At 55.6% G+C, this 57,671-nt stretch carries 49 protein-coding genes and 1 pseudogene (1 of these 50 running past the window's edge); 39 read left to right on the top strand and 11 right to left on the bottom strand.

The features are described 5' to 3' along the window. The first annotated feature begins 224 nt into the window (after positions 1 to 224). The 13 genes from acsB to EDC27_RS15280 all read left to right on the top strand — a co-directional run bounded on the left by acsB (position 225) and on the right by EDC27_RS15280 (position 17,344). Positions 225 to 2,438 carry an acetyl-CoA decarbonylase/synthase complex subunit alpha/beta gene (gene acsB / locus EDC27_RS15225; protein ID WP_123291499.1) on the top strand — a complete coding sequence of 738 codons (2,214 nt, stop codon included), beginning with the start codon at positions 225 to 227 and terminating at the stop codon, positions 2,436 to 2,438. An 80-nt stretch (positions 2,439 to 2,518) separates the two neighbouring features. Further along, entirely contained in the window at positions 2,519 to 3,871 is a 1,353-nt protein-coding gene (gene acsC, locus EDC27_RS15230) for an acetyl-CoA decarbonylase/synthase complex subunit gamma (protein WP_123291500.1), read from the top strand. A 109-nt stretch (positions 3,872 to 3,980) separates the two neighbouring features. Continuing rightward, positions 3,981 to 4,862, top strand: a complete 882-nt coding sequence (locus EDC27_RS15235; protein WP_123291501.1) for a dihydropteroate synthase — start codon at positions 3,981 to 3,983, stop codon at positions 4,860 to 4,862. Positions 4,863 to 4,979: 117 nt separating this feature from the next. Next, positions 4,980 to 7,721: a pyruvate, phosphate dikinase gene (ppdK, locus tag EDC27_RS15240; RefSeq protein WP_123291502.1), complete on the top strand. Its 2,742-nt coding sequence runs from the start codon at positions 4,980 to 4,982 to the stop codon at positions 7,719 to 7,721. Positions 7,722 to 7,745: 24 nt separating this feature from the next. Next, entirely contained in the window at positions 7,746 to 8,705 is a 960-nt protein-coding gene (locus tag EDC27_RS15245; RefSeq protein ID WP_123291503.1) for an HpcH/HpaI aldolase/citrate lyase family protein, read from the top strand. Positions 8,706 to 8,970: 265 nt separating this feature from the next. Then, the gene (locus EDC27_RS15250; protein WP_170161862.1) at positions 8,971 to 10,560 is read left to right on the top strand and encodes a sensor histidine kinase; all 1,590 of its coding nucleotides are present in this window, start codon (positions 8,971 to 8,973) and stop codon (positions 10,558 to 10,560) included. Between the two features lie 85 nt (positions 10,561 to 10,645). Next, the gene (locus tag EDC27_RS15255) at positions 10,646 to 12,061 is read left to right on the top strand and encodes a sigma-54-dependent transcriptional regulator (RefSeq protein ID WP_123291505.1); all 1,416 of its coding nucleotides are present in this window, start codon (positions 10,646 to 10,648) and stop codon (positions 12,059 to 12,061) included. A 273-nt stretch (positions 12,062 to 12,334) separates the two neighbouring features. Then, complete coding sequence (locus EDC27_RS15260; RefSeq protein ID WP_123291506.1) at positions 12,335 to 12,793, top strand: response regulator; 459 nt, start codon at positions 12,335 to 12,337, stop codon at positions 12,791 to 12,793. Between the two features lie 399 nt (positions 12,794 to 13,192). Further along, positions 13,193 to 13,366, top strand: a complete 174-nt coding sequence (locus EDC27_RS16135; protein WP_170161863.1) for a hypothetical protein — start codon at positions 13,193 to 13,195, stop codon at positions 13,364 to 13,366. A gap of 490 nt (positions 13,367 to 13,856) precedes the next feature. Further along, positions 13,857 to 14,807 carry a hydrogenase small subunit gene (locus tag EDC27_RS15265; RefSeq protein ID WP_123291507.1) on the top strand — a complete coding sequence of 317 codons (951 nt, stop codon included), beginning with the start codon at positions 13,857 to 13,859 and terminating at the stop codon, positions 14,805 to 14,807. A gap of 57 nt (positions 14,808 to 14,864) precedes the next feature. Continuing rightward, positions 14,865 to 16,505: a nickel-dependent hydrogenase large subunit gene (locus EDC27_RS15270; protein ID WP_123291508.1), complete on the top strand. Its 1,641-nt coding sequence runs from the start codon at positions 14,865 to 14,867 to the stop codon at positions 16,503 to 16,505. Positions 16,506 to 16,602: 97 nt separating this feature from the next. Next, a complete protein-coding gene (locus EDC27_RS15275; protein WP_123291582.1) occupies positions 16,603 to 17,160 on the top strand; it encodes a HyaD/HybD family hydrogenase maturation endopeptidase in 558 nt (185 codons plus the stop codon). Next, positions 17,123 to 17,344, top strand: coding sequence for a HypC/HybG/HupF family hydrogenase formation chaperone (locus EDC27_RS15280; RefSeq protein WP_123291583.1), 222 nt, complete (start codon positions 17,123 to 17,125; stop codon positions 17,342 to 17,344). Before EDC27_RS15275 ends, EDC27_RS15280 begins: the two co-directional genes overlap by 38 nt. Before the next feature lie 24 nt (positions 17,345 to 17,368). On the opposite strand, the gene asnS is transcribed toward EDC27_RS15280, so the two are convergent. Further along, positions 17,369 to 18,769 (bottom strand): asparagine--tRNA ligase, encoded by a 1,401-nt coding sequence (gene asnS / locus EDC27_RS15285; RefSeq protein WP_123291509.1) that lies wholly within the window; start codon positions 18,767 to 18,769, stop codon positions 17,369 to 17,371. Between the two features lie 334 nt (positions 18,770 to 19,103). Here asnS and EDC27_RS15290 point away from each other — a divergent pair, with 334 nt between their 5' ends. The 3 genes from EDC27_RS15290 (at position 19,104) to EDC27_RS15300 (ending at position 21,683) form a co-directional block, all read left to right on the top strand. Beyond that, positions 19,104 to 20,342, top strand: coding sequence for a 3-deoxy-D-manno-octulosonic acid transferase (locus tag EDC27_RS15290; protein WP_170161864.1), 1,239 nt, complete (start codon positions 19,104 to 19,106; stop codon positions 20,340 to 20,342). A gap of 111 nt (positions 20,343 to 20,453) precedes the next feature. Then, positions 20,454 to 21,248, top strand: coding sequence for a nickel pincer cofactor biosynthesis protein LarB (larB, locus tag EDC27_RS15295; protein ID WP_211334934.1), 795 nt, complete (start codon positions 20,454 to 20,456; stop codon positions 21,246 to 21,248). 9 nt (positions 21,249 to 21,257) lie between these two features. Further along, entirely contained in the window at positions 21,258 to 21,683 is a 426-nt protein-coding gene (locus EDC27_RS15300; protein WP_123291512.1) for a hypothetical protein, read from the top strand. An 8-nt stretch (positions 21,684 to 21,691) separates the two neighbouring features. On the opposite strand, the gene EDC27_RS15305 is transcribed toward EDC27_RS15300, so the two are convergent. Genes EDC27_RS15305 through thiW form a run of 4 tightly spaced genes read right to left on the bottom strand, consistent with a single transcriptional unit; the run spans position 21,692 to position 24,898 of the window. After that, positions 21,692 to 22,258 (bottom strand): hypothetical protein, encoded by a 567-nt coding sequence (locus EDC27_RS15305; RefSeq protein WP_123291513.1) that lies wholly within the window; start codon positions 22,256 to 22,258, stop codon positions 21,692 to 21,694. Further along, positions 22,255 to 22,962 carry an energy-coupling factor transporter transmembrane component T family protein gene (locus EDC27_RS15310; RefSeq protein ID WP_123291514.1) on the bottom strand — a complete coding sequence of 236 codons (708 nt, stop codon included), beginning with the start codon at positions 22,960 to 22,962 and terminating at the stop codon, positions 22,255 to 22,257. The genes EDC27_RS15305 and EDC27_RS15310 overlap by 4 nt, the downstream gene beginning before the upstream one ends. Then, positions 22,959 to 24,419, bottom strand: a complete 1,461-nt coding sequence (locus EDC27_RS15315) for an ABC transporter ATP-binding protein (protein WP_123291515.1) — start codon at positions 24,417 to 24,419, stop codon at positions 22,959 to 22,961. The genes EDC27_RS15310 and EDC27_RS15315 overlap by 4 nt, the downstream gene beginning before the upstream one ends. Continuing rightward, the gene (gene thiW, locus EDC27_RS15320) at positions 24,416 to 24,898 is read right to left on the bottom strand and encodes an energy coupling factor transporter S component ThiW (RefSeq protein ID WP_170161865.1); all 483 of its coding nucleotides are present in this window, start codon (positions 24,896 to 24,898) and stop codon (positions 24,416 to 24,418) included. Before thiW ends, EDC27_RS15315 begins: the two co-directional genes overlap by 4 nt. A 304-nt stretch (positions 24,899 to 25,202) precedes the next feature. Between thiW and EDC27_RS15325 the strand changes: the two genes are divergently transcribed. The 7 genes from EDC27_RS15325 to EDC27_RS15355 all read left to right on the top strand — a co-directional run bounded on the left by EDC27_RS15325 (position 25,203) and on the right by EDC27_RS15355 (position 32,420). Continuing rightward, positions 25,203 to 26,465 carry a glycosyltransferase family 4 protein gene (locus tag EDC27_RS15325; protein WP_123291517.1) on the top strand — a complete coding sequence of 421 codons (1,263 nt, stop codon included), beginning with the start codon at positions 25,203 to 25,205 and terminating at the stop codon, positions 26,463 to 26,465. A 146-nt stretch (positions 26,466 to 26,611) separates the two neighbouring features. Further along, positions 26,612 to 27,685 carry a mannose-1-phosphate guanylyltransferase gene (locus EDC27_RS15330; RefSeq protein ID WP_123291518.1) on the top strand — a complete coding sequence of 358 codons (1,074 nt, stop codon included), beginning with the start codon at positions 26,612 to 26,614 and terminating at the stop codon, positions 27,683 to 27,685. Then, the gene (locus EDC27_RS15335) at positions 27,663 to 28,232 is read left to right on the top strand and encodes an NUDIX hydrolase (RefSeq protein WP_123291519.1); all 570 of its coding nucleotides are present in this window, start codon (positions 27,663 to 27,665) and stop codon (positions 28,230 to 28,232) included. The genes EDC27_RS15330 and EDC27_RS15335 overlap by 23 nt, the downstream gene beginning before the upstream one ends. Positions 28,233 to 28,336: 104 nt before the next feature. Continuing rightward, positions 28,337 to 29,458 (top strand): dTDP-glucose 4,6-dehydratase, encoded by a 1,122-nt coding sequence (gene rfbB / locus EDC27_RS15340; RefSeq protein WP_123291520.1) that lies wholly within the window; start codon positions 28,337 to 28,339, stop codon positions 29,456 to 29,458. A gap of 5 nt (positions 29,459 to 29,463) precedes the next feature. Next, positions 29,464 to 30,555, top strand: a complete 1,092-nt coding sequence (locus EDC27_RS15345) for a glucose-1-phosphate thymidylyltransferase (RefSeq protein WP_245994649.1) — start codon at positions 29,464 to 29,466, stop codon at positions 30,553 to 30,555. A gap of 129 nt (positions 30,556 to 30,684) precedes the next feature. Then, positions 30,685 to 30,888 carry a hypothetical protein gene (locus tag EDC27_RS15350; protein WP_211334936.1) on the top strand — a complete coding sequence of 68 codons (204 nt, stop codon included), beginning with the start codon at positions 30,685 to 30,687 and terminating at the stop codon, positions 30,886 to 30,888. A 170-nt stretch (positions 30,889 to 31,058) separates the two neighbouring features. Then, entirely contained in the window at positions 31,059 to 32,420 is a 1,362-nt protein-coding gene (locus EDC27_RS15355) for a phosphomannomutase/phosphoglucomutase (protein WP_245994641.1), read from the top strand. A gap of 204 nt (positions 32,421 to 32,624) precedes the next feature. Here the strand turns inward: EDC27_RS15355 and EDC27_RS15360 are convergent, their stop codons facing one another. Beyond that, a complete protein-coding gene (locus EDC27_RS15360; RefSeq protein ID WP_245994643.1) occupies positions 32,625 to 33,974 on the bottom strand; it encodes a nucleotide sugar dehydrogenase in 1,350 nt (449 codons plus the stop codon). Positions 33,975 to 34,028: 54 nt separating this feature from the next. Here EDC27_RS15360 and EDC27_RS15365 point away from each other — a divergent pair, with 54 nt between their 5' ends. The 4 genes and pseudogenes from EDC27_RS15365 to EDC27_RS16365 all read left to right on the top strand — a co-directional run bounded on the left by EDC27_RS15365 (position 34,029) and on the right by EDC27_RS16365 (position 39,846). Then, a complete protein-coding gene (locus EDC27_RS15365) occupies positions 34,029 to 35,018 on the top strand; it encodes an NAD-dependent epimerase/dehydratase family protein (protein WP_123291521.1) in 990 nt (329 codons plus the stop codon). Positions 35,019 to 35,178: 160 nt separating this feature from the next. After that, positions 35,179 to 35,766, top strand: a pseudogene (locus EDC27_RS15370) (superoxide dismutase); the annotation flags it as partial. 435 nt (positions 35,767 to 36,201) lie between these two features. After that, positions 36,202 to 38,802 (top strand): [protein-PII] uridylyltransferase family protein, encoded by a 2,601-nt coding sequence (locus tag EDC27_RS15375; protein ID WP_123291522.1) that lies wholly within the window; start codon positions 36,202 to 36,204, stop codon positions 38,800 to 38,802. Positions 38,803 to 38,820: 18 nt separating this feature from the next. Next, positions 38,821 to 39,846 (top strand): J domain-containing protein, encoded by a 1,026-nt coding sequence (locus EDC27_RS16365; protein WP_211334937.1) that lies wholly within the window; start codon positions 38,821 to 38,823, stop codon positions 39,844 to 39,846. Between the two features lie 24 nt (positions 39,847 to 39,870). Here the strand turns inward: EDC27_RS16365 and meaB are convergent, their stop codons facing one another. The 3 genes from meaB to EDC27_RS15395 form a co-directional block, all read right to left on the bottom strand. Then, complete coding sequence (gene meaB, locus EDC27_RS15385) at positions 39,871 to 40,827, bottom strand: methylmalonyl Co-A mutase-associated GTPase MeaB (RefSeq protein ID WP_123291523.1); 957 nt, start codon at positions 40,825 to 40,827, stop codon at positions 39,871 to 39,873. Between the two features lie 18 nt (positions 40,828 to 40,845). Further along, positions 40,846 to 41,265, bottom strand: coding sequence for a cobalamin B12-binding domain-containing protein (locus EDC27_RS15390; RefSeq protein ID WP_123291524.1), 420 nt, complete (start codon positions 41,263 to 41,265; stop codon positions 40,846 to 40,848). A 120-nt stretch (positions 41,266 to 41,385) separates the two neighbouring features. Further along, on the bottom strand, positions 41,386 to 43,074 hold the full coding sequence (locus tag EDC27_RS15395; RefSeq protein WP_123291590.1) for an acyl-CoA mutase large subunit family protein: 1,689 nt from the start codon (positions 43,072 to 43,074) through the stop codon (positions 41,386 to 41,388). Between the two features lie 992 nt (positions 43,075 to 44,066). Between EDC27_RS15395 and EDC27_RS15405 the strand changes: the two genes are divergently transcribed. The 12 genes from EDC27_RS15405 (at position 44,067) to EDC27_RS15460 (ending at position 56,208) form a co-directional block, all read left to right on the top strand. Continuing rightward, positions 44,067 to 44,303 carry a hypothetical protein gene (locus EDC27_RS15405; RefSeq protein WP_123291526.1) on the top strand — a complete coding sequence of 79 codons (237 nt, stop codon included), beginning with the start codon at positions 44,067 to 44,069 and terminating at the stop codon, positions 44,301 to 44,303. 10 nt (positions 44,304 to 44,313) lie between these two features. Beyond that, on the top strand, positions 44,314 to 45,909 hold the full coding sequence (locus EDC27_RS15410) for a sodium:solute symporter family protein (protein ID WP_123291527.1): 1,596 nt from the start codon (positions 44,314 to 44,316) through the stop codon (positions 45,907 to 45,909). An 81-nt stretch (positions 45,910 to 45,990) separates the two neighbouring features. Further along, complete coding sequence (locus EDC27_RS15415; RefSeq protein ID WP_123291528.1) at positions 45,991 to 46,224, top strand: hypothetical protein; 234 nt, start codon at positions 45,991 to 45,993, stop codon at positions 46,222 to 46,224. A gap of 7 nt (positions 46,225 to 46,231) precedes the next feature. Next, on the top strand, positions 46,232 to 47,137 hold the full coding sequence (locus EDC27_RS15420) for a hypothetical protein (RefSeq protein WP_123291529.1): 906 nt from the start codon (positions 46,232 to 46,234) through the stop codon (positions 47,135 to 47,137). Positions 47,138 to 47,182: 45 nt separating this feature from the next. Beyond that, positions 47,183 to 48,526, top strand: coding sequence for a CaiB/BaiF CoA transferase family protein (locus EDC27_RS15425; RefSeq protein ID WP_123291530.1), 1,344 nt, complete (start codon positions 47,183 to 47,185; stop codon positions 48,524 to 48,526). A gap of 57 nt (positions 48,527 to 48,583) precedes the next feature. Continuing rightward, positions 48,584 to 49,906: a CaiB/BaiF CoA transferase family protein gene (locus tag EDC27_RS15430; protein ID WP_123291531.1), complete on the top strand. Its 1,323-nt coding sequence runs from the start codon at positions 48,584 to 48,586 to the stop codon at positions 49,904 to 49,906. A 70-nt stretch (positions 49,907 to 49,976) separates the two neighbouring features. Next, positions 49,977 to 51,782, top strand: a complete 1,806-nt coding sequence (locus EDC27_RS15435; protein WP_148045794.1) for a putative nucleotidyltransferase substrate binding domain-containing protein — start codon at positions 49,977 to 49,979, stop codon at positions 51,780 to 51,782. After that, positions 51,782 to 52,384, top strand: a complete 603-nt coding sequence (locus EDC27_RS15440; RefSeq protein ID WP_123291533.1) for a 3'-5' exonuclease — start codon at positions 51,782 to 51,784, stop codon at positions 52,382 to 52,384. Before EDC27_RS15435 ends, EDC27_RS15440 begins: the two co-directional genes overlap by 1 nt. Positions 52,385 to 52,723: 339 nt before the next feature. After that, positions 52,724 to 53,551 carry a transporter substrate-binding domain-containing protein gene (locus EDC27_RS15445; protein ID WP_123291591.1) on the top strand — a complete coding sequence of 276 codons (828 nt, stop codon included), beginning with the start codon at positions 52,724 to 52,726 and terminating at the stop codon, positions 53,549 to 53,551. Between the two features lie 47 nt (positions 53,552 to 53,598). Next, complete coding sequence (locus EDC27_RS15450) at positions 53,599 to 54,600, top strand: amino acid ABC transporter permease (RefSeq protein ID WP_123291534.1); 1,002 nt, start codon at positions 53,599 to 53,601, stop codon at positions 54,598 to 54,600. Next, complete coding sequence (locus tag EDC27_RS15455; RefSeq protein ID WP_123291535.1) at positions 54,597 to 55,328, top strand: amino acid ABC transporter ATP-binding protein; 732 nt, start codon at positions 54,597 to 54,599, stop codon at positions 55,326 to 55,328. The genes EDC27_RS15450 and EDC27_RS15455 overlap by 4 nt, the downstream gene beginning before the upstream one ends. Before the next feature lie 22 nt (positions 55,329 to 55,350). Beyond that, the gene (locus EDC27_RS15460) at positions 55,351 to 56,208 is read left to right on the top strand and encodes a universal stress protein (protein ID WP_123291536.1); all 858 of its coding nucleotides are present in this window, start codon (positions 55,351 to 55,353) and stop codon (positions 56,206 to 56,208) included. A 42-nt stretch (positions 56,209 to 56,250) separates the two neighbouring features. On the opposite strand, the gene EDC27_RS15465 is transcribed toward EDC27_RS15460, so the two are convergent. Further along, positions 56,251 to 57,276, bottom strand: a complete 1,026-nt coding sequence (locus EDC27_RS15465; protein ID WP_123291537.1) for a uroporphyrinogen decarboxylase/cobalamine-independent methonine synthase family protein — start codon at positions 57,274 to 57,276, stop codon at positions 56,251 to 56,253. 205 nt (positions 57,277 to 57,481) lie between these two features. Next, positions 57,482 to 57,671, bottom strand: the final stretch of a protein-coding gene (gene hcp / locus EDC27_RS15470) for a hydroxylamine reductase (protein ID WP_123291538.1). It continues 1,442 nt past the right edge of the window; only the last 190 of its 1,632 coding nucleotides appear in the window; its start codon lies beyond the right edge, outside the window; it ends in the stop codon at positions 57,482 to 57,484.

Below are 57,671 nucleotides of genomic sequence, written 5' to 3' on the forward strand. Positions count from 1 at the left end.
TCTCGCACATCGACAAGAAGCGTGAAGCTTTGGGCATCATGGGCCCGAGGGAACGCAAGCTCTTCGATATGGCCGACCGCCGCGCCTTGGATTAAAACGGGGTGCTGAAAACCGTAGAATTGCGCTGCGAATGCCGGCGGTTTCTTCGCGCAAAAGATCCGGCGAGAAGCCGGAGCGTTTCGGCCTTGAAACGACGACAGCGTCCTTAAGAAAAGGAGTTGGTTATGTCTCGGTTGGTTGCCTTTGCGGCGATTCAAGGTGCGTACAACATCGTGTCCAAGGTTGAGGGCAAGTTTAAGGAGGCCATGGACAAATACGGCCCAAATCAGCCCTTGGAATTCCCCAACACGGCCTATTATCTGCCCATCATTTATTCCATCTTGGGCATCAAGGTGGAAAAGCTGGCCGATGCCGAGCCTGTGTTGGAACGATGCAAGAAATTGCTGCCTCCGCACATCAAGGGCAGGATTCACACCCCTTACCTGGGTGGCACCCTGGATGCGGGAATGGCGGCGATTTTGGCCGAAGAGATCTTTGAAGCCATTCGTTACGTCGAAGATCCCGACTTCTATCAACCAGTGGAAGATCCGGATGTGGAAGCCGGAAAGCTCTGGGTGGGTGCCGCCGATGACACGATCATGCGTAAACGCGGCATCGAGTTCGTGGACGGCAGCGCCCCGGGTTTTGCGGCCATTGTCGGCGCGGCGCCCGATCCTGAGACGGCGAAAGCAATCGCCGAGGAATACCAGAAGAAAAACCTGTATGTGTTCATGTGTGCCAACCAAGCCGGCACCACTTTTACGCAGCAGTTGTTGGAAGCTGGGGTGCAAATTGGATGGTCCACGCGTCTCGTGCCCTTTGGTCCGGATATTTCCGCGGCCGTGTTCGCGTTGGGCTTTGCCAACCGCGCAGCCATGGCTTTTGGCGGCGTGCAGCCGGGCGACTACCGCAAAATCTTGCTCTACAACAAGGACCGTATCTTTGCCTTTGTCAATGCTCTTGGCGAAGTGAATGCGGAATGGGCGGCCAACGCCGCCGGCGCCATTAACTGGGGGTTCCCGACCATTGCGGATACGGACATTCCCGAGATTTTGCCCACCGGTATCTGTACCTACGAGCACGTGGTTTCCAGCGTGCCGCACAGTCAGATCTGTTCGAGGTCCATCGAGGTGCGCGGCCTCAAGGTCACCATTACGGAGGTTCCTGTCCCCGTGTCTTATGGGCCAGCCTTTGAGGGCGAGAGAGTGCGCAAAGATGATGTTTATCTCGAATGCGGCGGCGGCAAGACCCCGTGTTTCGAGCTGGTGCGCATCGCCGAGATGGACGCCGTGGAAGACGGCAAAGTGGAAGTCATCGGTCCGGACATTAAGGACGTCCAGCCGGGCAGTGGATTGCCTTTGGGTGTCGTGGTCGAGGTAGCGGGCCGGAAGATGCAAGAGGACTATGAACCGATTTTGGAGCGGCAGATTCATCACTTGGTCAATTACGCCCAAGGCGTCATGCACATCGGGCAGCGCGACATTGCCTGGTACCGGATTGGCAAAAGCGCGGTGGAAAAAGGCTTTACACTGGAGCACATCGGGAAAATTCTTCACGCCAAATTCCATCAAGATTTCGGCGCGATCTTTGACAAGTGCCAGGTGAAGATCTACACCGAAGAAGACAAGGTCAAAGAACTGCTTCGCGTGGCCCAGGAAATGTATCGGGCTCGGGACGAGCGCATTGAAGGTATGACCGACGAAACCACGGAAATTTACTATTCGTGCACCTTGTGCCAATCGTTTGCCCCGACCCACGTGTGCGTCATCAGCCCGGAGCGCACCGGGCTGTGCGGGGCCTACAACTGGCTCGACTGCAAAGCCTCCTACGAGATCAACCCCACGGGACCGAACCAGCCCATTGCCAAAGGGGAGACCTTGGATGAGCGGTACGGCAACTGGAAGGGGGTCAATGAATTTGTGGAAAAGGCTTCGCGCGGGGCCGTCTCAAGCTACAACTTTTATAGTGTCGTCTACGATCCCATGACGACCTGTGGATGCTGTGAATGCGTCGCTGCGGTTCTTCCAATGTGTAATGGCGTCATGACCGTGAACCGGGAGTATACGGGCATGACGCCGTGCGGCATGAAGTTTACCACGCTGGCCGGAACCATCGGCGGCGGCAACGTCACCCCGGGCTTTGTGGGGCACAGCAAATACAATATTACCCAGCGTAAATTCATCGCTGGGGACGGGGGCATCAAGCGCTTGGTGTGGATGCCCAAGATGCTCAAGGAGGAAATCCGCGAACGGCTGATTAAGCGCGGTGAAGAGATCGGCATTCCCAATTTCATCGACATGATCGCCACGGAAGAGCAGGGTGTCACGGAAGATGAAATCCTGCCGTTCCTCCAGGAAGTGGGCCATCCGGCGCTGAGCATGGAGCCGATTCTTGGGTAGAGAACGGGCTGAGGGCGGCGCGAGGCGCCCTTAGCCTCTTTGCGTATTGCTAACGTGAGAAGCGATGAGGAGAAAAACACATGGGCCTGACAGGAATTGAAATCTTCAAGCTTCTTCCCAAAACCAACTGTGGGGACTGCGGCGTTCCCACGTGCTTGGCCTTTGCCATGAACCTGGCGGCGGGCAAGGCTGAGTTGGATGCATGTCCCCACGTTTCTGAAGCGGCAAAGGAAAAGCTGGCCGCCGATTCCGCGCCGCCGGTGCGGCCTCTGACCGTGGGAACGGGCGAGTATGCCGTCAAGGTTGGCGGTGAAACGGTGCTCTTTCGCCATGAAAAGACCTTCGTCAATCCGCCGGGGCTGGCCACCCTGGTGACGACGGCGGAGGATGCCGCGTCCGTGGACGGCAAGATGGCCCGCTTCAAGGCATGCCAGTTTGAACGCGTGGGCTTGAATCTGCGCCCGGAAATGTTTGCCGTCCAAGACGCCACGGGCGATGCGGGGGCCTTGACGGCGCTTGCCAAAAAGATCGCGGACGGAACCGGCGCCGCATTGATTTTGATTTCCGATAAACCCGATGTTCTCAAAGCCGCCGCGGCCGAGCTCAAGGACAAAAAGCCGCTTCTTTACGCCGCCACGGCAGACACCGCCGATGAATTGGGAGCTGTGGCTAAGGAAACAGCATGTCCTTTGGCGGTTAAGGGTGACGGCACGCTGGACAGTGTCATTGCGGTGACCGAGAAACTGGCGGCCATGGGCCTCAAAGACATCGTCATCGACACGGGCACGAGGGACCTTAAAAAGGCCTTTGAAGAACAGATTCAAATTCGGCGGGCGGCCATCAAGAACCGCTTTCGTCCGCTGGGTTACCCAACCATCATTTTCGCCAATGAAATGGCCGACGATCTTCTGAACGAAGCGATTGTGGCCGCCACCTTTGTGGCTAAATATGCGGCCTTTATCGTCATGAGCGATGTGAAGCCGGAAGTCCATTTCCCGTTGTTGCTGGAGCGATTGAACATTTATACCGACCCGCAGCGTCCCATGACGGCGGAACAAGGCATATACCCGATCAACAATCCTGACGAAAATTCTCCGGTTCTGGTCACCTGCAACTTCTCTCTCACCTACTTCATTGTGAGCGGCGAGATCGAAGCCAGCCGCGTGCCCTCGTGGCTGCTGGTGCAGGACACAGAAGGCCTTTCGGTCATGACCGCCTGGGCTGCCGGAAAATTTAACGGAGAAACCGTAGGAACCTTCGTTCAAAAATGCGGCATCATGGATAAGGTCAAACACAAATCCATCGTGATTCCCGGCTATGCCGCGGCCATCAGCGGGGAACTGGAAGAGGAAATCCCGGGCTGGAACGTGGTGGTGGGGCCGCGCGAAGCGAGCCACATTTCCAAGTTCCTCAAAGAGTTCAAGCCGCAATAAGGCAGGGGATGGGTGGGCCGTACGTGTCGGGGAAAGGACGGGGCCGACAGGTGCGGCGCACCGCGAGCATCACGACGCACATGCAAACCCACAAGGAGGGTGCTATTCCATGAAGCTGATCGGCGAAAACCTCAACATCATGAGCAAAAAATACGGCAAGGCGCTCAAGGAGCGTGACGCCAAGACGTTACAGGAATTGGCGGTCCAAGAAGCCCAGGCCGGCATGGATTACATCGATCTCAATATAGGCCCCGCGGGCAAGACCGGTGAAGAACTAATGTCGTGGCTTGTACCCGTGATCCACGAAGTGGTCGACCTACCCTTGGCTTTGGATACCTCCAACATCAAGGCCATCGAAGCGGGACTTAAGGCCCACAAAAAGGGCCGGGCCATGATCAACTCCATCATGGTGCGCCCCGAGCGCATGGACGCTCTACTGCCCTTGGCCAAAGAATACGAGGCGGAGTTTATCGGCCTCCTTTGGGGACCGGAGGGTATGCCGCGGGATGAGAACGAACGGGGCGTGTTGTGTGCGGAAATTCTCCATCGTGCTACGGAAATGGGCATTCCCCCCGAGAGAATCTACATCGATCCCATTCAGACGCCGGTTAACGTGCAACAAAATCAGATCATGAGCGGGTTGAACTTCATGAAGATGTTTCCGGACATGGCCCCCGGGTGCAATAGCACCATTGGACTATCCAACGTGTCCAACGGAGCTCCGGAGCATCTGCGGCCCATTTTGAATCAGGTCATGCTCATTTTGTGGAAGCGCTGGGGCATGAAATCGGCCATTGTCGATACCTTTGATACCGAACTGCACAAGATTGCACGCGGTCAGCGGCCCGAACTGGAAGCGTTGGTGGCCAAGGTAGAAGACGGTGAAGAAATCGACATGGCCTCTCTCAGTAAGGAAGAAAAAGACTTCGTAAAAACGGCTCGCGTCATTCTCGGACACACGCTCTATTCCGACTCGTGGCTAGAGGTGTAGTTGGCATCGGACCTCGCCTGTTCTAAGATCCTTTTCAGTACAGAAACCCCATCCTTGCGAGGTGGGGTTTTTGTGTATTTAACCGATTGCCGAAATAAAAGGAGGAAACCAAACTCTATGGGCAAACGTTACGTTTATTTCTTTGGAGAAGGCAAAGCCGATGGCAGCGCTGCCATGAAAAATCTCCTGGGGGGCAAGGGTGCCAATTTGGCGGAAATGACGAACTTGGGTATTCCCGTGCCTCCCGGATTTACCATTTCCACAGAAGTCTGTACCTATTTTTATCACAACAAGGGAATTTACCCCCCGGGATTAGAGCAGGAAGTGGAACAGGCGTTAAGGCGTCTGGAAAACATCATGGGACGGGGCTTTGGGGATAAGGAAAAACCCCTGCTCGTGTCGGTGCGGTCAGGAGCAGCAATCAGTATGCCCGGGATGATGGATACCGTGCTGAATTTGGGTCTCAACGATGAAACGGTCCAAGGCTTGGCTCGGGAAACCAACGATTCTCGTTTTGCTTACGATTGTTACCGTCGGTTCTTAAGCATGTACGGCGACGTGGTTTTAGGATTAAAGGCCGAAAGCGTTGATGGCATCGATCCCTTTGAAGAAATCATTGACGAACTGAAAAAGGCTCGCGGCGTTCAGTATGACAACCAATTGAGCGCTCAGGACCTCATGGAGTTGTGCGAGCGCTACAAGGCGTTGGTTCGACAAAGGACGGGCAAAGATTTTCCTCAAGATCCCAAAGAACAACTCTGGGGGGCCATCGGCGCTGTCTTTGGATCCTGGGACAATCCACGGGCCATCGCTTATCGGCAGATTCATGAAATTCCCGACGATATGGGCACGGCCGTCAATGTGCAGTCCATGGTTTTTGGAAACATGGGCGACGATTGTGCCACGGGCGTGGCCTTTACGCGCAATCCGGCCACGGGAGAAAATGTCCTGTACGGCGAATATTTGGTCAATGCTCAAGGCGAAGACGTGGTCGCCGGCATTAGAACTCCGCAACCCATCAACATTCGGCAAAAGACGGACCCGCAGATGGTGTCCCTGGAAGAAGCCATGCCGGAGGCCTACGCCGAACTGGATCGGATACGCAGAATTCTCGATCGGCACTATCGGGACATGCAGGACATCGAATTTACAATTCAGCGCCGAAAACTGTGGATGCTTCAAACCCGCACAGGAAAGCGCACGGGCTTTGCCGCCTTCAAGATCGCCGTGGACATGGTTCGCGAAGGCATTTTGACCCCCAAGGAGGCCCTGCTGCGGGTCGAACCCAATCAGTTGAACCAGCTGCTGCGCCCGGTCTTTGATGCCGAAGCCAAACAAAAGGCCGTGGCCTCCAAGGCGTTTTTGGCCAAGGGATTGAATGCCGGACCCGGTGCCGCCAGCGGGCGCGTGGTTTTCAATGCCGTGGATGCCGAGCATTGGGCCGACCGGGGGGAGAAGGTCATTCTGGTGCGTTTGGAAACGTCTCCGGACGATATTCGAGGCATGCACGCCGCCCAGGGCATTCTCACATCGCGTGGGGGCATGACATCCCATGCGGCCCTGGTGGCCCGACAGATGGGAAAAGTGTGCGTTGTGGGATGCGGCGATTTGGAAATCGATTACAAGCTACGCCAAATGACCGTCAACGGCCGCGTGATCGAGGAAGGCGACTGGATTTCCGTGGACGGCTCCACAGGGGAAGTTTTCGCGGGTCAAATTCCCACACGACCGTCGGAAATCATACAGGTGCTGCTGGAAAAGACCTTGAAGCCGGAAGAGTCTTCTATTTTTCAAGACTATACGGAATTGATGCGGTGGGCGGACGCCTATCGACGCCTGGGCGTGCGCACCAACGCCGACCAGCCCGACCAGGCACAGACGGCCCTTCTTTTTGGAGCGGAAGGTATTGGGCTGTGTCGCACCGAGCACATGTTCTTTGAAGGGGAACGCATCCATGCCGTGCGCGAGATGATCCTTGCAGACTCCACGGAAGGTCGAGAAAAAGCATTGGCCAAGCTGTTGCCCATGCAGCGAGAAGATTTCAAGGGTATCTTTCGCGTCATGAAGGGATTGCCCGTGACCATTCGAACTCTGGATCCGCCGCTACACGAGTTTTTACCCACTGAAGAGGCGGACATACAAAAGGTGGCCGAGCAGCTAGGTGTTGGTGCGGAGCAGGTGCGGGCCAAGATTCAAGCCCTTCACGAGGCCAATCCCATGCTGGGACATCGAGGGTGCCGATTGGGAATCGTCTATCCCGAGATCACGGCCATGCAGGCGAGGGCCATTCTCGAAGCGGCCTGTGAAGTGAAGAAGGAAGGCATTGACGTGCATCCGGAGATCATGATTCCTTTGGTCGGGGATGTGGCAGAGCTGGCTCACCAGAAGCGCGTTGTGGATGACGTGGCCCGCCAGGTGATGGATCATTATGGAATTCAGGTGGACTACGCGGTCGGAACCATGATCGAGGTGCCTCGAGGGGCGATCACGGCCGGCGAGATTGCCAAGGAAGCCATGTTCTTCTCCTTTGGCACCAACGACCTTACACAGACGGTTTTCGGAATCAGCCGCGACGATGCGGCCAAGTTTCTCCACGATTATCTTGAAAAGAAAATCTGGGAATTTGACCCCTTTGAACGCATCGATCAGGAAGGCGTCGGTGAACTCATGAAAATGGGAGTGGAGAGAGGACGGGCGACACGGCCCGATCTCAAGGTGGGGATTTGCGGAGAACACGGAGGGGAGCCGTCTTCGGTGGAGTTTTGTCACCAGATCGGCCTGAACTATGTCAGTTGTTCTCCATTTCGCGTGCCCATTGCCCGTTTGGCCGCAGCACATGCTGCCATTCGAGAGCAGTAGAGGCTCAGTACGAGGTCATGGCCTATGGAGCGCCCCATTCGACTGCGCCGTTCAATACTTTCGGTACCCGCCAACCGAGAGAAAATGGTTCGAAAAGCCCTGAGCCTTTCGGCGGATGTCATTATGTTGGATCTGGAAGACAGCGTCCCTGTGGACGAAAAGGAAAAGGCTCGGCACGCGGTGGTGGAGGCGCTCATGGCTTCCGGGTGGAAGGGACGTGTGCGCGCCTATCGAATCAATGACATGAGCACGCCCTTTGCCTACAGAGATTTGGTGGATGTGGTCGAAGAGGCAGGCCCATGGCTGGATGTCATTGTGGTGCCCAAGGTCAACGATCCCGCAGAAATCAAGGCCATCGATTATTGGCTGACCCAGATGGAGATGCGCCTGGGCCTGACCAAGAAAATCGGCTTGGAAGCCTCCATTGAAACAGCCCAGGGCATGCTTCGCGTGGGCGAGATTGCCGTGAGTTCGCCTCGGCTGGAGGCGCTGGTTTTTGGCATCGCCGACTACGGCGCGTCCGTGGGCATGCCCAGCGGCGGCATCAGCGGCCATGGGGATGCCGAAGATCAGGAAGCGGCCCGTCTTCGCTGGCTTTTTCCCTTAAGTCGAATGGCCATGGCGGCCAAAGCCGCAGGGCTTGCCGCCTTGGACGCTCCATTTGGCGACTTTCGAGACCCCCAAGGTCTGGCCCGTTCCTGCGCCATGAGCCGCGCTTTGGGCTACGACGGCAAATGGGCCATTCACCCAGATCAACTGGACGTCATCAATCAGGTCTTTACCCCCTCGGACGATGATGTGGCTCGTAGCCGACGCATCGTTGCAGCTTATGAGGCGGCCAGGGCCCGTGGTGAAGGGTCTGTGGCCGTAGATGGCAAAATGGTGGACGCCGCTTCTGTTCGCCTCGCGCAGGTGACGGTTAAGGTGGCGGAAGCGGCCCGCCGGAACCGAAACCTTGCCGGATTGAAGCCGAGCCAGTCTTGAGAAAAGAAAAGAGGCCTTGAGGGAGGCGTTCACACGCCCGAGGAACCATTTTCCCTTTCCGTTGTTTTGACGCCACCTGCGCATGCGCTCCGCGACGTTCCCTTCTCCATGCCTCCTCCGGGAAGTTATTGAACCCCTAAAAAGGATGGAATGTTTTCGAGGAACCATGAATAGGGTCATGTCGCCGAAGCCGATAGCACCGCAGCCCCCCTCAAGCATGCAGGGCATCGAGGTCGAGGCACCGGCTGTGCTGAAGGAACAGATTGTGCGACAGAACAACGAATTGCAAATTCTTTTTGACATCTCTTCCGCCATTCACAGTTCGCCTCGGCTCGAAGACGTCCTTCAGCAGTCGCTCCTGGCCATTCTTCGAACCCTGCAGCTTAAGATGGGGGTCATTTACCTTCTCAAACCCGATGTGCACGGCCGTGGGACCATGGTCTTGGCTGCCCAACATGGCTTTTCGTCTACTCTTGTGCAGGAGATTCGCTCCTTTCAAGTGCCCGACGGCTGGATTGGCCCAGGACGCCTCAAGAATCCCGTGGCGTGGCTCAAAAGGGAGCAGCTTTTCTTTCCGGCCTTGAGGGATCGAATGGTGGCGGAGGGTATTCAAGAGATTATTCGCATCGCCCTTTTTACCCAAAAAGGTATCTTGGGATTATTGTATGTGGCCAACCACGGAGCGCTGCAGATTCGCCATGATCGCCGGGAGTTTTTGACCACCATCGGGCAACAGATCGGCGTGGCCATTGAAAACGCCCAACTTTTCGAATCCGTCGAGCGGGCAAAGACGGAACTGGAAATCAGCTTTGACGCCATTCAACACAGCATCTTTCTACTGGAATCCTCCGGGCGCATTTTACGTGTCAATCAAACTACGGAAAAAACGTACGGGGCAAAAGAGGAGTTGTTGGGGCAAAAGTACTGGGAAGTGCTTTATAAAACGGCGGAGCCTCCTTTGGGGTGTCCCATTCGCGAATGCCTGCTGAGCCGAAGGCCGGTGCATAAGGAAGGCCCTCACCCTCGCTGGGGAGGGTTCTATCGCCTCTACGCTTTTCCCGTGCTTAACCTGTCCTCGCAGTTGGAACGGATTGTCTATTATGAAAAGGACGAAACCGAAGCACGAAAGCTTGAGCAGCGCCTGCAGCAGACAGAGAGGCTACAGTCCTTGGGGACACTGGCGGCTGGGATTGCCCACGAAATTCGAAATCCTTTGGCGACCATCAATTTCAATGCTCAGATGTTGCAGCGTGAAGTGTCTTTGAACGAAAATCAGTCGCAAATGCTTGCCGACCTGATTCAGGAAGTGCGAAAGATCGACAACATCGTGCGGGAAGTTCTGAATTTTGCCAGGCCACGGGAACCCCAGTTCCTTCCCGCAAACCTCAACGACATTGTGCGCTATTGCCATAACCTGTCCAAGGTGCACATCCGCAAAGCCAAGATCGATCTGACCTTAAACCTGGACCCGTCCATGCCTGAGATCATCATGGATTCCGACCAGATCGGCCAGGTCGTCATGAATCTCATGATCAATGCGGTGGAAGCCATGCCACAGGGAGGGCGCATGGAAGTCCAGACGCGCGTGGAGGCAGAGGCCCAGCGGGTGGTTCTTAGCGTCAAAGATACCGGGGAAGGCATCTTACCGGAAGATGAAGGACGCATTTTTGATCCCTTTTTCACGCGCAAGGCCGAAGGAACAGGTTTGGGGTTGAGCATTTGCCGAAGAATCTTGGAGCGCCACGGAGCCCACATGGAGGTGGAATCGCAAGTGGGGCGAGGCAGTGTGTTCCGTGTGGTGTTTCCCATGACGAAAAAAAGCGGGAAGCTGGCTTTGGAGGAGACCATCAACTGAGCTGTGCGACCCCGATGTGGCCCCGTGGTGACGCCCTTTCCTTGCCCTGTGCCTGTGGAGAGTGCGCGAGGTGGAATGCGACCCTATGCGAACGGCACCAACAATTCTCATCATCGACGACGAAACCGGATTTCGAGGCGCCATTGCGCGGTTCTTGAGCAGGAGCTACACGGTCCACGAAGCGAAAACCGCCGCCGAAGGCCTTCGCTTAGCCCAAGAACTTGAACCGGATTTGGTCCTGCTGGATATCGGATTGCCTGACTGTAGTGGTCTGGACCTGCTGCCGGAACTCAAAGAAGCCAAACCGTCGCCGACGGTCATCATGGTGACCGCTTACGAACAGGTGCGGGACGTGGTCCAGGCCATGAAAAAGGGCGCCTTTGACTACTTGGTCAAGCCGGTGGATTTGGAAGAGTTTGAGGTCACGGTCAAACAGGCTTTGGAATACGCCAGCCTGAGGCATGAGGTGGAGCGGTTGCGCGAGGAGATGCAGCGGCTTCATCAGCGTCGAACCCTTGTGGGCAGCAGTCCGGCGTTTTTGGAAGCCCAACAGCTGGCCATTCGCAGTGCGCAAAGTCCCGACGCCGGCGTGCTCTTGCAAGGTGAAAGCGGAGTGGGCAAGGAACTGTTCGCCCGGCTCATTCACGCCGCAAGCCCTCGAGCCTCCTATCCCTTTGTGGCGCTCAACTGCGCGGTTTTTACCCCGGAAATCATCGAAAGCGAACTGTTCGGGTACGAAAAGGGAGCTTTTACCGGAGCCAGGGCGGAAGGAAAAAAAGGCCTGCTCGAAGCGGCCGACGGTGGCACGCTCTTTCTCGATGAGGTCATCGATCTACCTCCCGAAGTTCAGGCCAAGCTTCTTCGCGTTTTGGAAGAGCACGAATTCTATCCTTTGGGGGCAACGCGAAAAAAAACCGTGGACATTCGCGTGGTGGCGGCATGCAATAGGGATCTGTGGCAGGCCTGCGAAGAGGGCCTCTTTCGCAAAGACCTCTTTTTTCGCCTGGCAACCGTCCAGATTGTTCTTCCGGCCCTTCGACAGCGCCGAGAAGACATTCTGCCGCTGGCGCGATTTTTTCTGGAGCAGTTCAACGACAAATACAGAAAAAAGTTTCGAGACATCAGCGAAGAAGCCCAGCACATTCTCTTGTCCCACGAGTGGCCGGGAAACGTTCGCGAACTCAAGAACACCATCGAACGCATCGTACTTTTGGAAGACGACGACCTGATCTTTAAAAGACACCTCCATTTTCTACCATCCACCGCCGGCCGAAGGGCCGCCATGGCCGCATCCAACCAGGCAGGTTTTCTGGCTTGGGAACACATGCCCGAAGAAGGTATGTCCCTGGAAGAGCTGGAACGCAACATCATTCAAGAGGTTTTTGAACGATGCGGTAGAAACAAGTCCAAAACCGCCCGATTCTTAAGAATTCCAAGGCACGTGCTCATCTACCGCATGAAAAAATTCGGCCTGGAACGCCCACCTGACTCGGAAGCCTGACCGAGTCACCGTAGAATATTCTTCATCGCCGAAAAAACGTAGACTATTGTGCAAATGCCGTTGAACGCCATAAACGGGTGAACCACGAGGATTCGAGGGGCCTTGACCGGGACCGAGCGGAAGCGATGAAGAAAATTCTTCATCTGTCCGGATGGGTGCCCTTAACGACCGTGCGGATTCAAGGTCCTCAATGCGAGGAAACAAGCCCGCCGTGAGCGCATCGCTCAATCTGGTACGCGACTTGCAAAAGCGTAAAAGTCGAATGGAGGCGGTATGCAGCGGAATCTCTCTTCCAGTGGGCGAATCCTCCTTGTGGAAAGCGATGCCCCATTCAGGCGTTCTTTGGAAAATGGTGTAAAAAGGGCCGGATATTCCTTTGACAGCTGCAGCACGTGCGAACAAGCGCGACGATTGGCCAAGACCTTTCGCTACGACGTGGGTGTGGTGGAATATCACCTGAGAGACGGTAACGGGGCGCGGCTTGTGGCGGAACTGAAGACCGGGCAAGCGATTCTTGGAGCGGTTCTCATCTCTTTCTACGACTTCGAGTGGATTTCTCGCGATGTGGTTCCCGTGGCGGATGAATTTCTCAAGAAACCCTTTGATCTATCGGACTTCGAGCGGATTCTGAAATCCTTAATCACTACGGTTCGTTCTCCTGCGCTTTTGCAAGGTTGTTCCAGTTCCTTGGATCAGGCACCGGCCCCAATTCTCAGGGAAGGGGTTCTTTGAAACAGCGACCGATGAAGCTGACCTTCGATCTCACGTGACGAATGCGCCGGATAGCGCGGTTTCTTTGCCCATTCACGATCTTTCAGCGGCGGCGGAACTTCATGCGAATGCGGACATCCATCGAGTGCTCATTCTCAATAGCCATTTCCCATTCCCGATAAAATTCCCAAGAGCCCCTTTTCCCTCAAAAGGCCGCAGGGCACATGCCCTGCGGCCTTTTGTATGAGCTGCCCATCTTGCCGTCCCGTCTTGCCGCCGAGCTTGTGAGTCTTTTCTCTTGAAACCGTGATTATCCATGGGTATATAAGTTTTACTTATAAGATGGCGTGATTCGCCTCAAGGACCGGGCGCAGTGGTCCGGCCTGGAAAGGGAAACGCGGAAAAAAGGGGGCGCTAATCGTGGACGTGAAATCCGAGCTTTTGGAAAAAATGGCCCAAAAGAAAATGGACGTTGCCTCTCTTGCGCAAGCCATGGAGTTTGATGCCGGAATCCTCAAGCTGTATCTCGTTCAAGACGACTATCCCATTCCCTCTCGCATCATCAAGAAGATGGAAGAAGTGCTGGCCAACTGAGCACGCACGTTTTTGACCCCGCGCCCACGGGAATCCTTTGAACGGGTTCAAGGATCGGACGCACCGCACGGGCGGTTCGGCGATTTCGGGAACGTCCAACTTCGGAGCCTGCTGAAAAGTAAAAAATCCCTCGCCAGGCCACAACGGGGTCTGGTCCTTTAAAAGTAACGTTGGACCGAGGCTTTATGTTTAGAGGGGCCCTCAAGCACGATGCGAGGCCATGCGGGGCTACTCCTTGAGTACGGAAAGGATCGCCCAGGCCAAAGGCCTGCAATGGAGATTTTTCGGTTTTGGAAAAGTTGGCGCGCGCAGTGTGCGAGGCCACAAAAAGGTTGGAGTATTTGGGCATGACGATGAGTCGGGGGGGATGAGCGGATTTCGGGCATGCCCACGGGCCATGGCAGGAAGGTGGGTGTGCTCAAAAGGGCGCCTTCGAAGCGGCGAAGCTTCGAAGGGATCAGGGAGACTGTACTGGAACAGGAGGTCTTTGATGGGACAGGAACGTAAGCTTCAGAAGGGCTTGGTGCCGAAGGGTGTGACACGTCGTGACTTCATGAAGTTTTGCACGATGGTGTCCGCGACCATGGGATTGGCCCCGTCTTTTGCGCCAAAGATTGCCGAGGCTTTGACGTCGGGTCCGCGGCCGCCGGTGGTGTACTTGCATTTTGCGGAGTGCACGGGGTGCACGGAAGGCGTCTTGCGCAGCACGTATCCCTGGATTGACGAACTCCTTTTAGAAACTATTTCCATGGACTATCATGAAACCATCATGGCCGCGGCGGGTCACAGTGTGGAAGAAGTGCTGCATCAGACCGTCAAGAAATATGAGGGCAAGTTCATCTGTGTCGTGGAAGGAGCCATTCCCACGGCCGACAATGGTATCTACGGCATGATCGGCGGCAAGACCATGCTGGAGATTGCCAAGGAAGTGTGCCCTAAATCTCTGGCCGTCCTGTGCATCGGAAGCTGCTCGTCCTTTGGCGGTGTTCAGGCGGCGGCCCCCAATCCCACGGGGGCAAAGAGTGTTTCCGAGGCCTTGGGCGACGCGCTCAAGGTTCCCGTCGTGAACATTCCCGGATGTCCTCCGAACCCCATCAATTTCGTCGGAACCGTCGTGAACTATCTGCTTTTCGGCAAACTTCCGGATCTGGATGCCCACAAGCGGCCTCTCTTTGCCTACGGCAAGACGGTGCACGATCAATGTCCCAGAAGGTCTCATTTTGAAAACGGAGAATTTGTCACGGAATGGGGATCCAAGGAAGCCCAGATGGGCTACTGCCTCTATGAGATGGGTTGCAAGGGGCCCGAGACCTTCAACAACTGCCCCTTGGTCAAGTTCAATGACGGGACGAGCTGGCCGGTGGAGGCGGGGCATCCGTGCATCGGTTGCAGCGAACCCAATTTCTGGGATGCCATGTCTCCATTTTACGAAACGCTTTAGCCAACAATTTAAACCGGAAACCTTAAGCTGGAAACCCGCCTCAAGGAGAGACGAAAAATGGCAGAGCGCATAGTGGTCGATCCCATTACCCGCATTGAGGGACATCTGAGGATCGAAGTCGAGGTCGCCAACGGAAAGGTGACCAACGCGTGGAGCAGTTCCACGCTGTTCCGTGGCTTGGAAATCATTCTCAAGGGCCGAGACCCTCGGGATGCATGGCTTTTCACGCAACGCGCCTGCGGCGTGTGCACCTACGTTCATGGATTGGCGTCCGTTCGGTGTGTGGATGATGCCGTGGGCGTCACCGTTCCCGACAATGCGCGGCTGATTCGAAACCTGCTCATGGGAGCCCAGTTCCTGCACGATCACATCGTGCATTTCTATCACCTTCACGCCTTGGATTGGGTGGATGTGGTCAGCGCCCTTCAGGCCGACCCCGTCAAAGCTTCCAAAATTGCCAACGACGTATCGCCCGCGCCCAAAAGTGGGCCGAGCGACTTTAAAGCCGTGCAGGCCCGATTGAAAAAATTTGTGGACAGTGGCCAGCTGGGTCTTTTTGCCAACGGCTATTGGGGCCATCCGGCCTACAAATTGCCCCCGGAAGTGAACCTGATCGCCGCCGCCCATTACCTGGAAGCCCTGCGCCAGCAGGCGCGCACCGCTCGCATGCATGCTGTCTTTGGGGCCAAGAACCCGCATCTCCAGAGCCTGGTGGTGGGGGGTGTGACCTGTGCTGCGGATCTCAACCCCGACCGGGTTTCCGAATTTCTGTATCTGTGGAAGGAAACCATGGACTTCGTCAACAACGTCTACATTCCAGACCTGTTGGCTGTGGCCGGTTTTTACAAAGATTGGGGATCCATCGGCGGGACTACCAATTTCTTAGCTTACGGCGAATTTCCACAAAGCGCCAAGGAGCCTGAAAGCCTGTTTTTCCCGCGCGGAGCTATTTTTAAACGCAACCTGGGCAAGGTGGACGCTGTGGATCCGGCCAAAATCACGGAGCACGTCAAGCACAGCTGGTACGAAGGCGACGGCGCCCTCAACCCCGCTCAGGGCGAAACCAAGCCTATGTTCACCAAACTGGATACGGCGGACCGCTACAGCTGGATGAAAGCGCCGCGCTACAACGGGGAACCCATGGAAGTGGGCCCGCTGGCTCGTGTTCTCGTGGCTTACGGCAAGGGGCACGAGCCCACGAAAAAGGCTGTGGATGGCGTCCTGAAGCATCTGGGTATTCCTGTGGAAGCTCTGTTTTCCACCCTGGGCCGAACAGCGGCTCGAGCCATAGAGACGAAGATTATCGGTGAGGCCATGGAAGGCTGGATCATGCAGTTGGTGGAAAACCTGAAGAAGGGGGATACCAAGACCTTTGAGCCTTACGAGATGCCGGAAAGCGCTCAGGGCATGGGCCTCAATGATGTGCCGCGCGGAGCCTTGGGGCATTGGATCGAGATCAAGGGCAAGAAGATCGCCAACTACCAACTGGTGGTGCCCTCCACGTGGAACTTGGGGCCGCGATGTGCCGCCAACAAGCCCGGCCCGGTGGAAGAGGCCCTTATCGGCACGCCTGTGGCCGATCCCAAGCGCCCGGTGGAAATTCTTCGCACCGTGCATTCCTTTGACCCGTGCATCGCTTGCGGCGTGCATGTGATTGATCCGCAGAGTAACCAGGTGTATAAGTTCAAGGTCGTCTAGTGCCTAGGCGCTGAAAGGTCGTGCTTTTGCAAGGGGACCCGCCCGTGACGAGGGCGGGATCCCCTTATTCTGTTCCGAGATAATGGATGTCACCGCCATGGCGCCGCAAAAGATTTTAGTGCTGGGAGTGGGCAATGTTCTCTTGAAGGATGAAGGGCTCGGAGTGCATCTTGTGCGCCGCCTTGAAGCCGCTTATGATTTTTCAGAAAACGTGCGCCTGATGGATGGAGGAACGTTGGGACTTCGGCTTCTGGACCCCATCGCTCAAGCGGACCATGTGATCGTGATCGATGCCGTCCAGAGGGGCGCGGATCCGGGAACGGTGCAAAAGATGTCCGCAGACGATTTGTCCAAAAAGGTCACGTTCAAAAACTCCATTCATCAACTGGACCTGGTGGAAACCTTGGCCTACGCGGAGGTGCTTGGCCAGCGTCCCACCTGTGTCATCGTTGGCATGGAACCTTTGGACATTGAACCGTGGGGCATCACTCTCACCCCGCCTGTCGCGGCCAACATGAAGGAGCTCGAAGTTCTGGTCTTGGAAGAAATCCAAAAGGCCGGTGGATCGTGGAGGCTCAAGGCCCACGCGCCGCAGCCGTTCGGGGAGGCGACGGATTATGTGTTTGGCGATTCCTGCGGAAATCATAGAGATTGATGACGAAATGGCCACTGTGAAGGTAGGAGGAGCGGTGCGCAAGGCTTCCTTAACGCTTCTGCCCGAACAAGTGTCCGTGGGCGATTATGTCATCGTCCATGCGGGCTTTGCCCTGCACAAGGTGGATCCCCGCGAAGCGGAAGAATCTTTGCGCCTACTTCGCGAACTGGCCTCTCATGCGTAACGGCGCCGAACGTTTTTTGCCGTTTCAAAAATCGGCATGGCCCGGAGTGCGCGGAAAGGGAATGACCTCTCGAATGTTTCCCAAGCCGGTGACGAATTGCACGAAGCGTTCTAACCCCAGGCCGAATCCGCAGTGGGGGGCTGAGCCGTATTCGCGCAGTTCTAGATACCACGCGTAGGATTCTAGGGATATTCCCTTGCGGTTCATTTGTTCCAAGAGCATGTCCCGCCGTTCTTCCCTTTGCGATCCGCCGATGATTTCTCCCACGCGAGGTACCAGAACATCCATAGCGGCCACCGTTTTTCCGTCGTCATTGACCCTCATGTAAAAGGGTTTGAGGTCTCGAGGAAAGTTAATGACGGCCACGGGCCTTCGGAATGCCTTTTCCGTCAAATACCGTTCGTGTTCCGACTGCAGATCGGATCCCCATTCCGCGGGAAAATTAAAAGGCTCCTTGGATTTCTTGAGAAGATTGACGGCCTCGGTATACGAGATGACTTCAAAGGGCTGTTCCTTGACAGCCTTCAAAGATTCGAGGAGGCCGGGTTCCACGAATCGCGCAAAGAACTGAAGGTCATCCCACGAATGCTCCAAAAGGTCTGATACCACATACTGAAGGCACCGCTGGGCCAGGGCCAGGTCGTCGTCCAGGTCGGCAAAGGCCATTTCCGGTTCCACCATCCAGAACTCCGCCAGGTGGCGGCTGGTGTTGGAATTTTCGGCTCGAAACGTGGGGCCAAAGGTGTAGACTTTGCCGAGGGCCAAGGCATAGATTTCCGCTTGCAGTTGGCCGCTGACGGTGAGGAACGTAGGTTTATGGAAAAAATCCTGCGCATAAAGGGACTCGTCGTTGGCATGCTCCAATTCGGTCGGATTCAGCGTGGTCACGCGAAAGACATCGCCGGCCCCTTCACAGTCGCTGGTGGTGATGATGGGCGTATGAACATAGAAGAAACCCTCTTCTTGGAAAAAGGTGTGAAGGGCGTAGCTTAGGCGGTTTCGAATGCGGGCCACGGCCCCGAGGGTATTGGTGCGCGGTCGCAAGTGCGCAATGGTTCGCAAAAATTCAAAGCTATGGCGCTTTTTCTGCAAAGGATACCGTGCCGGATCGGTCCATCCGTAGAGCAGAATGTCCCGGGCCAGCAGCTCGACGCTTTGTCTCTTACCGGGGGAAGGGGTCAGTGTGCCGCGAACTTCCACGGAGGAGCCGGTGGTCAGCCGTTCCACGAGGGCGGCTAGGTTTGGGCGATCCCTTTCCAAAACCACCTGCAGGTTGGTGAGGCATGAGCCGTCGTTGACTTCCAGAAAGCTGATGCCCGCTTTGGAATCTCTACGCGTTCGAACCCAACCTTGAACCACCACGTCTTTTCCCTGAAACGCCGAGGTGTTTCTCAAAATGTGCGCGATGCGAAGGGCCTTGTTCATGGGTACCGAAACCTCCCTTGATGGAAATCAAACCCATGGCTCTGCGCGCGACCTGGCCATGGGAGGTCATGAGCACCGCTTTTTTTTGAAAAGCGGGTGAAAAAAGATTCTTCACCGCTGTCCTTGCGGCCTTTGACGAATCGCCATGCCTCCACTGAGGGCACCGCGGTTTTGGGACTCTCTCAAAATCCCATGCCTAAATACCCGTGGGTTGCTTCGCTGGCTGGATTTTGATAACGGTGCCCACGAAGCCATGGGCAAGGACCGGCAATGCCGCACGGCGAATCAAGCACGTCATAGAATGGAAGGCCACGAATTGGCAAGGAGAATCCCCATGGGGGAGGATGAGAAGGCATTCTGGCGCCGACGTTTTTTGTCGGGGCGAACCCCAAAGGCCTGTCGGAACGGTCCCTGCGTGTGGTTTCATGCGGCATCGGTGGGGGAAGTTACGGGAGGTCTCGGAGTCATAGGCCGCCTGCCCGATGTGGATCCTCAGGTTGAAGTGTTTCTTTCCGTGGGCACACCCCAAGGTTATCGCTTTGCGAGATCTCACGTGCCTAAAAACGTTCAAGTGTTCGAAGCCCCCATGGATGTGCCTTGGGCCGTATGGCGCACTGTTACATCTCTTCGCCCCGACGTTTTTGTGACGTTGGAAAGCGAATTTTGGCCGCTGTTGCATTGGTGTTTGAGAAAGCATGGGATTCCTGTGGTGCTTCTAAACGGGCGCGTCTCCGAAAAGTCCTGGCGGCAGTATCGACGTTTTTTTTTCATCTTTGGCCATGTTTTTCGTTCCATTCAATGGGCTTGCGTCAACACCGTCGAGGATCAGCAGCGACTTGTGACCCTTGGGGTTTCGCCGCAGCGAATCACCGTGACGGGTTCCGCCAAGTACGACACGTTAACGCACCGAGCTGATCCCTCTTTAGTCGAAGCATGGCGCCGGCGACTTGGGCTCTCTTCAGAGGCTCCCGCACTGGTGGCAGGAAGCCTGCGCGGAGAGGAATGCCAGGCCCTCTTGGAAATTTTTATCAAGCTGAAGCGGGAATGTCCTCGCCTGGTGGGCATTTTTGCGCCACGTCACCTGGACAGGGTAGCGTCCATGATCGCATGGCTTCAAGGTCATGGCGTGCCTTATGACCTTCTGTCTTCTTTTCTTTCAAACGAGTCGCAGCGCCGGCAAAGCGACTGTCTCGTGGTGGACGGCATCGGGCACCTTTTTGAACTCTATGGCCTGGGCCACTTCATTTTTTGCGGAGGCACTTTGGCCCCCGTGGGAGGCCACAACATCGTGGAACCCCTCGCATGGGGAAAGACGGTTTACTATGGACCGCATGTGGAAAAGGTGTGGGAAGAACAGGTCGTATTGCAGCGGCATGGTGCCGGAATCATGGTGCACAGCCCCGAGGATCTGTATGGGCGGTGGCGCCATGCCCTTCTCTCAGGGGCCTTTGGTGGGTGGAAAAAGGATGCGGCGCGCAAGGCCCTCGAAGAACTTGGCGGAGCGGCCGAACGGCAGCTGACGAGCCTTCAGCCTTTTTTGTGGCGCGCCAAAGCCCAAGAGGCATCGAAATGAGGGACTCAAAACCAAGGGGCTCAAAAAGGGGTAAAGCGCACTTTTTTTCTGCCGGGCCTTGACAACGGAGACTTTTCGGCCGCGGACGGCCCAGTAGGCAGGGACATGACCATGGAACGACTCATTGAGATCTTGCACGCGTACAAAAAAGGGGCGACCGATCTGGACCAGGTTTTGGATTTTCTTCGGCGCTTACCTTTTGAGAATTTGGGCTTTGCGCGAGTGGATCATCATCGACCATTGCGCCGGGGTTATCCCGAGGTGGTCTACGGAGAGGACAAGGACGCCTCGCAAATCCTTCACATTTTGCAAGCCATGGCCGCCACGGGGACTCCCTTGTTGGTGACTCGAGTCCATGAAGAAAAGGCCGCGCAAATCTGTGCCGCCATGCCTGATATGCAGTATGAGCCCAAAGCGCGGGTGTTGTACAAAAAAGGGCCAATTTCGGAACATGCCGTTGCACAAAGGCTTCCGGTTCAAGTCTTATCGGCAGGTTCTTCCGATATTCCTGTGGCGGAAGAGGCCGCGGTGACGGCTGAAGTACTGGGCCAGAAGGTTCAGCGTTTTTATGATGTGGGCGTTGCGGGTCTTCATCGCCTGCTCCATCTGCTGGATGAGCTGTCCAAGGCTGCGGTCTATGTGGTGGTGGCCGGCATGGAAGGGGCTCTTCCCAGTGTTGTGGCCGGTTTGGTTAAGCGTCCGGTGATCGCCGTTCCCACGAGCATCGGCTATGGAGCCTCTTTCAGAGGTCTTGCTCCTTTGCTGGGCATGTTAAACAGTTGTGCTCCCGGAGTGGCCGTGGTAAACATCGACAATGGCTTTGGAGCCGGCTATCTGGCGAGTATGATTGCCGATATGGCCAATGCTTGGAAACATGAAGATTCTGCCGGTTCAGGAACGTCATAAGGAGAAGGTATGGCACGGGATTGGCGACCCAACGTACGGGAAATGTCCGTCATCTCGAGGCTGGACCAGGCCAAAGAGCTGCAGCGTGTGCGGGCCCTGCAGCTGCTTCGGCACCATGTGGACGACCTCAGCGGGCGCATCGCCATGAAACTCATCGAAAACAAACTGGTAGAAACCACCAGCAAAAACGAACTGGAGGAGCAAATCCATCGTTGCCTGTCCAGCCTGCTTACGTCGGAGGAGTTCGAGGTCCAGTACCAGGTGGCCAACATTCGAGACCTTGTGCCTCGTCCCCATTTTGTGAGTCTCTTTGTCACGGCGTATATTATCGAAAAGCTCATCGATCACCGTTGTATCGTGGACATCTATGGCACCGATGAAGAAATTTACCGGTGCGTCAATGCTCAGGTGACACGACTGATTCCTCTCCAGTAGCCTATCTTTCACAATCGCACCAATAGATCACATCGGCGCATGAGCTGTTCCATACGGCGACGTTCCTGAAGGGAAAAAGCGTCCAAACCCAGAGTGCACCCGTAGTATCCGTTGACCACGCGTGTGGAAAAACCGTTTAACCATGCCAACAAGTTTTCCGCGGGTCTTCCTTGCACATAGAGGGAGACGTCATTGACGAAGACGGCAGGCACATGCGCCTCCAGCACTTGGGCGAAAAGCGACTCAATGCGTTGCGCATTTTCCTCGGCAAGCTTCCACCGCTCTTCCACGGTGAAGGCCTGAAGCCTTGGTGCGGTAAGCTCGGTGGAAAAGTAAAAAGCCCGCTGTGAATCGATAGGCACCAAGCGCCCTCCGATACCGGGTCGAAAGGCGGGATGTGGGCTGGCGTGGGGAATACGGGGTGCCAGATCCACGACGGCGACGGGTTCTGGAAAAGTGTGCGTGTAGGCGTGAAGCAGTCGAGCTGTCAAGGTCGTTTTCCCTCGGTTGACGTCGCCCACGATGAGCACGAAACGGCCGCGGCATTCCTGCGCGGTGGGCATTTCCGGCATCATGTCTGAAACCTTTCCCAAAACCACAAGGCCAAAGCCACCACGAATCCCAGAGCGGCCAACAGAACGTCGTGAAGAGAGAGCGGGCTTAGGCGAGGGTTGCTTTTCGGGGTGCGACCAAACCCTCTGGATTCCATGGCCATAGCCAAGTTTTCCGCCAAGACAAAGGCTTGAACCAGCAGAGGCATGACCAGTGCCAAGAGCCGACCCACATTGCGCAGCCGAAAGCGCACGTCGATACCTCGCGCGGTCTGGGCGTCATAAATGTGTCGAAGGGAACGGCCCAGCAGGGGGACATAACGCAGGGAGGTCATGAGAATAAACACTAAAGAATACGGCACCTTCATGGCGCGCAAGGTGACGGCCCATTCTTCCGCATCCAATGTTTGAAAGAACATCGCCGAAGCCGCGAAAAGATTGGTCAGTCGCAGGGATAGATGCACCGCCGTTTCCAAATCGAGCGCCAGCGCAGCCATGACGAAAACCAGACTCACCATGGGCCAGGCGAGACGGAACGAAGAGAGTCGCCGTTTTGCCCGGGAGAAAATGAAAAGCGCAACGGCGAGAAGGAGACTTTCGATCAGGAGCACCGCTAGGGTTTTTGTCAGGAGAACCACTATAATGGCCAGCAGTCCCAAGAAAAGGCGCACCCTGGGATCCAGGCGACATGAAGTGTGGCGTGTGGTCTTGGACAGGAATGCCGTCATGGATTGTCCCTTGCAGAATGCATGCACTGGTCGTCCTCCACGAGTCGACCCTGCTGCAGCACCAGGCGGCGTTGGCACGTGGCGTGAGCAAAATCCGCATCATGGGTGACCACCACAATGGCCATGTGCCGCTCCGAAGAGAGCTTTCTGAGCCATGCAGACAGTTCCTGGCGGAATCGACCGTCTTGTCCTGCCGTGGGTTCGTCCAGAACGAGCACCTGTGGGTTCATGGCAAGGACCGAGGCCAGAGCGACGCGTTTTTTTTCTCCTTCACTGAGTCGATACGGGCTGTGGTCCTTGAGTGAAGTCAGGCCGAAGAGATCCAAGGTGTAAGTCAGCCAGGTGGAATCCACAGGAAACCCCTTCTTTTGCAGAAATTTGGGTCCCGCCCATACTTCGTCTTCGACGCGGACTTTGAAGAATTGGTCGTTGGGGTTTTGAAAGCTCACCCCGATGTACTGCGCTCGCTGTGAAGGAGGCATGGTGTGAATGGGCCGACCGCACCAGAGAGCCAATCCATCATGGGGTTTGAGTAGGCCACCCAGAATTTTGACCAGGGTTGTTTTTCCGGATCCGTTAGGTCCGGTGATGGCCACCCGCTCTCCGGCGGTGAGCGTCAAGGATACCTTGTCCAGGATCGGCCTTTTTTCTCGATAAAAGCTCACATCCAAGAGTTCCACCAGATCCTGCTGGCCGTTATGAAGGGGCTCTTGTGTCGGTTTGGCATAACGCGGCAGAATGCCCACATCCATCATCTGGCCATGGGCTTTTTCGGGGGCACCGTCAAAGCAAACGCGGCCGGATTCCATGACAAGGCATCGGTTTGCTCGAAAAGCGAAATCATCCACCACATGTTCGGCCACAATGACGCTTGTACCTAAACGAAGAACGCCTTCAAGGGCCTGCTGAACACGCTGCCGGTTTGGCGTGTCCAGATGGGCAAAAGGTTCGTCCAGCACCAGAAGTCGAGGTCGAAGGCACAGGGCGGAAGCAAGGGCAGCCAGTTGCTTTTCTCCTCCGGAAAGATCCTGAGGGGCTCGATGCCTTAGCGGTTCGATGCCCAACAAGGAGAGAACTTCATCGATGACGTGCGGGAACAAAGACCTTGGCGTGATGGATCTTTCTAGGGAAAAGAGAAGCTCTGCTTCCACGCTGCTGCAGAAAAGGTAGGCGTCTGTGTTTTGAAGCACCAGAGCCACCTGCTCGGTCAAGACGGCCGGAGGAGTTTCTGGAATGGATTGGCCGCAGACTTGTCCGCTTCCCTCAAAGTGGCCTCCAAAAAAATGAGGCACCAACCCGTTGAGCACGTAGGTTACGGTGGATTTTCCCGACCCGCTGGGCCCCAAAATGAAGACGAACTCCCCCTCCCGCACATTCAGGTCAATGTGGTCCAAGGCCCACGAGGACCCTGTCTGGCGGCCCGGATAGCAATACGCCACATTTTTCAGGTGAATCACGGCTGCCAGAGGCCTCCCTTGCGCAAGAGATGCAAGGCGGCCAGTCCAAGAAGGGAACCTCCGAGAGTGCTCACGCTAAAGGCGATTATGAGTGTGATCAGGGGCATGGTCTTGCCCATAAAGACGGGAGCCACAATCCAGACACTGACCAGGGCGCCCAAGATGCCCGTGCCCACGACTTCACCGAGGGCGGCGGCGTACATATTTTTTGTGGCCTTGTAAGCGAGGCCGGCCAGCAGGGCTCCAATCATGCCACCGGGAAAGGCCAGTATCGTGCCAAGGCCCAAAAGATTGCGAAGAACCGCAGCGGTGGCCGCCACCAACAGCGCGTAGCCTGGGCCCAGCATAACGGCACTCATGACGTTGATCATGTGCTGAGCGGGGAAACACTTGGCAATGCCTACAGGAATGAAAATGGGAGACAAGGCCACGGCCAGGGCCACAAAAACAATTGCTGTGGCCATGTTACGGGTTTGCATGATTCCCCTCCCCTGCATACCAAAACCCAAGGCGCACCCCTCTCGTGGTGCCCGGCTCTTGCCTTTATCCTGCGCGCTTTCATAGCATGGGCCCGTTCAAAGCGCAACGAACCATCCACGAGCTTCCGTGCATCGGCAGGCCGCGTCGCCCCAGCTCATTGTGGCCGGTTTGGTTGACAGGCAAGGCAGGGGAAGGCTATGGTAGTGAACATGTTTTCGAAATGATAAGCAAAAGGGAGTGAAATACGGCGCTTTTTTCAGTTGACCGGGCCGCGGCGCCAAGCGGGTGAGTGGAGCATGGCGTATGGGAAAGAACATTGGTTTTGTATCCACAAGATTTGCCGGAACAGACGGCGTTTCTCTGGAAGCCGCCAAATGGGCGCAAATGCTTTGGGATCACCGGCATGTGTCCTACTGGTTTGCAGGCGTTTTGGATCGAAACCCTGAGGTGAGTTTTTTGGTTCCGGAAGCTTTTTTTGATCATGAAGAAAACCAGTGGATCAACCGCCGCGTCTTTGGTGTTCAAAAGCGCACGCCATACATCACCGGCCGCATACATGCTCTCAGAGAATATTTGAAGATCAAGCTCTATGAATTCATTGCCCAATACCACATTGATATTCTCATCGTGCAAAATGCCGTCACCATTCCCATGCACATTCCCTTGGGATTGGCCATCACGGAACTGGTGGCCGAATCGGGCATCCCTACGGTGGCACATCACCACGATTTTTATTGGGAGCGCACGCGCTTTTCCGTAAACGCCATTCAAGATTATCTTCAGATGGCCTTTCCGCCCAAACTGCCCAACATTCAGCATGTGGTCATCAATTCCATTGCGCAGGAAGCGCTGGCGTTGCGCACGGGCATTTCTTCCATCGTCATTCCCAACGTTTTGGACTTTGAGAATGAACCGCCCGTGGACTGGGAATTTACCAAGGGGTTTCGGTCGGAACTGGGTTTTAGCGACGATGATATCTTGTTCCTGCAGCCCACTCGAGTGGTCCAGCGCAAGGGGATCGAGTATGCCATCGACCTGGTTCACGCTCTGGGGGATCCGCACGTGAAACTCATCATTACCCACGCCGCCGGCGATGAGGGTCTGGACTACTATCAATGGCTGCAGGATTATGCTGCCGACCATAACGTGGACATGCGCGTCATTTCTTATCATGTGAGCGACAAGCGAGGCTGGAACGAAGACGGGAGCAAGCGTTATTCCCTTTGGGATGTCTATCCTCACTGTGATTTTGTCACCTACCCCAGCACGTACGAAGGCTTTGGCAATGCTTTTCTGGAAGCTATTTATTTTCGTAAGCCCCTGCTGGTCAACCGCTATGATGTATTTGTGCGAGATATAGAGCCGCAGGGCTTTGATGTGGTGGTCATGGACGGCTATGTGTCGGATCGGGTGGTTCGAGAGGTGCGGGAGATTCTGGATTCGCCAGAGCGGCGTCAGCGCATGGTGGATCACAACTACGCCGTGGCCACGCGGCATTATTCCTATGCGGTGTTGCGAAGGCGCCTGGCCTTTTTGATTTCAAACTTTTTCGGCATAGAAATTTAGGAGCGGTCTGTGCCTGCTCTTATGAATCGATTCGGTGGGCGGGCAGCAAAGCGCGATATGGCACTACAGCTCGCGCCGTTCCCATACGAGACTTTCTCAAACTATCGAGGAGAGGGCCTTGCGGGAGCGAGGTGGAGGTGAAAGCAATGATTGCGGTGATCATGGCCGGAGGATCCGGAACCCGGTTTTGGCCCTTGAGCCGAGCTTCCTATCCCAAGCAGTTCTTGCACATTATTGAGGGCAAACCCCTGCTTCGCGTCACCTACGAGCGCATTCGGCTTCTTTTTGACGATGAGCGCATTTTGGTGGTGGTCGGGGCCGATCATGAAGCGGAAACCCGACGCCTTCTCGCCGACACAGGCGTTCACGTTTTGGTGGAACCCTTTGGTAGGAACACGGCGCCCTGTGTGGGTTTGGCTGCACGGTATGCCACGTGGAAGGGTGTGCGTGAGCCGATGGTCATGCTTCCGGCGGATCACTACATTGCTGACGTCCAGGCCTTTTGCGACGCCATTGAGAGGGCCGGTGTGTTGAGTGCCAAGGGTGGCATTGGCACCTTGGGCATAGTGCCCACTCGGCCGGAGACGGGCTACGGGTACATCGAAGCGGCCTTGAACGAACCCGTAAGCGATGGGGTTTACGCTGTGGTGCGATTCGTGGAAAAGCCGCCACCGTCCGTAGCCGCCACCTACTTTCAAAGCGGTCGTCATTTTTGGAACGCGGGCGTCTTTGTGGCCACCCCGCAGACCCTTCTGGAGGAATTTGCGGAGCATATGCCGCGGTTTGCCGAGCGGTTGCAGACCTTGGACGCGGTTTTTGGAACCCCGCGCTTTGCCGACGTTTTGGCCTCCATTTACCGAGACGTGGAAAACATCTCCTTTGATTACGCCATTATGGAAAAGACTCGACAACGGGTTTTTGTCGTCCCGGTGCACTGCGGCTGGAGCGACGTGGGCTCCTGGGCTAGTCTTTACGAAGTGCGCCGAAGGGATGAAGGGGATGGGGAGGGCAACATCGTGCAAGGGGACGCATTCACAAAGCAGTGCCGGGAATGCTTTGTGGTGTCTGAAGGGCATCGGTTTGTGGCGGTCTTGGGTCTGGATCGCGCCCTGGTGGTGGATACCGCCGATGCTCTTCTGGTGGCAAGCCTCGAAAGAAGCCAGGATGTGCGGTCCATTGTGGAGTTCTTAAAAGGTCATGGACGAGAAAAGCTTCTATAGGTATTGTCCCCATTGCGGAGCGCCGGTGGAGCGAACCCGTCACGGTCGGCTTCGGTGCGCGGCCTGCGATGAGGTGTTTTATCGAAATCCCACAGTGGGTGTGGCGGTGGTGGTTTTGGAAAACCAGCAGCTTCTCATGGTGCGTCGACGCGGCCGGTATGCGGGACGGTGGTGCATTCCCTGCGGCCATGTGGAATGGGGCGAAGACGTGCGGGAAGCCGCCGCCAGAGAGCTTCTGGAAGAGACGGGTCTGCGCGTGGCCGTGGGCCCCGTCCTGGCGGTCCATTCCAATTTTCATGATCCGGCACACCTGACGGTAGGTGTGTGGTTTTTCGGCCGTCGCTTAGAAGGCATGCCGCAGGCGGGATCCGATGCGGATGATGTGGGATTCTTTCCCTTGACCCAATTGCCGGAACCTCTAGCCTTTCCGACGGATGCTAAGGTCTGCGCTCTTTTGCAGCATCACGCGCAGCAAGGGACGCTAGAGTCTTGGATACAGTGTTTGCACAGCGGGCTGGACAGGTCAAAAAGCGGGTCGTGTGTTTGACAAAGTCCTTTGAACAAGCGTCATCAGCTGCAAAGGCCCGTGGCGTCTTGTAAGATTCTTAAAAAACAAAACCTTCTTGAAGTCGATGAAAGGAAAGCCACCCCATGGATACATGGCTTGTGACGGGTGGAGCCGGTTTTATCGGCAGCAATTTTGTCCACTTGGTGCGCGGCTTGAAGCTAGCTCGCGTCATCAATCTGGACAAATTGACCTACGCGGGCCATTTGGAATCCTTGGAACCTTTGGCAGGGGATGCCGACCACATTTTTGTGCGAGGAGACATCGGCAACGTGGAACTGGTCTCCTATCTCCTGCACACCTACGAAGTGTCCGCCGTAGTGAACTTCGCGGCGGAATCCCATGTGGATCGTTCCATTGACGGCCCGGGGGATTTTATTCAGACCAACATCGTGGGCACCTTTCGGCTCTTGGAAGCGGCGCGCCATTACTGGAACACCTTGGATGGGGACCGTCGAGCCCGCTTTCGTTTCCTGCACATTTCCACGGATGAGGTTTATGGATCTTTGGGGCCGGACGGGTTTTTTACGGAAACCACACCCTATGCGCCCAATTCCCCCTATTCGGCTTCCAAGGCGGCATCGGATCATCTGGTGCGGGCCTATCACGAAACCTACGGTCTGCCGACCTTGACCACCAACTGCTCCAACAATTACGGCCCCTACCAGTACCCGGAAAAGCTCGTTCCCCTGATGATCCTCAACGCTGTGGAAGGAAAACCCTTGCCGATCTACGGCGATGGACTCAACGTGCGTGACTGGCTCTATGTGGTGGACCATTGTGAAGCGATTCTTCGGGTACTAAAATCGGGGCGCCCAGGGGAGACGTACAATATCGGAGGGCATAACGAAAAGACCAACCTGGAAGTGGTGCGAACCTTGTGCCAGGTGTTGGAGGAATGGGTGCCTTCTCAAAAAAATCCGGCCATGAATTCACGAGGCCTGCGCTACGAAGACCTCATCACTTTTGTGGCCGACCGACCCGGCCATGACCGGCGTTACGCCATCGACGCGTCCAAAATCGCTCGAGAACTGGGATGGCGCCCCAGGGAAACGTTTCTGAGCGGATTGCGCAAGACCGTCCAGTGGTATCTGGAACACAGGGACTGGTGCCGAAGGGTCACCGAAGGGGTCTACGATCGATCGCGGCTGGGCACGGTTGGCTTGCCTCACGGACCGCAACCGCCGAAAGAGGGAGCGAAGGCGTGAGTGCCATGCACCACCATCAGATGAAAGCTTTGGTTTTGAGCGGGGGGGCGGGAACACGCCTGCGCCCCTTGACCTACACGGGCGCCAAACAATTGGTTCCTGTGGCCAACAAGCCCATTCTTTTTTATGTTTTGGAAAACATTGCGGCGGCCGGCATTCGGGATGTGGGGCTGGTGATCAGTCCGGAAACCGGCCAGGAAGTCATGGAATCCGTAGGCAACGGCAGCCGCTGGGGCCTCAATGCCGAATACATTCTTCAAGAACGGCCCCTTGGTTTGGCCCACGCCGTGCTCACCGCCAAGGATTACCTGAAGGCTTCCCCGTTTCTCATGTACTTGGGAGACAACCTTATCGGGTGCCGCGTGCGGGGCGAGGTGGAACAGTTCCTTCAGGACGAGTCCGTGTCCGCAGCCATTTTTCTTAAGGCCGTTCAGAATCCAAGAGCATTCGGCGTTGCCGTGACCAACGGCGACGGTCAAGTGGTGGATCTGGTGGAAAAGCCCGTCAATCCTCCGTCCAATCTGGCGCTGGTGGGCATTTACCTGTTTCGGCCTGAGATTTTTGAAGCCATCGACCATATTCACCCCTCGGCACGCGGAGAGCTGGAAATTACCGACGCCATTTCGTGGCTGATCAAAAACGGCCGACGCGTGGAGAGCCATATCATTCACACTTGGTGGCTGGATACGGGAAAAAAGGATGACCTTCTTTTGGCCAACGACACGGTCATGGACGATTGGCTCAAAACCCACATTGCCGGATCCGTGGACGCCCACAGCCAGGTGACCGGCCGCGTGCACATCGATGACGGCGCGCAGTTGATTCGCTCCGTGGTTCGAGGTCCCGTGATCATCGGGGCCGGAGCGAAACTGGTGGAGGCTACCATTGGGCCGTTCACGGCCATAGGGCCCGGCGTACTCATTGAACGGTCCACGGTGGATCATTCCGTCATCATGGAAGGGTGTCACATTCGCGATATTGCTCGGCTGGAAAATTCCGTACTGGGCCGCCGTGTCAAGGTCTGCCCCACCAGTACCCCACACGGCGCCATTAGCCTCATGGTGGGCGATGACTGCGTCATCGAGGTCAGGGGATGACCAAGGCGTCGGCGGATATTCGTTGACGAGGAAACTGGCCCTTTGCTAGAAAAAATTCAAGGGCGAAAAAGCAAAAGCAGTGCGACGTGGCGTTCGATGAAAGAAGCCCAGCCGTAAAAGGAGGTTGACATGTGGGGGATAGACATAATGTGTGCAGCGCTCAAGCGCAGCCTGGCCAGTATGCTTCCATGGGATATTCCCTGGTATGATCCCAGTCATGCTGTGTTTTTTGCCGCGCTTTATGGGGCCCTAGGGGTCATCGGCCTGGGCGTGCTCGTCGCCGTACTCATGACCGTAAAACAGCTTAAGAAAGGAAACGGCGCGCACCACTGATTCCCTAACCTGCTGTCATGAGAGTCTTCATGCCCTGTTAAAGGGGTGGGTCCTGCGTTACCTCAAAGGCGGTCCTGTAGACCGCCTTTTTCATCCACGAAGTTTCAATAGACTGTTTCTCGTGCAGCGGAACGCTCAAACCGTATGAGAAGAGGAAAAGAGGAGGGTAGATGATGGACCCGAAAGCGTTTCGCGAATATGACATTCGCGGTCTGGTGGACAAAGACATTCAGGACGAGGATGTGCTAAGGCTCGGGCAGGCTTTTGCCACCTATATGGCCTCTTACGGGCGTCGCCGCGTGGTGGTAGGGCGGGACTGCCGTTTAAGTTCCGAGCGATATCGGGACCTTTTGGTGAAAGGCATGCTTTCCGGTGGATTGGACGTGGTGGATGTGGGTATTTGCCCAACGCCCCTTTTCTATTTTGCCATTCGCCACCTGGAGCGAGAAGGCGGCATCATGATCACGGCCAGCCATAACCCTCCGGAATATAACGGCTTCAAGGTCTGCAACGGCTACGATACCATTTCGGGTGCCGAGATTCAAAAATTGAGGGAAGTGATGAATGCCGGCCATTTTGTGCAAGGAACCGGATCGATGAGCCCATATGACATCGTCACGCCCTATTGGGACTTTGTGTGCGACAACATCACGCTGGATCGGTCTTTGCGCGTCGGGGTCGACGGTGGCAATGCGGTGGGCGGCCCGGTGGCGGTGCCATTGCTGGAAAGATTGGGATGCCAAGTGTATCCCCTTTATTGTGACATGGACGGCACCTTTCCCAATCATGAACCGGATCCCACGGTGCAGGAAAACCTTCAGGACCTGGTGGACCTTGTTCGCCGAGAATCGTTGGATGTGGGCATCGCCTACGACGGCGATTGCGACAGGCTGGGCGTGGTGGATCATGAGGGCCGAACGGTGTACGGGGACAAACTCATGATCATTTTTGCTCGGGAGATTCTCAGCCGAAAGCCCGGTGCCGTCTTTATCTCTGAAGTCAAATGCTCCAAGACCCTCTACGACGACATTCAAAAGCGGGGAGGAACCGCCATTATGTGGCGCACGGGCCATTCCCTCATCAAAGCCAAAATGAAGGAAACCGGAGCGGAGTTGGCGGGGGAGATGAGCGGCCACATGTTCTTTAAGGACCGCTACTTCGGCTTTGACGACGGCATCTACGCCTCCTGCCGGCTTTTGGAAATTCTGGCCCGAACCAACAAAAGAATACCGGAACTTCTGGAAGATGTTCCCGAAACGGTGTCGACACCGGAAATCCGCGTGGCCTGCCCGGATGAGATTAAGTTTGCGGTGGTGGAAAAGGCCGTGACCTATTTCAAGGAGGCCGGCTACGACGTCATCGATGTGGACGGGGCGCGCATCGTTTTTCCGGACGGCTGGGGATTGGTACGAGCTTCCAACACCCAACCCGTGCTGGTTCTGCGCTACGAAGCGGAAACGGAAAATCGACTGAAAGAAATTCAAAGGCTCATTGAAGACACCATCGAAAAGATTCGATCGGGTGCCCTTTAACCTTTGAAGCGGCGCGAGTCATAAGGCCTTGTGAAGGCATGGACGATCTCACGCAAAACCTTCCGCATTTCTGTCAAGCACCGCGGGAAAACCTCGAGGAAAGGGCTTGCCGGCGTTGGTTTTGCCGAAGCGTAGCGCGGCCCCATGCGGTCTCGAGGCGTGCGGCGCTTCGGCACCTGGTTTGAATGGACGCATGGGCACGCTTTAGGCTTTGACGATCTTTTCTCGTCCCTCCGTGACGTTCTTGGTGGCGTTGCGCGTGTCGATCACCAAGGGCGCATGGCGCACGATCCAGTCGTAGTCATAGGCGCTATGGTCCGTGAGAATGACCACGGCGTCAGACGATGAGAGGGTTTCTTCCGTAAGCGGCACCGATTCCAGTTCAAAGCGGTGTTTTCGGCCTGGCTTCAATTTGGGAATATGAGGATCATTGTACAGAACGACGGCACCCCTTTCCTGCAGCAACTGCATGATTTCATAGGATGGGGACTCGCGGTCGTCGTCGATGTCTTTCTTGTAGGCTACGCCCAGAACAAGGAGGCGTGAGCCTTTCAGGCATCGGCAGCGGTCGTTGAGGGCCTGGATGATGCGCTCCAGAACATAATAGGGCATGGACACGTTCACTTCACCGGCCAACTGAATAAATCGGGTGGAAAAATCGTATTCCCGGGCTTTCCACGACAGGTAGAAGGGATCGATGGGAATGCAATGTCCGCCCAGACCCGGGCCGGGGTAAAAGGGCGTGAATCCAAAAGGCTTGGTAGCCGCCGCCTCGATAACTTCCCAAATATCGATGCCCATGCGTAGAGCCAACACTTTGAGTTCGTTGACCAGGGCGATGTTGACGCTGCGATAGATGTTTTCTAGAAGCTTAGTCATTTCCGCAACTCGCGTGCTGGAGACGGGCACGACGCGGGTGACGGCGTGGCTATACAGGGTCTTGGCGCATTCGAGGCAGGCCGGCGTGACGCCCCCGACCACTTTGGGAATGTTGCCCGTGTGAAAATGGGGATTGCCGGGGTCTTCCCGTTCCGGAGAAAAGGCCAGAAAGAAATCCAGGCCCACGCGCAGGCCGGTCCGTTCCAGTTTGGGAAGCATGAGTTCTTCCGTGGTGCCGGGATAGGTGGTGCTTTCCAGAACCACCAAGTGTCCGGCTCTGAGGTGCTGAGCGATGGTGTCCGTGGTGCTCTCGATGAAACGGAGGTCGGGTTCCATCTTGTCGGTCAGAGGCGTGGGAACGCAGATGAGGATGCAGTCGGCTTCGCGAAGTCGCTCAAAGCTTATAGTTACGTCAAGCTGCCCTGCCTCGAGAAACCTTTGCACGGGTTCAATGGGAATGTGGCGAATGTAGCTTCTCCCGTGCAGCAAAGCATTGATCTTGGCGCTGTCCACATCAAAGCCAATGAGAGGAAATCCGGCTTCGCCGAAGCGGATTAGCAGGGGCAACCCCACATAACCCAATCCGATGATGCCGACGGTTGCTTTGCGCGCATCAATCTTCTGAAGTAGATTTTCCATGGATGCTCGGCCTCCGTTTTGAGGTTGAATTTTCATGCGAAGAAAAGTCATCTTTGACGAGCATTGTGCCCAAGAGAAGGAAAAAGAGCAATGGACAAAGGGCAAGGGCCTTTGACAACCTGCGTGGTGACAGGGGCTGCGGGTTTTGTGGGCAGCCACCTGTGTGAAAGACTCCTCAGCCTGGGCCATACCGTGGTTGGGGTGGATAACTTCTTTTCCGGCCGTCCCGAAAACCTCAAGACCTTTGCCTCGCATCCGCGTTTCTTTTTTCATGAAAGGTCGGTGACCGAAACCGGTCTCTTGACGGCGCTGAAGGACCAACACGGTCCTGTGTTCGCCGTCTTTCATCTGGCCGCCATTGTCAGTGTGCCGTATTCGCTGGAACGTCCCGAAGAGACGTTTCTTGTGAACACCCAGGCAACCCTGCTGCTTCTGGAAGAAGCCGAGGTGTTGGGCGTGCGCAACTTTGTGTTTGCGGGATCGGCTGCGGAATATGGGGACCGGGACCGTATGCCCTTGACCGAGGCGGACGCCAATGAGGAAACGCGATGGTTAAGCCCCTATGGGGAAGCGAAATACCGGGCGTCCGTGGCCGTGGCGTCCCGCCGAGGAAGCCTTTGCGGCGTGTCGCTGCGTTGCTTCAACATTTACGGCCCTCGCCAGGATCCCTCCAGCCCTTACAGCGGCGTGATTTCACGATTTGTAAACATGGCTGTCGCTCAAAGACCTTTGACCATCTTTGGAGACGGCCTGCAGACGCGGGATTTTGTTTTCGTCTCCGATGTGGTGGACGCCTACTGCCTGGCCGGCTTGAGGGACGACAAAGACGACATTAAAAGGACTTCCGGTGTTTTCAACGTGGGCTCGGGGCGAGCCACTTCCATTGTGAATCTGGCCCGCCTGATTTGCCGCTTGACACATCGGCCGGAATCCATAACGTTTGGTCCAGAACGTCCCGGGGACATTCGACACAGCACGGCGAACATCGAAGCTATCACGAGGGTCTTACAGTGGAAGCCTCGAATCGGTTTGAAGGACGGCCTGACAAGAACGATTCAGTGGATGCGCGGTTCCGGGTGACCTGTAAAGATCGTGAGCCCAGAGGGCAAAAGGCATCAAGGTTTCACGAAAAAGGGAGGAGAAGACCGTGAAAAAGGCGATCGTGGCGGGTGTGGCGTGCCTGGCTCTGGCGGTTGGGGTGGTGACCTGCAAGCGTTCCGAAGATGCCGGCAAACTGGCGATGAGTCGAGCCCTTGAACCGTATCGGGCCATGGATTTCAGCCATCTTTTGGGCATGGAAGGCTTCAGTGAGGCCCTCTTGAAGATGCATTTTACCCTGTACCAAGGCTACGTGACTAACACCAACGCCCTTTTGGACAAGATCCGTGCCCTAGCCAAGGAAGGCAAAGCCGACGGGCCGGAATATGCGGAACTGAAAAGGCGGTTGGGTTTTGAGTTCAACGGCATGAAACTGCACGAATATTACTTCGGCAATCTGGGCGGATCGGGCGTTTTGCCGCAGGACAACGCGCTCTATGCGGCTTTGGAGGAAAACTTTGGCAGTTTTGAAAACTGGAAGGCGGATTTTGTGGCGACGGCAAGGATGCGTGGCATCGGGTGGGTTGTGCTCTACCAGGACCCCGCAACGGGCCGCTTGGTGAACACGTGGATCAACGAGCACGAAACCGGGCATTTCGTGGGGTGCCTGCCCTTGTTGGTCATGGACGTTTTCGAGCATGCCTATGTGACGGATTACGGTCTGGACCGCAAGGCCTATATCGAGGCATTTTTTAAGAATCTCAATTGGAAGGTGGTTCTACAGCGCTTTGGGGTTGCGGTGAAAGAGGGCGATTTCCCCGAACCGAAGCCGGCGGCACCGAGTGCGCCATCCCAGGGTGAAAAGGTGGTCTCGACGCCGGCGAAAAAGGCCCATGAACCTGGTCAAGCCGCAAACGGGCATCCATCCTAAGGGCCGATAAAGATCGGGCGCTATGGGGGCGGGAGAGCATCGAGAACATCCTGTCCCGAGTCTAAAAAGGGGCGCTCTTGAGGCTGTGCGCAGCGACGCGGACTCGCCCATGCCCCCGTGCGACAACGATGCATCGTCGGCTTAGAATCTCTCGTTCGATCCGCGACAACTAAAAAACTGTTGGGTTAGATCACGTTTCAAATAGAACGGTAGCATTTCCGCTCATGTTCACGACCCGCTTGGCCGAAGCGGGCTTCTTTTTTCAAAACCAGAGAAGTTGGCGGAGTTAAAGCGATGGAAAGCATGGTGGAATCCCTCAGAAGGCAGAGGGAACAGCTCGCGCATGGTGCCGACGAGGAAGCGCTGCGACGGCACATGAGTCTTTTGGAGATTGCGGTGATCAGCTTACATAATCGACTGGTGAACCGCATGGCCTCGGAATCCGAGCGCTTTCGTTCCAGTGGGGCCATTCTGGCCATGGGGCACTTCGGTCGAGGGCTTTTAGGCCCTCAGGACCCCGTCAGCCTCTTATGGCTTCGAGCGGAAACCTTTCCGTGGGATGAAAGTGCGCAACGGGAAATCGTGGCCCCGCTTGTGGAAGCGGGGTGGCAAGTGAGCCTGCAATGCGCCACGATTCCAGAACTCCTGGAAGAGCTGGAATCGCGGCGGGATTTCTTTTTCGAACTGCTCGATACGCGTTACCTGTCGGGAAACCGCCAATTGGCGGCAGAATTGGACCATGCGCTGGACGATTTTATCGCCAGTCATCAGCGCGCCCTGTTTGACCTCCTCTACCATGGAATTCGCGGGCGGCAAGCGCGCTTTTCCATACCCGAAAACTGGCTGGAACCCGATATGTTGGAAAGCCCAGGAGCCCTCAAAGACATCGATTCCATTCGCTTTGCCGGACGCATTTTATTGGATGTGCACTGTTTTGACGACGCCATTTTTCAAGGATACTTGACACGCAGGGAAGTGGATCGACTGCAAAGTGCCGAAAAGAAACTGCTCAAATGGCTCAATCTCCTTCGCAGCGTCAAAGGACATCGCCACAGTGTTCTGGATTTCAAGGTGCAGGAGATTTTGGCGGAGAAACTGGGCTACAGTGGAAGGTCCGGTTTTCTCCCCGTGGAATCGTTCATGCAAGAAGTCCATGAGACGCTTCATGAGGTGTTTTGCGTTAGTTCGGAATTTTGTGAACGGCTGCAGGAAATCGGCAAAATCGGTTCGGCGCCGGTGTCGTTGGGCCCAAAGGTCAAAGTGGAAGAGGGGCTCTTTCTCGTTGGAGGACGGCTTCACGTGGATCCCGGGCGCGTTGAGCCCACGGCGGCCAACCTCGTTCGCCTTTATGCTTTGGCGGCACAGCATCGAGTCGGTTTTTCCAGTGCCACGCGACGTTGGCTAGAACACCATCGCAGTGTTGTGGAAACGGCCTTCGAAGACCCCGGGGTTCTGAAGGCTTTTCTCCAGCTCCTGGCCAGCGATGACGGTCACGTGACGGTGATTCGTCGGTTCTATAACGATGGATTCCTCAGAGCCCTTGTCCCCGAGTCGGCCTTGGTCCACGCCTTGGTGCAACACGATGCCTTTCATGTTTATCCCGTGCACGAACACCATTTGAGAACCCTTCGGGAACTGAAGCGGCTCAAGATCGGGGAATATCAAGACGAGGAGCCGGAACTGACGGCTTTGGCTCAGGAGATGGCGGACAACCCCTGGCTTTCCTTGGCAGCCCTATTTCACGACCTCGGCAAGCATGCGGGGCACCACCATGCTAAGCACGGGGCCGACATGTTCCCTCTCATCGCTCGGCGCCTTGGCATGAGCTCGGACGGGGCCGACCTGGTCACCTTCCTCATTCGCCATCACCTGCTGCTCATGGACACCGCTTCCATGAGGGACCTTGGGGACATGGAATTGCTGATTCAATGCGCTCGCACCGTGGAAGATTTAGAAAAACTGCATTTGCTCATGCTTTTGAGTTTTGCGGACATGATGGCCACCGGGCCGCGAGCGGTGCAAAAATGGCGGGAAACGCCTGTGCACGAGCTATACCGAAGGCTGTTGGACCTTTTGGAAAAGGGGGAGCCGGGCGAAAAGGTCTTGGCGGAACGGCTGCAGCGACTCAAAGAAGCGGTCTGCGAAAAGGTGGCCGACGTGGTGGACCCATCACGGCTGGAAGAACATTTTCGCGATCTACCCCCTCGATACGTCCTGACCAGCTCCCCGAAAGCCGTGGCGCGACATTTACGGCTGGAAATGGAACTGGGACCGGAACCGGATGCCTTTGTCTGGGAAGTGGAAAAGGAAAACGGCGGCGTAGAAATCACTGTGCTTAGCCGAGAAATCCCCGGTTTTCTTGCCAAAGTGGCCGGGATTCTCACCCTTCACGACCTCGATATTCGAGATGCTCGAGTCTTTACCAAGAAAAACGGAGTCATGATTCTGGTCTTTGGATGCCGCTTTGTTATACCTAGGCAAGAAGCACCGGATTGGGCGTCGGTGCGCGCCGATCTGCGCCGCCTTCTGCAAGGCCGGTTGGCTTTGGATTATCGCATCGCGGCCCACGCAGCGGCCAAAGGATCTTCGCCGGTTCGCACCTTGATTCCTAGTCCCAGCCGTGTTCTGTTGGACAATGATTCAGCAAAGGAATACACCATCGTGGAAGTTTACACCATGGACCGCCCGGGACTGCTCTATACCATCACACGGACGTTGCTGGATCTGCAGGTGCGCATTCACGTGGCCAAAATCACCACGAAGGTGGATCAAGTGGCAGACATTTTTTACATCAAGAATCATCGAGGAGAAAAAGTGACGGACCGAGAACAGGTGGAAGAGCTTCGGCGAGCGTTGCTGTTTTACCTGGATGGTCCGGCCGTGTTCCAAGCCTGATGCTCGAGGACGCACGCCATGTCTCTTTACATTCGTCGGACCCGGGACGGCCGCCAAACCCGTTATGTTCTCAGGGAATCCTTTTGGAACGGATCGTGCTTTGCGGCGCGCGACATAGTGGATTTGGGAGGGGATCCCGCCAGACACATCGTCTATGTGGGAGGCAACGGGTTTTATTTCAGTGAGGCGGTGGAGGAGGCTTTTGCACGCATGGGACTGAAACGGAATACGGAGGACCTGGAACAGGCCTTTCTCCTCTATCTAGACCCGCATATTCGACGGGTGATCGAAAATTTTACGATGGGTCGCGTAGGGCGATCCCCCTCCTGGAACGCCGAGGAAGCTGCCCATCACCAACGGTTCCTCCATCCTTTTGACAAAAGGCGCCTGCACTTTCTTCGATGCGGTCGCACCGACATGGGAAACCTGGAAGGTAGAACTTGGAAGTTCCTCAATGTGCTCTGCGACAAGAGCCGTGACGAGATCGAGCATGTGATCGAAGGGATGGAAAAGGTCTTGCGTCCCCATGAATGGCGCAACTACCTTTTTACGGCGCTGGATCTCCAAAAATACTTTCCGAACCGGTGCATGAAAAACCATCCGGCCGCACTCGATCCAGAGGCGGTGGATGCCTATTTTCTTAAAGAAATCTGCAGGCTTAACCAGGATGCATTGTTTTTTGTGGGCGTTGAAGACCATAACCCGCAAATTTTACACGCTTTTCTTGTCAAATACGTCATCATGTATTTTGATCACGCCTTCAGCCCTGGTTCGGTGTGGGGCCGGGTGTTTGAGGATTTCGTGCGATATCGATCGTTTTCTTTTCGGCCGGCGGCGAGGCAGGGCTTAACGGAAGAGGAAGCATGCGCCTGCTTGGGGCTTCAGCCCAAAGAATACCGGGCCATGAGCGCGCAAGCTCTGGCCCGGCATTATCGCAAAAAGGCCAAGAAACATCATCCCGATGCGGGTGGGGATCACGAAACCTTCATCCGACTCTCTCAAGCCTATGAGTGTCTCATGCGATGCAAGGCTCAACGTCATTAAAGGTACCGGTGCTGACCGCGCCGGTTATCGTAGTTCACACTGCAACAGGTCTTGGACCACGCTGTAGGGATCTGTTTGCCGTTCCGCAACCTTGCGCACCAAATCGTCCAGGCTTTGTCCTCTTTTGCCCATGCGCCGAAGCAGTTCAGCCAAAGCCTCCTCGCGAAGGGTTTCCAAAAGCTGGGTCTTGGCCCTTTTTTGAGAAACCGCCTCCCATTGGCTTCTATCGTTTTCCAAAAGGTATTGCCTGTGGCGTTCCACAGCGTCCATGAGTTCCGTAATGCCTTTGCCCTTTAGGGCTTCGGTTTCGATAATGGGCGGCTCCCATTGCTCGTCTCCGGTGCGGCGCAGGCCCAGCTCGATGAGGTTTCGCAATTCCCGCACGGTCTTACGGGATCCTTCACGATCCGCTTTATTGACCACGAAGATGTTGCCGATTTCCATGATACCGGCCTTGATGGCCTGCACTTCATCGCCCATGCCGGGAATGGTCACCAACACCGTGGTGTGGGCACAATTGGCAATGTCCACTTCGTCCTGACCCACTCCGACGGTTTCCACCATGATGATATCCTTGCCCATGGCGTCCAGGACGGTGATCATGTCGTGAGTGGATTTGGTGAGGCCGCCGAAGTGGCCGCGGGTGGCCAAACTGCGAATGAAGACGCCGTCGTCCAGAAAATGGCGCTGCATGCGAATGCGATCCCCGAGAATGGCGCCCCCGGTGAAGGGGCTGGTGGGATCGATGGCGAGAATGCCGACCGTGAGGCCCTGTTTGCGGTATTCCATGGCCATCTGATCCACCAGCGTGCTCTTGCCGACCCCGGGGGATCCCGTAAATCCCAATATGTAGGCTCGTCCCGTGTGGGGATAGAGTTCTTTGAGAATGTTCCGCGCGGAAGGAATTTGGTCGTCGATATCCCGTAAAAGGCGTGCGACGGCCCGCACATCTCCCGCCAGGATTCGTTGGGCAACGCTCATCGTTTGTGCCTCGTCTGATTAAGCCACCATGGCTTTCCGCGGTTTTACATGGGTGCGAACCCATTGCACGATATCTTCCAGTTTGGCCCCCGGCTCGAAAATCTCTTTAATTCCGATGGCTTTAAGCTTGGGAATGTCCTCCAGCGGGAAAATGCCGCCGCCGATGACGGTGATATCTTCTGCATTGTTTTCCTTCAAAAGTTCCATGATTCGCGGAAAAGAATACCGATGGGCTCCGGACAGAATACTCAGCCCGATCAGGTCCACGTCCTCTTGAATGGCTGTGCTCACGATTTGCTCCGGCGTTTGATGACACCCGGTGTAGATCACTTCAAATCCAGCGTCGCGAAACGCTCGAGCGATCACTCGTGCCCCTCGATCATGCCCGTCCAATCCAGGTTTGGCAATCAGTATGCGAAGTTTCCTTTCGTCAGCCATAAAAACGGTTCCTCCTGTGCTCTTCTTCGCTCTTGGTGATCTGCAGGCGTCGGCGTCGGACATCGGCGCGGCCCGCCTAGCCCATGGACAAAATCCTTGGCCCAATGAGTCGGCCGAAGGCTAGAAGGTTCCCGGATCGGAATAGGTGCCAAACACCTCTCGGTACAAATCGCAACACTCCTGCTCCGTGGCCCCGGCTCGCACCGCATCGATTAGAGCCGGCATGACGTTGTTTTCCCAGCACGGAGGACCTTCGCAGCGGCGGCGCAACTCGTCCATGGCCTTTTGCAACTTCACCTTGTCGCGTCGCGCCTTAAACTGCCGAGTGCGCTCGATCTGAAAGTTTTCCAGCTCATCGTCAATGCGCAGGATAAATTCCAGGTCCGGTCGAGCGCTAGGGAACTTGTTGACGCCGATGATGATCTTTTCGCCCTTTTCCACCTGCTGTTGAAAGTGATAGGCGGCATCAGCAATTTCCATCTGGGGATAGTCCTTTTCGATGGCCGCCACCATGCCTCCCATTTCGTCGAGTTTGCGGATGTAGACCATAGCTTCTTCTTCCATTTTGTCCGTCAAGGCTTCCACGAAGTAGGAACCAGCCAAAGGGTCGATGACGTTGGCCACACCCGTCTCGTCTGCCAAAATCTGCTGAGTTCTTAAAGCGATGCGCACCGCTTCCTCGCTGGGAATCATATAGACTTCATCCAAGGAATTGGTGTGCAGGGATTGAGTGCCTCCCAGAATGGCCGCCAAAGCTTCGACGGTGGTGCGAATAATGTTATTGTAGGGTTCCTGGGCGGTCAGGGAGCAGCCCGCCGTCTGCGTGTGGAACCGGCACATCATGGACCGCGGCTTTTGCGCCTTGAAGCGATCCTTCATCAGGCGTGCCCAGAGGCGCCGAGCAGCGCGCATTTTGGCGATTTCCTCAAAGAAATCGATGTGCGAATTCCAGAAAAAGGACAGCCGTCCCGCAAAGTCGTCCACCTTGAGGCCTCGCTTGATGCACTCTTCCACATAGGTGATGCCGTCGTAGATGGTGAAAGCCAGTTCCTGCACCGCTGTGGCCCCGGCCTCGCGAATGTGATAGCCGCTGATGCTGATGGTGTTCCAGCGAGGCACCTCGTAGGTGCCGAATTCCACCGTGTCCACCACCAGCCGAAGGCTTGGCTCAGGGGGGAGCATGAGGGTCTTTTGGGCGATGAATTCCTTGAGGCAGTCGTTTTGAATGGTCCCACCCAGTTTCTTGCGGTCGTACCCCTCGTTTTCCGCATTGGCGATGTACATGGCCCAGATGACCGAAGCCGGCGGATTGATGGTCATGGAGGTGGTGACCTCCTCCAGATTGATGCCGGCAAAGAGGCGCTGCATGTCGTCGATGGTGTCAATGGCCACGCCGCATTTGCCGCATTCGCCGCGTGCCAGAGGCGATTCGGTGTCGTAGCCCATGAGGGTGGGGAAGTCAAAGGCCGTGCTCAGTCCGGTTTCCCCATGTTCAATGAGGTAGTGAAACCGCTTGTTGGTATCTTCCGCCGTACCCAAGCCGGCAAACATACGCATGGTCCACAACCGCGCCCGGTACATGGTGGGCTGGACCCCACGCGTAAAAGGAAATTGACCGGGAAAGCCGAGATCCTCAAAATAGTCCTTGTCCTTGATATCAAGCGGCGTATAGAGTGCCTTGACCTCCATATCCGACACGGTGGAAAACCGTTCCAGCCGCTCCGGCATCTTCTGCAAAGCCTTTTCATACTCCCGCAGCCATTCCTTGTATTCCTTCTCCATGCGATCCAACTGCGATTCCGAGAACATTTTGTGGCCCATCGTGATGTCCCTCCTCCAACGAAAAAACCCGCAGTTTATGGCGTAGACACTGCCTCTCTGGCTGAAGGCCTCATTGGCGCCATAAAAAGACCATTGATGCCATCAAAACCCTCATTGCGATTCCGGAAAAAACCCCTCGATGTTCCATGTCCTCCAAAAGGAGCAGCATTTCATGGTGGCGTCAAGATTTGTTTTGAGAAGAAGCATCCTCAGAGAGACGTTCGGCTCTTGGTCCAACGCAATCGCCGGTTCGGTGCCGAGGATGAAGCCATGGGCCTTTGCTGCCATGCGATGCACGGAAAAGGCGAGCGGCAAGGAACGCATGCACCCCTGAAGAATGTCGTGACCATCTGCGAACAGCACGACGCAAGGGCATCGTCTCACCCCTGCGGACCTTAAAAGAGCGGGTTATGCATTGTCAAACAAATTTTTTTTCACTTGACCACGGCAAAAACGCTGATGTAGGAAGAAAGCGCACGGGGACCAATGGCTTTGACGAGCGCGGTATTTTTCCCTTCTCCCGCGACTTATCCTCCAACGCGTGCGCCCCTTGAGCCAAACCCTACCCTGACGTTGGTCCCTTCGGTAGTGTAAGCGTGTCAAGATTTCCATTCTTTATAAACCGTACCCTCGGCGTGCCCAGGTGGTTAAGCCTTCGCGACGGCACGGTGTCATGGTGGTGAGAATGCGGGGATCAGCAAGCCAACGCAAGCCCTTGTTCCCGGTCTTCTTTGGAAGGTACGGTTTCCCTATGGACACATGAAACAGGCGAAGAAGCCCGGCCGGCTTCCTTGGCACGGGTCGAGGCGGCCTTAACACAGGACTAGGATCCGAGACATGAGAGAAGGGTTTTTCTTGTGCTTTTTCTGAAGCCCTGGGTTTTTGGAGACCTAAAAGAAAGGAGGTGAAGAGCCGACGAGGACATGGCCCAAGATGTGATGGTGTATGTGGGTGCTTAGGGTGCTCGAGAGGAGGTTACAATGTTTAAGGGAATGCCAAAGATTTTTTGGGTCGGTATGTTGCTTCTTTATGGGTATTTTTTTCTCTTTTTCATCTTAGAGATTACGGTTCCCAAGTTTCCTTTGGCGAAATTCCTAGGGGTTCCCGCATGTTATACTTACGCCTGGATCATCGGCTTGTGGGTGATCAACCTCATTGTCGCGGCCATCTTTTACCGGGCCGAAGAAGCTCGCGAAGATCGACTCGCGAAGAAATAAGGAGGTCAGAATGGGAGCCAATCCAGTAGTTATTCTAGGAGCCTTGATTTATTTTGCTATCGTTATTGGGATTGGGTACTACACTCGAAAGGCCGCCCTCAATGCGTCCGATTATTACGTCGCCGGCCGTAAAGTGGGTCCTTTAGTCAACGGTGCGGCTTTAGCGTCCACGTATTTGAGTCCGGCGAGCTTTCTCGGGTTGCCGGCTTTTATCTTTCTTTTGGGATATCCATTCTGGTGGGCTTTAGTGGGTATCATCGGCGGCATGCCTATTGCCACCCTTTTGACGGCGGCTCCCCTTCGAAAGTACGCTCCCACTTCCTTCACCGACTACTATGCCGACCGTTATGATACCAAGTGGATGCGCCTTATTGCAGGCATTCCGACCCTTATTGCCGGGCTTGCTTACGTCACCCTGTCCATTGTGGGCACGGCTCTTTTTATGCTGGCCATCTTGAAGTTAAACTTCAACATCTCTGTAGTCATCGGCGCCTTGGTGGTTTTTATCTATGTGTTTTATGGGGGGATGGTGGCCACCACGTGGTCGGCGGCCTTTCAGGGGGTGACCATGGCAGTGGCGGCTGTGATAGGTGCGATCTATACCATCGCCCACTACGGCGGCCTCAACGCCATGACGGACGCCATTTTGAGTGTGACCCCCAACTTCTTCAACGCCCCCTATGTGAGTGAAAAACCCTCCCACGCCCTCATGGGCATGTGGACGGGCATCGTGGGCTTTTACTTCACGTGGCATTTCGGCTTTGCGGCAATGCCCTACACGGTGGTGCGCTTTTTCACCGCCCAGGATATCAAGTCGGCGCGTCGTAGCGTTTTTTGGGCTGTTTTCTTCGGTGGTGCTATGTACGTGGGATTGATCATCATCGGTTCGGCGGCCCGCGTGCTCATCGAAACGCTCCATCCCTTCATGAGTGTGGAGGGGGTCAAAGACGCTCTTGGCGTCCTTAAGCACATGAAAGGCGTCTATGGCGTGGGCGGTGCGGCGGTCACCGATTACTCCATGATTGCCGCCATGGAAGGACTCAAAAGTCCTCTCCTTTTGGCGGTGATCTGTGCCGGCGGTTTGGCCATTGCCATGTCCACCGCAGCCGGTTGGACCATGGTGCTCAACGTCTTGTTGGGCCGCGATCTCATCGGCAAAGTTTTTGGAAGCAAATGGCCGGAAGAAAAACCTGTGCAAGTGACGCGCCTCATGACGCTGATCATTATTGTCGTTTGCACACTCGTGGCTTTCAATCCACCGGCCCTGGTTTTGGACATTTCCGGGGCTGCCTTTATCGTGGTTTTGTGCTCCGTGGGCCCACCCCTCGTGCTGGGTCTCTGGTGGGACAGGGCCAACACCACGGCGGCCGCCATCAACATCATCGTCATGACGGTGCTGTCCACTTTTTCATGGCTGTATGCGAAATACCAATTAGGAAGTCCCCATTGGTTTTTCCTGAGCAAAAAAGGCGGCCTGGTGACGCCCCACCAGTTCTATTGGGTTTTCGTGGGCTTCATCTTTTTTATCCTTGTTTCTCTGGTGACCAAACCCAACAGGCCTGAGGTCATCCAGAAGTATTCTTACGATTTGCGACCGGAACAATAGAGGCGATGCCAGGGACCGAAGGGACCGGCTTTCGGTCCTTGGTCAAAAAACCACGACGTTAAAGATTTTTCGAGGATCTGCATGACAGAAGAAAAGACCAATGCACGGCTGGAGCGCTGGGAGCGGCATCGAAGGCGATGGTATCTTCTGTATTTTTATGTGGGTGTCGGTATCAATTTAGTGCTTTATTTCACCAAGCCCTATGGGTTTGATCCCAGCGGGAGTCTTTTTTGGGGATCTTTTTACGGCATAGGAATTCCTCTATGCACCATGTTCCTTGGCGTGTCCATTCATCGAAAGCTCTTAGGTGCCTAAGAAATCCATGAAAATATCATCGTGTTGGATCTTATTCCTTGGCGTGTTTATTGGGCTGCTGTTCGGCGCCGTCGTTCAGGCTCAAGGGGATGTGACCTTTGTTCATGAAGTGGAGGCGGAGGATCTATTGACGGGGAAGAAGTCCCTTACGTTGACCAGGAGTTATCGGGCCGACGGTATATATATGGATCAAAAGAGGCACTACACGGGGTCATGGTTGCAGCTTCTTTTCGGCGGTGTGCGTGAGGATCGCCGGACCGTGATCATTTCTTTGGCATCTGGGGACATTAGGGAGGTCGATTGGGGGCGTGACAAGTGTCGCATTTTTCCTCTGGAACGGTTGAAGGACTCCGCATGGATACACAGCCTGGAAAAGGCTCGGGAGGACCACGTGCCTTTGAGGGCGGACCGCTACGAGGTGCGGGCTCCTGAGTTGACCGTTAAGGTGGAGCCGGACTTGGAGACCGTTGGGGGGTACCGGTGCCGTCGCGTGTCGGCTCGGCTGCGTCAGGACACTTATGATAGACTGCGCGAAGCGCACTCTGTCACCGAGGTGGAGCAGGATCTTTGGGTTTCGAGCGAAGTTCCGGGTCTGGCGGAAAGGGTAAGTGTTCAGGCGCAGTTGGCGGCGAGGCTGGGCATAGAAGCGGAGCGTCTTGGGCCTTTGTCCTTTGTTCTGTCCTATTGGCAGGGACCCATGGAATCCATCGCTGCAGATGTGGCCAAGGTGCAAGGGTATCCGGTGAAAAGCATGGTGCGCGTGACGGCGCACTACGTTCCCAAGGAAGGGGAGTTTAAGAAGGCGAGTCGGGTTGTCAATGAAGAGACCAGTGTCCTCAAAAAGGTCGTTCCGGCGTTTGAGGAAACTTTGTTTGTGGTCCCTTCTCATTTCACAACCGTTCGCGTTCCCTAAGTGATGGCACAGTTAACAAAAGGATGTAAGGAAAGGGAGTGATCCATGGCACGAGAAGACTATTTCAAGTGGGCGGAAAGTATTTTTGATCCTTCCAAGACATTTGAAAAGCCAGAAGCGCTCGCGGATATCAAAATCGTGGAGTTATGCACGCTGATTTTGGGCCCGTCTTTGCCCAGTTACCTCTCCGAACTGGGAGCGACCGTCTTTAAGGTGGAACTTCCGGGCATGGGGGACACCATGCGGTCGCTGACGCCCTTTGCCAAGTTTTTTAACGGTGCCGCCTTGGGCTGGTTAAAGGAAGCGCGCAACAAGTACCACCTGGCCATCGACGTGCGCGTGCCGGAAGGTGCGGAGCTTTTCCGAGAACTGGTGAAGCGCTCAGATGTGGTGGTCGAAAACCTTCGTGCAGGCACCATGGATCGATGGGGTATCGGCTATCGACAGTTGCGGGAGATCAACCCCAGGATCATCTACATCGCCTTGAACGGGTTCGGCCAGTGGGGCCCGTATCTGGAGCGACCGTCCTACGATGCCATTGCCCAGTCGGAGTCCGGGGAAGCCTGGATTAGCGGTTTCCCGGATAAGCTTCCCATGAAAGCCGGCATTTGGTTGGCGGACTATTATGGAGGCCTGGTGGGAGCCATCGGCGTGCTGGCCGCTCTGGCCCATCGAGACCGCACGGGACGGGGCCAATACATCGAATATTCCCAAGCGGAAAACCTCATGCGGGCCATGGACTGGACGTGGCTCTACCAGCATTTCACCGGCAAGTGCCGTGAGCGGTACGGAAACCGGGATGTGAGTATTTGTCCGGCGGATATTGTACCGAGCAAGGATGGGGAGATGGTGGCCATCGGCGCCGCCACGGATCAACAGTTCCAAGGGCTGTGCCAAGCCATGGGCAAGCCGGAACTGGCCCAGGATTCCCGGTTTGCCACCCACCTGGAGCGGCTCAAGGAGGAAAACGCTGTGGAGCTTCTTGCGCTCATTCGAGGCTGGGCGGCGACCAAGACCTACGAAGAAATTGACCGATTGGCCTGCCAATACGGCTTCGGCGCACACAAAGTGGCCAACGGCAAGGATCACTTTGAAGACGAACACCTGCGCCGACGCCATTTTACCTACTACGTGGATGATCCAATCTACGGAGAATTGTACGAGGAAGGCATTGCCCCGAAGCTTTCGGAAACCCCGGGTCGCATCAAATGGGCCGGTAAACCTGTGGGCTTTGACAACGAATACGTTCTCAAACGCTTTCTCGGGCTCAAGACAAAAAAGATCAAGCACCTCAAGGAAAATAACATTATCGGCAAGTGGGTGGACGTGCCTCCCGGCCGTAAACCTCCTCAGAACTGGGACGGCAAATCGGGGGTTCTTTTAGTTTAGGCATTGACGGCGCTGTGGTGAGCGAAGAACAACTCTGTGAAGGCAGGGAGGAGATCGATGCATACGGAGAAGGAAAAGAGTTGGGGTGATTGGATTCGTGAACTGGATGATCCGGCAAAGAACCGTGAAAAGCCCGAGGCGCTGGATCACATCACGGTGTTGGATGTGAGTTATGCCAACATGGCCGGATGTTTTTGCACGTCTACCTTGGCTGAGTTCGGAGCCAACGTCATTCGCATTGAACCGCCCGGCGGAGATCCGGCTCGTACCTTCAGCCCGTGGGGTTATCTCCACATGGGAACCGGCTTGGGATATTTGAATGAAGGGCGCAACAAGTTTCACGTGACCTTAAACCTGGAAACGGAAGAAGGTCAGGAAATCTTTCGAAAACTGGCCAAGCGGGCCGATGTGGTGGTGGAAACCTTTCTGCCCGGCACTATGGATGCCTGGGGTATTGGGTATCGGCAGCTCAAAGAACTGAACCCTGGCCTTATCTATTGCGCTTTGTACACCTACGGTCAGTTCGGCCCAAAGGCCGCCTGCGGCAAGGCCGATGTGGACGTGGTGGACCAGGCCTATTCTGGGGTGGTGTCCGTCAGCGGCGAGCCGCCTGATGATCCTCAAAATCCAAAGCCTTCGGAAGTGCCGACCAAGCAAGGGAACTGGATGGGATGGTATGCCGGAGGGGCGTGGGCGTCTGTGGCCATCCTCGCGGCGCTACACTACCGAGTCCAGTCCAACAAAGGCCAGTTCATCGATGTGTCGCCGGCGGAAGCCTATGGTCGGTGCATCAACTACGGTATTAATTATTACTATGGGTTTAAGGATACCATTCCGCGAGTGGGCAATTACGACGTGGGCGTGTTTCCCTATACGTATTTTAAGTGCAAAGACGGTTTTGCCTTTTTGTCCGGTTTTGCCGATCCCAATTGGAAGGCGCTTTGCACCATCATTAACCGGCCTGATCTGCATGAGAAATATCCCACCATCTTTGAGCGCCTCAATGTGGACAACATGAAGGTCATGTATAAGGAAATCGAAAAATGGACCATGGAACACACCTATGACGAGATTTTCGATGCCGTCATGGACTACAACAAAAACATTGGGCAAGGCGTGGTGGTCCCCGGCCGCATTGCTTCGCCCATGGACACCATGAAGGCGGAAAACTGGTGGGTGCGCATGGCCCTGGAAACCATCGACGACCCGCACTACGGCGAGGTGACCATCGCCAATCATGCGCACAAGATGACGGAGACGCCGCCGAGAGTCAAATGGGTCTGCCGGCCCGTAGGCGCCGACAACTACTACGTCTATGCCAGAATGCTTGGCTACGGTCCGAAGCGGATCGAAGAGCTCAAGGAAAAAAGTGTCATCTGATTATGAACCCGCTTGATGAAGCAAAGAAAAAGGCCACGATGTGGCCTTTTTCTTTGTGGAAGCGACAGCGATGATTCCACCAAAGGAATTTCTTAGAAAAATCAAGCCATTTTCCTTTCTTCCGGAGGAACAATTGGCCGCTCTGACGGGCAGTCTGGATGTGGCCATGTACGCGGCGGGTAAGGTGGTATGCGCCAAAGATGAGGTGTCACCTTCGGTTTTTCTCGTCTTTTCAGGGCTTGTGGGCCTGTACGACGGTGACGAACTGGTGGATCTCGTCTCCAAGGGAGAAATTTTCGGCCTTCTCTCGGCGATCCACCATAGCCCGTCCTATTACGAAGCGCGCGCTCTGGAAGATACCATCTGTTACCTCATTGATGCCGAAGCCTTTGAAAAGGTCTATCGATCGCACAGTGCCTTTGCGTCCTTTTTCACCACATTTATTGAACGGCGTTTTCGCTCCTTTGCGCAACTGGCTCGCGAACAGGAATCCCTGCGGGACGGCGCCACGGCGGTCCTGGTGGAAACCGTGGTGAGCAAGTCGCCGGTGACCTGCGCTCCCGACCAGTCCGTTGGGGAAGCCGTCGGCATCATGGATGCCCACGGCGTGGGGTCTGTTGTGGTCACGGAGGGTGGCCGGCCTCTGGGCATTCTCACGAACCGGGACATGCGCCGCGTGCTGTTGCAGGGAAACCGAAACAGTGCTGTCAAGGACTTCATGTCGGCGCCGGTCATCACGGTGGATCGTCGAGCTTCGGTGCTGGAGGCGTACACCACGCTGTTGCGCACCGGCATCGACCACTTGGTGGTGACGGACCAGGATCGCGTGCATGGCGTCATCACCAGCAAGGATGTGCTGGCGCAGCTGGAACCGTCCTCATCCATTCTGGCCCTGTATCGAAAGATTCTCAAAGCTGTAGACCTGGAAGAGCTCAAGAGTGCCTTTCACGCCATTCGTGTGGCCGTTTCTGAAATGGCTTTAAAAGGCAGCCACTTTGACCAGCTCTCCCGCATGATCACTTCCGTCTACGACACCGTGGTGGTTCGTGTCATCCAAAGGCATATACCCCAAAAGGATGTTCAGGATTTCGTGTGGGTGCATGTGGGCAGCTCAGGCCGAAAAGAACAGATATTTACCACGGATCAGGACAGCGCCATCATCTGCGCAGCGGCGGGCCCGTGTGTGAACGTCACCGAAGACATCACGCGCACTTTGGAACAGATCGGCATTCCGCGATGCCCTGCGGACTATATGGCGTCGAACCCGCGATGGCACCTGAGTCTCGATGCTTGGAAGGAACATTTTCGGCGATGGTTTGCAGAACCCATTCCCGACCATGTTCGGTATCTGACGGTTTTTCTGGATTTGAGAGCGGTTTACGGCAACGGGGAAATGCTCGCCCAACTCATCGAGGCCATTCAAGAGTCCGTCACCAATCAGGCGGTGCGTTTTCTCGCCTATGATGCGGCCTTGCATGAGCCGCCCATCGGCATTTTCGGCATCAAGCATCGAGATCGAGACATGGATATCAAGCGCTATGGCCTATATCCCATTGCCAACGGGGTTCGCGTCATGATTGTGGCCAACCGCATGCTGCGCATCACCAACACCAGGGAACGCATCGAAGCGTTGCGGGATGCCGGCGTGATGGGCAAGGAAACCGCCGGGGATCTTTTGGAAGCCTATGCCTTTCTTCAGGATCTTAGGCTCAGACATCAGGCGCGAGCCAAGAAGCACGGAAGCCCGGAAACCAACCTGATTAGGCCGGAACATTTGGACAAAATGGATCTTCTGGTTTTGAAAGAATCACTTAAGGTGGTGGCCTCTTTTCAAAAGAATCTCAAAGCCCTTTACGGTGTGGATCGAGGGCTTTGATGCTTTTGACGGAAGCGACTTTTGTGTCCGTGGATTTGGAGACCACGGGGCTGGATGTGCGCCACGACGACATCATCGCCGTGGCCTTGGTGCCCATGGAAGGCCTAAAGATTCGTGTACGGTATGCCTATTACACCCTGGTCAAGCCTCGCACTTATCGGCTCAAGACCATGAAAGTCCATGGCATCGCCCAGGACGCCCTGCAACATGCGCCGGCCTTTGAAGAGATTGCTGAAGAGCTCATTGACCGGTGCGACGGTTTTTTGTTGGGGCATTGCGTGCATATCGATTACCAGTTTCTTCGGCGCGCCTTCAAGGAGGTTGGTCTGTCTTTTAAGCGCGAGCTAGTGGACATTGCCGAAGTGGAAAAGTGGATCGGCCAGAAAACGTCCCATCGGCCAAGCTGTGACGAACTGAGCCTGGATGCTCTGATCAGCCGTTATGGCCTAAGGGAACACTACCGCCATCACGCCTTGGCCGACGCTTTTTTTGCCGCCCAGATTTTCCAGATTCAGATGACGCGCCACGGCGTGCTTCATCTGGAACAGCTGCTCGACCAAATCAAGAACCTAAAAGTTTGCGACACCCCGTTTTTGGTCTAAGAAATTGTCCGAGCATGCGCTTTCTTTTGAAGTCGGTAGGAGTGTTGCAAAGTTCGATGAAGTTTTGAGGTTTCTGGCGCAGCCACAAAAGCGGCGTGCCCGCGGATGGGTTTGGGGCCATGACGTGCTGCCCTCTATTGAAGATGGCCGGGCGGGCTGCAGGTGTGGAGCCAGGGGCGCGTTTGCCAACTGGCGGCGGGCCGGTGAGGAAAATGGGCTTTATGATCGTGATGCTATGTGCTAGTCAAAGAAGGCTCTCCAGGAAAGTCGTCGATAGGTGGGCCCTGGGGCTATGAATCAAGGACAGATGGACCAAAGAATCAAAGGAGGAGGCGGATGATGAAAAGATGGTCGATGGTTGTGGGACTTGTCGTGGTGTTTGTTGGGGCGATGGCCTGGCACGGATGGACGGCGGACATCGAATTGGCCAAGAAGTCCACGCTGGAGGAGATTCTCAAGCGAGGCGAGCTTCGCGTGGGGTTTGAGGCGGGCTACATGCCTTTTGAAATGACGGACAAAAAAGGCAATTTCGTGGGTTTTGACATCGACATGGCCAAAGAGATGGCCAAGGCCATGGGTGTGAAGTTCGTTCCCGTGAACACGGCCTGGGACGGGATTATTCCCTCGCTCATTACGGGCAAGTTCGACATCATCATGAGCGGCATGACGGTCACGCAGGAACGAAACCTGAAAGTGAACTTTGCCGATCCTTACATCATCGTCGGCCAAACCATCCTCTTGAACAAGAGACATGAAGGCTCGGTGGCGTCTTACAAGGACCTGAATGACCCTAAATACATCGTGACCTCCAAGCTGGGCACCACGGGCGAACAGGCCGTCAAACGATTGATTCCCAAATGCACCTACAAGTCTTTTGAGACGGAAACGGAGGCCGCCCTGGAAGTGGTCAACGGCAAGGCGGATGCTTTTGTCTACGACCTGCCTTTTTGCGTGGTGTTCCTGGCGCAGCAAGGGGCAGGAAAGCTGGTCTTTTTGGACAAGCCTTTTACCTATGAACCTCTGGCGTGGGCCATCAACAAGGGAGATCCCGATTTTCTGAACTGGCTGAACAACTTCCTGCGCCAGGTGAAAAATGACGGCCGCTACGATCAAATCTACAACAAGTGGATCAAGAGCACCGAATGGATTCAGGATGTAGCCCAGTAGCCGGAGAAGCTTCCTAATTGACGGGCAGCGGCTGAGGATAGTGGCTCATGGCACGAGTGTCGCAAAACATGACTCGAGTGGCTTACGCCTTTTGGGTCATGGTATTTTTTGTAATGGTTTTCGGATTGGTGGGGATTCTCTACTACGCCACGCAAAAAGTGGACTACGTGTGGCGCTGGTATCGCGTGCCCCAATACTTTTACTACAAGGAAAAAATCGAAGTTCGTTCGGAAATTCAGGGCCGCGTTGAGGAAATCGCCAGCACCGGAGATACCGCGCGCCTTCGTGTGGCCGGGGACGGAGAATCGGCCCAGTACACGGTTCCGGTTCAGGGACTGCGCGTGGATGCGGGAGACACGGTCTACCCTGGTGATGTACTGGGTGTGTTTCATCGGTGGAAAGTGGGCATTCTCTTGCAAGGCCTGTGGCTGACCCTCAAGGTCAGCCTGATTTCCATCCTGCTGGGTACACTCATCGGGCTGGTCGTCGGCCTGGCGCGCATTTCTGCCAACCCCGCCCTTAGGTGGTCGGCCGTGACCTACGTGGAGATCATTCGAGGTTCCCCGCTGCTCGTCCAAATTTTTATCTGGTACTTTGTTCTTGGCACCGTGATCAACACGCTTTTGGCCAAGAACGGCCTCGAACAGTTGCCGCCCATTTGGTACGGCGTGGCCTCGCTGGCCTTCTTTTGCGGAGCCTATGTGGCGGAAATCGTCCGGGCCGGAATTCAATCCATACACCGAGGCCAAATGGAAGCGGCGCGGTCCTTGGGCATGAGTTACCCTCAAGCCATGCGCCACGTGATTTTGCCTCAGGCTTTGCGACGCATTCTGCCCCCTTTGGCCGGCCAGTTCATTAGCCTCATTAAGGACTCTTCGCTTCTGGGCATCATTGCCATTCGGGAGCTGACCAAGGCGACCCGCGAAGTGGTCACGACGAGCCTTCAGCCCTTTGAGCTGTGGTTCATGTGCGCTTTGCTCTATCTGGTGATGACCTTCGGGCTGTCCATGTTTGTTCAGTACTTGGAAAGGAGGACAGCGGTTTCGTGATCACGGTCGACAACGTTTCCAAGACATTTCATGTTCCCCATGAGGTCAAAGCCCTGCGGAATGTCTCCTGCCAGGTGACCAAGGGGGAGGTGGTGGTGATCATCGGCCCCTCGGGGTCGGGCAAGAGCACGCTGCTTCGGTGTCTGAACCGCTTGGAACATGCGGACACAGGCCACATTTACATCGACGGCGTGGATATTTTGGACCGCAAGACCAATATCAACAAGGTGCGGGCGGAAGTGGGCATGGTGTTTCAGTCCTTCAACCTGTTTCCTCACAAGACCGTACTGGAAAATGTCACCTTGGCCCAAATGGTGGTGCGAAAAAGGTCCCAAAAAGACGCTGTGTCCAAAGCCATGGCGCTGTTGCAGAAGGTGGGCATACCCGATAAGGCGTCGGTCTATCCGGATCGCTTGTCCGGAGGGCAGCAGCAGCGGGTGGCCATCGCCCGAGCCCTGGCCATGGATCCCAAGATCATGCTCTTTGATGAACCCACCTCGGCCCTGGACCCCGAAATGATCGGGGAGGTGCTCGACGTCATGAAAACCCTGGCTCGAGAAGGCATGACCATGGTGGTGGTCACGCATGAGATGGGGTTTGCTCGAGAAGTGGCCGATCGCGTTCTTTTCATGGACCAAGGGTGCATCGTGGAAGAGGGCACTCCGGAGCATTTCTTTACCAACCCGACCCATCAGCGAACCAAGCTTTTTTTGAGCCAAATCCTGTGAGTGCCGCGGGAAGGATAAGGGGATGGAAAAGCATCTTCTGATCACCGTCAGCGATGAAATGTCCCATCTTTGTGGCGTGCGATTTGTGGCGAATTTTTTCAAACAAAAGAAGGCCTTTCGCCTGACCCTTCTTTACGTGGCTTCCACGCAGCCGACGGGCGATTGGAAGGCCGACAGGCCTCGATCCAAGGCGAAAATTCCTGCGGAAACACAAGCGCGAGGGCAAAAGGCATTGGACCGCAGTGCCGAAATCCTTATGGAAGCAGGATTTGACGAAGCCCAGATTCAGTCCAAACTGATTCCCAAGGAAATGGAAACGGTCAAAGAAATCGTCATGGAGGCGCGACGAGGCTGCTACGACGCTGTGGTTCTCGGGCGCCGAGGCTATGCCGCATTTGCCGGCGTGTTTTCCACGAGTGTCAGCACGGAAGTGCTTCGCCAGCCTTTGCCCTGCCCTCTCTGGATCTGCCGAAATCCGGGTTCGGAACATGAACGCGTGGTTCTGTGCGTGGATGATGCCGAGGCCAGCATGCGAATCACCGATCACGTCGGCTTCATGCTTCGTGATGAAGAACATCGTGTGTGTCTTTTTCACGTGATAACGGATCGAGCGCAGCAGACTCGAGACATCATCGACAAGGCCACCAAGGTGCTTGAAGACAACGGCGTGGCTTCCCAACGCATCGACCGGAAAATTATGGTTTCGCAAAACGTGGCGGAAGCCATCATGGATGACCACCGAGAATCACCCGCTTCCGTGATCGCCATGGGCCATGAACACGAAGGAAGTCATGGATTTTTCGGCGGGATCTTTTCCAGCTCCGTCTGCTCCGGCGTGCTCAAGCGCTTTGAAAACGGAGCCCTGTGGATATCCAAATAACAAGGGTTTATCGCGGCGCGCCCACGCTCGGAAACGGCTCTTTTACGCGAGCCGAAAACGCTCTCGAAGCCTTTGGCTCAAGGTTCGAGTGGCCTCAAAAGCCTTTTCCACGGTCTGGGTTCCGTCGGGATTCACCAGGCAACAGGTTGCCGGAGACAGGAGACTTCGCGCCACCAATGCATCTCGGTCGATACCTTTTTGAGCCAGTTGGTTCCACAGCCCCAACAGCCGGGATTCCAGAGACTCCACAGACTCGGCTTCAAAAGGTTCCACGTTGGTGGGAACCATGCCCCATATCAGAATGCCTCCGCGGTCTAAAAACCGGCGAATGGCTCCGCTGTAAGACACGAAAATTTCCCCGTTGCTGTACATGTCCAGGGACAAAACGTCCAGATCCAGGTTCAGCAGAAAGTCCCAGTCGGGATTGCCGCACAGGTGAATGCCTCGCGGCCTCTCAATCATGGCAAAAAAAGCTTCCATGTCGCTGCGGGCGCTCAGGTGATTGTAGCCGCTCAGGGCGCTGAAAATAAACTGCAGACCCGGCTCGTCCACAAACATGAAGGCGTTGGGGTGAAGGGTCTTGAGGCGTCGAAGCTGCACATTGACCCGCTGCGCCATGAATTCAAAAAGAAACGGGCGCACCGTATCGTTGAAGAGAATGGGGCGTTCCGCTTCGTCCTGTACATTGAAACCAAAGCTCACGGGCCCTTCCAACTGCCCTCGAATGGCCGGCCGGTCGGAAAAGTCCATCTGCAGAAACTGATGATACACGGCGGAGTATTCCGGGCTGATGTCGAACAGGCTTAGGTCGTCAAAACGGCTGAGAACGTCCGGAAGTTCCTCAATGAATTTTTCCGTGGAAAAGCGCAGCGTGCGGTTTTCCAGATTCAGAACGATACCCGGAAAGTGTTCGGAGGCCTGTACGTACATGTCTTCGTAATAGTTGAGCAAAGGAAGTTGAGGCCAAAAAGGAATGTCTAAAGACAAGGCCACGTGAAGGGCGCGCTCCACGTCGCGGTGAGGCATGACGGCCATGGCCGTCGTCAAGAGATTTCCGGGTATGGGCATGGAGCTCTCCTTGTGATGGTGTCCAAAAGCTTGGCTGCGGGTTTTTTTCGCAAAAGGGGATCGGCTCCCTTGCTGGCACGGTGGCCAACAGCAAAGGAACCGGTCCCTGCGTGCGTCCGCGGGCTCACTCAGCCTTTTTGCGGCGTTTCGCAATGCCCGTAGCCTTATCCTCGACCACAGTCTTCTCGACCGCCTCCCCGACCTGTCAGGATCCCAGAATGGCCTTGAGGTCCTCTTCCGGTGTGCTTATGGGCTTGATGTCGAAGTTTTGCACCAGCACCTGAAGAACATTGGGACTGATGAACGCGGGCAGAGACGGTCCAAGGCGAATGTTCTTGATGCCCAGGTACAGGAGGCTGAGAAGAATCGCCACGGCCTTTTGTTCATACCAGGAA

It is taken from the genome of Desulfosoma caldarium (assembly GCF_003751385.1).
GTDB lineage: Bacteria > Desulfobacterota > Syntrophobacteria > Syntrophobacterales > DSM-9756 > Desulfosoma > Desulfosoma caldarium.

Coding starts and splice junctions, on each gene's coding strand:
- acsB (WP_123291499.1), top strand. CDS start 225: ATGTCTCGGTTGGTTGCCTTTGCGGCGATTCAAGGTGCGTACAACATC.
- acsC (WP_123291500.1), top strand. CDS start 2,519: ATGGGCCTGACAGGAATTGAAATCTTCAAGCTTCTTCCCAAAACCAAC.
- EDC27_RS15235 (WP_123291501.1), top strand. CDS start 3,981: ATGAAGCTGATCGGCGAAAACCTCAACATCATGAGCAAAAAATACGGC.
- ppdK (WP_123291502.1), top strand. CDS start 4,980: ATGGGCAAACGTTACGTTTATTTCTTTGGAGAAGGCAAAGCCGATGGC.
- EDC27_RS15245 (WP_123291503.1), top strand. CDS start 7,746: ATGGAGCGCCCCATTCGACTGCGCCGTTCAATACTTTCGGTACCCGCC.
- EDC27_RS15255 (WP_123291505.1), top strand. CDS start 10,646: ATGCGAACGGCACCAACAATTCTCATCATCGACGACGAAACCGGATTT.
- EDC27_RS15260 (WP_123291506.1), top strand. CDS start 12,335: ATGCAGCGGAATCTCTCTTCCAGTGGGCGAATCCTCCTTGTGGAAAGC.
- EDC27_RS15265 (WP_123291507.1), top strand. CDS start 13,857: ATGGGACAGGAACGTAAGCTTCAGAAGGGCTTGGTGCCGAAGGGTGTG.
- EDC27_RS15270 (WP_123291508.1), top strand. CDS start 14,865: ATGGCAGAGCGCATAGTGGTCGATCCCATTACCCGCATTGAGGGACAT.
- EDC27_RS15275 (WP_123291582.1), top strand. CDS start 16,603: ATGGCGCCGCAAAAGATTTTAGTGCTGGGAGTGGGCAATGTTCTCTTG.
- EDC27_RS15280 (WP_123291583.1), top strand. CDS start 17,123: ATGTGTTTGGCGATTCCTGCGGAAATCATAGAGATTGATGACGAAATG.
- asnS (WP_123291509.1), bottom strand. CDS start 18,769: ATGAACAAGGCCCTTCGCATCGCGCACATTTTGAGAAACACCTCGGCG.
- EDC27_RS15290 (WP_170161864.1), top strand. CDS start 19,104: ATGGGGGAGGATGAGAAGGCATTCTGGCGCCGACGTTTTTTGTCGGGG.
- larB (WP_211334934.1), top strand. CDS start 20,454: ATGGAACGACTCATTGAGATCTTGCACGCGTACAAAAAAGGGGCGACC.
- EDC27_RS15300 (WP_123291512.1), top strand. CDS start 21,258: ATGGCACGGGATTGGCGACCCAACGTACGGGAAATGTCCGTCATCTCG.
- EDC27_RS15305 (WP_123291513.1), bottom strand. CDS start 22,258: ATGATGCCGGAAATGCCCACCGCGCAGGAATGCCGCGGCCGTTTCGTG.
- EDC27_RS15310 (WP_123291514.1), bottom strand. CDS start 22,962: ATGACGGCATTCCTGTCCAAGACCACACGCCACACTTCATGTCGCCTG.
- thiW (WP_170161865.1), bottom strand. CDS start 24,898: ATGCAAACCCGTAACATGGCCACAGCAATTGTTTTTGTGGCCCTGGCC.
- EDC27_RS15325 (WP_123291517.1), top strand. CDS start 25,203: ATGGGAAAGAACATTGGTTTTGTATCCACAAGATTTGCCGGAACAGAC.
- EDC27_RS15330 (WP_123291518.1), top strand. CDS start 26,612: ATGATTGCGGTGATCATGGCCGGAGGATCCGGAACCCGGTTTTGGCCC.
- EDC27_RS15335 (WP_123291519.1), top strand. CDS start 27,663: ATGGACGAGAAAAGCTTCTATAGGTATTGTCCCCATTGCGGAGCGCCG.
- rfbB (WP_123291520.1), top strand. CDS start 28,337: ATGGATACATGGCTTGTGACGGGTGGAGCCGGTTTTATCGGCAGCAAT.
- EDC27_RS15345 (WP_245994649.1), top strand. CDS start 29,464: ATGCACCACCATCAGATGAAAGCTTTGGTTTTGAGCGGGGGGGCGGGA.
- EDC27_RS15350 (WP_211334936.1), top strand. CDS start 30,685: ATGTGGGGGATAGACATAATGTGTGCAGCGCTCAAGCGCAGCCTGGCC.
- EDC27_RS15355 (WP_245994641.1), top strand. CDS start 31,059: ATGATGGACCCGAAAGCGTTTCGCGAATATGACATTCGCGGTCTGGTG.
- EDC27_RS15360 (WP_245994643.1), bottom strand. CDS start 33,974: ATGAAAATTCAACCTCAAAACGGAGGCCGAGCATCCATGGAAAATCTA.
- EDC27_RS15365 (WP_123291521.1), top strand. CDS start 34,029: ATGGACAAAGGGCAAGGGCCTTTGACAACCTGCGTGGTGACAGGGGCT.
- EDC27_RS15375 (WP_123291522.1), top strand. CDS start 36,202: ATGGAAAGCATGGTGGAATCCCTCAGAAGGCAGAGGGAACAGCTCGCG.
- EDC27_RS16365 (WP_211334937.1), top strand. CDS start 38,821: ATGTCTCTTTACATTCGTCGGACCCGGGACGGCCGCCAAACCCGTTAT.
- meaB (WP_123291523.1), bottom strand. CDS start 40,827: ATGAGCGTTGCCCAACGAATCCTGGCGGGAGATGTGCGGGCCGTCGCA.
- EDC27_RS15390 (WP_123291524.1), bottom strand. CDS start 41,265: ATGGCTGACGAAAGGAAACTTCGCATACTGATTGCCAAACCTGGATTG.
- EDC27_RS15395 (WP_123291590.1), bottom strand. CDS start 43,074: ATGTTCTCGGAATCGCAGTTGGATCGCATGGAGAAGGAATACAAGGAA.
- EDC27_RS15405 (WP_123291526.1), top strand. CDS start 44,067: ATGTTTAAGGGAATGCCAAAGATTTTTTGGGTCGGTATGTTGCTTCTT.
- EDC27_RS15410 (WP_123291527.1), top strand. CDS start 44,314: ATGGGAGCCAATCCAGTAGTTATTCTAGGAGCCTTGATTTATTTTGCT.
- EDC27_RS15415 (WP_123291528.1), top strand. CDS start 45,991: ATGACAGAAGAAAAGACCAATGCACGGCTGGAGCGCTGGGAGCGGCAT.
- EDC27_RS15420 (WP_123291529.1), top strand. CDS start 46,232: ATGAAAATATCATCGTGTTGGATCTTATTCCTTGGCGTGTTTATTGGG.
- EDC27_RS15425 (WP_123291530.1), top strand. CDS start 47,183: ATGGCACGAGAAGACTATTTCAAGTGGGCGGAAAGTATTTTTGATCCT.
- EDC27_RS15430 (WP_123291531.1), top strand. CDS start 48,584: ATGCATACGGAGAAGGAAAAGAGTTGGGGTGATTGGATTCGTGAACTG.
- EDC27_RS15435 (WP_148045794.1), top strand. CDS start 49,977: ATGATTCCACCAAAGGAATTTCTTAGAAAAATCAAGCCATTTTCCTTT.
- EDC27_RS15440 (WP_123291533.1), top strand. CDS start 51,782: ATGCTTTTGACGGAAGCGACTTTTGTGTCCGTGGATTTGGAGACCACG.
- EDC27_RS15445 (WP_123291591.1), top strand. CDS start 52,724: ATGAAAAGATGGTCGATGGTTGTGGGACTTGTCGTGGTGTTTGTTGGG.
- EDC27_RS15450 (WP_123291534.1), top strand. CDS start 53,599: ATGGCACGAGTGTCGCAAAACATGACTCGAGTGGCTTACGCCTTTTGG.
- EDC27_RS15460 (WP_123291536.1), top strand. CDS start 55,351: ATGGAAAAGCATCTTCTGATCACCGTCAGCGATGAAATGTCCCATCTT.
- EDC27_RS15465 (WP_123291537.1), bottom strand. CDS start 57,276: ATGCCCATACCCGGAAATCTCTTGACGACGGCCATGGCCGTCATGCCT.